Genomic DNA, 54,924 nt, shown 5'->3' on the forward strand with positions numbered 1-54,924 from the left:
ACCCAGCCTGATATTGTCGATATAACCGGTGCGTTGCTCGTAGTAGCCGGATATCCGGACACCCAATAGGTCGTCGATGATGGGGACGTTCACCATCGCCTTGGCGAAATAGCTGTCGCTGCCGCCCTGTGTGAACGCATATTGTCCCTCCATGCCCGCTTCAAATTCGCTGAGCTTGGGCTTATTGAAGATGATGCGCAGAGTACCGGCCATGGAACTGGCGCCATACAGCGTCCCCTGCGGTCCGCGCAGTACCTCCACCCGTTCGATGTCATAGAGGTTGAGGTCGGGCGCGTTGTTGCCCGGATCGCCGACGGTGCCGCCGGGTCCCGTGACAGGCACCTCGCCGAAATACAGCCCGGTAGTAGCCTCGCCGATGCCGCCAATGCCACGAACGCTGATACGGTTTTGGCCTAGGACACCCTGGGCGACATTCACATTCGGCACCTGTCGAAAATAGTCCTGTAACTGGGTGGCGCCCATAGCTGCCAGGCTTTCTCCAGTCATGGCGGAGATGGTGATCGGCGTCGACTGCACCGTGCCTTCTCGTTTCAGGGCAGTTACGACAATATCTCCGCCGCCTTGAACTGTTTCCTCGGGCGATGAAGCCGTGGAATTTTCTTGAACTGTCGTCGCGACACCATAATTATTGGCCCATGCCGGCAGCGCGGCGGAAACTGCCATTGCCGAAACAGTAAGACGCAAAAACTTATCGATATACATCGTCTATTTGCCCCCATTTTGTGATTTTGTTGACGAGTTCTATTCGCTCGATCGTCGGAGGGCATGTTGTGAGGCAAGGCATTGGGGAACAAATGAAAAAATGTTATCGATATAACCAAAGTTCATGGCTTGCTGCCGTTGATCTCAATGGTCGAATTGCCAACTATCATTCCGTATCCACGCCACTTGCTGGATCACGCCTCCAAACATGGCGCCGGCCATCGCACCGCTGGGAAATAAACCATGACGGCCAGTATATTCGATATCTTCAAGGTCGGCGTCGGACCTTCAAGTTCACACACGATGGGCCCTATGACGGCGGCTGCCGATTTCATGCAGTATGTCGGACAAAGGGCGGCGCGCGTTCAAGTAACGCTGTTTGGTTCCCTGGCCCTAACCGGGCGCGGTCATGCTACAGACGTCGCTGTCATGGCAGGGCTGGCCGGCCATAGGCCGGAGAATGTGGACCCCGATGCCTTGCAAGCGACAGTTGCGCGCATCCGAGCGCAGCAGTTGATCCCAAGAGCTGATGGTGCCCCTATGACGTTCGACAGCGAGAGGGACATCGCTTGGCGGCCGCATAAGAGGCTGAACATTCATTCTAACGGCATGCGTTTCATCGCTTGGAATGGATCGGGAGAAAAGATCGCTGAGCGAACCTGCTATTCGGTTGGAGGCGGTGCTGTCATTCTCGCTGATCAAGATGTGGCGGACGACAGAGCGGGACTGCCATCGTCCTATCCGTTCACGTCCGCACGGACATTGCTGGACATGGCGTCTCTAGAGGGCGGTTCCATCGCGAACGTGCAGCGCCAGCATGAATTGACGCTGATGCCGCCTGAGCAATTCGCTACAAAGACGAAGGCATTGATTGACGCCATGACCCAGTGCATTGAACGTGGTTTGCGCCAAGATGGCCTGCTGCCGGGTTCGCTGGGCGTTAAACGACGAGCTCCATCAATATATGCTAAATTGCGGGAGTGCGATATCACTGGTCCTGGCACACGATCTTTGGATTGGGTCAAGTTATGGGCCATGGCCGTCAATGAGGAAAATGCGAGCGGCGGACGCATCGTCACCGCACCTACAAACGGAGCCGCGGGGATCATTCCCGCCGTAATCCAATATTACCTCGGCTTTGTTAAAGGCGCCAATGTTCGAGGCATTGAAGACTTTCTTCTTACCGCTGGCGCAATCGGCCTACTTTTCAAGCAGAATGCCTCAATTTCCGGCGCTGAAGTCGGTTGCCAAGGCGAAGTTGGCGTCGCATGTTCAATGGCGGCGGGAGGACTTGCCGCAGTCCTTGGCGGTACACCATCGCAAGTAGAGAACGCGGCCGAAATCGGCATGGAGCACAATCTCGGCCTCACCTGCGATCCGGTGGGAGGACTTGTGCAAATCCCCTGCATCGAACGAAATGCCATGGGAGCGATAAAGGCGATCGAGGCGGCGCGTTTAGCGCTGTTGGGTGACGGCACCCATCATGTAAGCCTCGATCAAGTTATCGTGACCATGTTGAACACTGGCAAGGACATGAGTGAGAAGTATAAAGAGACCTCTCTCGGTGGTCTTGCGGTAAATGTCGTCGAATGTTGACTGGACCTTATGCTGCGATCGAGAAGGAGGGCGCAAGCGCCGCCGCCAGCATCAGGCAGGACGACAGAAGCACAAGCGGAGTGATCAAGATGGGATGAGTCATTGAAGTTCCTTTCTTTGTCTGCACCCCATCTACTGCTTGAGCCATTCGGTGATAATCTGCTATAAAATTGATAGGTAATGTAGCTGAGCGACATAATGGATCGCGGCCTCCTCGACGCCATCGAAGCATTTGTAAGGGTTGCCCATCACGGCAGCTTCCGTTCGGCCGCCGAAGACCTGCATCTTTCTCCCTCCGCTCTTAGCCAGAAGATCAAGGCTCTTGAGGCCAGGATGGGGGTCGCGCTCCTCATGCGTACGACGCGCAGTGTGGGACTCACGCAGGCGGGAGAGATACTCTTGGCGCGCGCGGCACCCGCCTTCGCCGACTTGGTTACGGCTTATGACGAGGCACGTAACCTCAGCGCACCATCCGGTCTGCTCCGCCTGCACATGCCGCGCGGCATGATCCCACTTCTCGTCGAACCCATATTGAGCGGGTTCTGTGAAGCCTATCCACAAATTGACGTGGAAATCTGCGCTGAAGATCATCCCATTGATCTGATAAAAGGCGGCTTTGACGCCGGCGTCCGACTAGGCGAAATGCTCGACCCGGATATGATAGCCGTCCGCGTTACCCCTCCGGTTCGCTTCGTGGTAGTGGGCGCGCCGCAATATTTCACGAAGCATGAACCGCCCCGTCGCCCTGCGGATTTGCGCCATCATAGCTGTGTCCGGATACGATATGGACAAGAAGGAATCGCGGCCTGGTACTTCATGGAAGCGGAACGGACGATGGACTTGGCCATAACAGGGCGGCTGATTGTGAATGATTTCGGGTTGGGGATAACGGCATCGCTACAGGGGTTGGGACTGCTTTACGTTGCGGAACGCATGGTAGGCGATCATATCGCACGTGGTGATCTTCTCACCGTCCTCGACGAATATGTCCCGACTTCCTCAGGTGTATTTCTCTATTATCCGAATCGGACGCAAGCCTTGCCCAAGTTGCGAGTCTTTATTGATTATTTGCTGAGCAATTCAGTGGCTGACAGCGCATTTGATTAGGAGCGGCAGATTGCATTTGCCAAGAAGCATGGAGTGAACCGAAGTGGTTTTTAGGTGGCAGGACGCGGTGCCCACATTATGAGGGACCCGCGTTGCACGCGGGAACAAGCGGCAAGCTGACGTTTTGCGCGGCGCTGATGCGGAAGCAGTGGTGACCAAGGTCATTCAAACGGTGCGGCGTGCAACGAATCGATAACTATAATGAAGGAGAGATAAATGGTCACACTGTCACACCGCGGCATCTGCGTAAGCGACATCGCAACGTCGGAGCGCTTCTATCGGGAAGCGCTCGGCTTCGAACCCTATCAGGATCATGGCGTCGTCGAGGGTCCGGACATGGAAAAGACCATGCAGATTCCTGGCGTTCGCTTGCGGGCAGTCATGCTCAAACGCCCGGAGGGGCCCGTGATCGAACTGCTGCAGTTTCTTGAGCCGCCGGCCATGGGGCCGCGCGAAAAGCGGTCCACACTCCAATATGGCCTCGTGCATATTTCATTCTATGTGGATGACATCGATGCGTGGGCCGCGCGGATCGCTGAAGCAGGCGGCACAGTTTATGAGGAAACGCGCGCTCATTTTGCCGCAAATGACACTACCCTGCTCTACTGCACCGACCCGGACGGTGTGCGCGTGGAACTGATGAAATCGCCGGGCGAGGCCGAGCGCTTCTCCCATAGCGGCATCTGCGTCGAGGATATCAATGCTTCGCTCAACTATTATGAAGGGCTTGGCTTTGCCCCTGCCGAAAATTACGTGCTTGACCAAGGCTTCGATTGGCTCGGCGTGATCAACGAGGTTCCGGGCATCAAATTGCGCGCTCAGATGGTGCGGGATTCCGCGGGGAATACGATCGAGCTGCTGAAGGTTCTCGAACCGTCCAGCTTCGGTTCACGCGAACGTCAACCGCTCAACCGTTTCGGTCTCACCCATGTCGCTTTCTGGGATGATGATCCCGATGCAACCGCAGCCGAGCTTAGCCGTCGGGGTGGCTATTTCGTCGAAGAAGCGCATGTGACAACTCCGGCAATAGAACTGATGCACGGCGCTGACCCGGATGGCATCCGCATCGAACTGATGCGGCCGGTGTCATCCGCGGGGTAGGGCGTTGGCCGGGGAGCATGCTTCTTCGATGATGTCCCCCCGGCCCAAACCCGCGTCTTGTGCGCGCCTCAGTCGAGCTTGTAATCGCTCTTGATAGGTGCGCGCATCTCATTCCACATATCGACGAGCCGGAAGGGCCAAGGTCCGACCGGGCGGCCCTTACTGTTCTGATAATAGCTTTTCGCTTTGGGGTGGGTCCAGATCATGTGTTTCATGCGATCATCGATCCGGCGGTTGTGACGCAAGAAGGCATCCTGCGTAGGTTCGATGGTCCGTCCGTTATTGGCGATCATATGATCCAGGCACTCAATCATATAATGGACCTGCGCTTCGCTCACGATATTGAGGCCGCCCGCGTGGTTCGGTCCCGCATTAGGACCCACTGAAATGAAATAATTGGGATAGCCGGGGATCGTCGTGCCCATATAGGCCCGCTCTTCCTCATCCGCCCAATCCACTGCGAGATCATGGTCGCCGCGTCCCTTGATGATCAAGTCCTTGACCAGCTTGCCATGATTGAAACCAGTAGCGCAGATGATGACGTCGAACTTATATTCCGTACCATTCTTCATGCGGATGCCGTCCGGCAGGATTTCCGCGATGGGCGTGTCTTCCAGCGTGACATGCGGCTGCACCAGCGCGTCGTACCAGCCCGCATCCATCACGATCCGCTTGGAAAAAATGGGGAAGTCGGGCGTCAGCTTTTCGATCAGATCGGGCCGTGAGCCCAGCTTGTGCCGCATGTGCGACAGGGCATATTGGCGCATCCCTTCGTTCAGGGCGGATACTGCAATGCCATCTTCCGGATAGTCGGGGTCCTTGACGACATTGGGATAGAGGCCGTCGGCCGCGAACCAGAAGACGCGGAATCGGAACCACTCCTTGTAGTGCGGAATATGGCGCAGGGCCCATTTGACCGCTTCCGGCACTTCTTTTGTCACTTCGGGATTGTTGATCATCCAGTGGCGGGTGCGCATAAAGACGACCATTTCGTCAACTTCGCTAACGATGGTTGCCACGATCTGTGCCGAGCTGGCGCCGGTGCCGATGACGGCGACCTTCTTGCCCTTCAAGTCGATATTCTCGTCATAGCCCGCCGAATGGGTGATGGTCCCGCGGAAGCTCTCAATCCCCGGAATGTTGGGAAGGCTCCAGCGGTCGGCGGTGCCGAAGGCGTTAAAGACGGCGTTGGCCTGGATCACTTCCCGTTCGCCGGTCTTCACGTTTTCGGTGGTGACGTTCCATAGCGCCGTATCGTCATCAAATTCCAGGCTGAGGACGCGCGTTTCGAAACGAATGTGGCGGCGCAGATCATATTTATCAGCAACGCTACGGAAGTATTCGCGCATGTCCGCGCCATGCGGATGATAATGATTCCATTCCGGACTGATTTCGAAGGAGTAGGAATAGAAGTGGCTGGGCGTATCGACGCCAACGCCAGGATAGCGGTTCTTCCACCAAGTCCCGCCCACTTCCTCATTCTTCTCGATGACGACATGGTCGTAACCAGCTCTTTCCAGCTCAATGCTGGCGAGCAGGCCAGTGAGGCCCGCGCCAATCACCAGCACCTTGAAGCCGGGCGGCGGCGGCGTTCGCTCCGCCTTTTCCTTGCGGGCGGGGGCGCGCTGGAAACCGCTCTGCTCCAGCACCATGGGGATGAATTCATCCTCAACCGGTTCCCCGACGCTGACGCTCATCATCTTCTGCATGAGATCGAGCGGGGGATCCTCGTTCCGCGCAGCGCCCGGCGTGGTCAGCACGTAGAACAGCTTTTCGCGCAGATCGTCGATGCAGTCCTGGGGGATCTGGTAATCCGGATTAGTATAGGGCGGATGGATGTGAACCTTGAACGTTTCGAGCATCGACTCGTCATGCGTCAGATGAACATAGACCATCAGCAGAGTGTGCAGATTTGCCTGCTCCAGAGCAGCCTTGAGTTCCGGACTATCCTTCATCGGCAACTGGCGGCCGCGTTCAGCAATGTCTTGCTGCATCTTGCTCATACTCTCTCCCATTGAATCTGAAGCGGATCTACAAACAGCTTTGACGCGCCGGCATGGCTGGAAGGACATGCCGGCGCTGACCGGGGCCGGTCAGGCAGCGATTTGTGCTTCGTGCGGACCAGGCGCTTCCTTTGGATAAATAGAGGGAGTGCCGCAGTCATATGTAGCCGTAAGGACCTTGATGAATTCACGATCGCTCATAGGGTCGGTGGGCATGGCAAAGGTCACCCCCCGTGCACGCATGTCTGCGACGAACATGTCGAACACCTGGTCGTGTGTGAGATCATCCTTTTGGCCAAAGACCACGTCCATCTCTTCCTTGTCCTTATAGACCTGCGCGGTCCAATGGAGCATCAGCCTTGTGTCCTCGGCAGGCACGCGCTCGATCACCCGGCCCCCCGTGGTGATCTGCCAACCGTCAGCACTTTCCGGGTCGGCCGACCAGAGCGATTCAAAGGCGAGTCCTTCGGGCATCCGCTTGCCAATCGGCCCGCAAGCTTCGCCGCGATGGAACATCATCTCGTTCTGCGTGACCACGCCGCGGTTCCATGCCGGGGCAGGCAGCCGCTTGGGCGCGGCCTTGGGGCCATCGGGCCAATAGGTAAAGCCGCCGCCGATCGTGCCCTTGTAGAACCAGACGATGACTTGGGCCTTCTTCATCATCCACTTCTGGAACAGCCCGGATTTCGCCATGGTGTTCAGTAGCCAGACGGGCGAGTTGCGGCCGTTCACCCCGCGATAGCTGGTGCCGTCCAGATGCGCCGGATCAAGATTGGCCGAGGAGCCTTGAATGATGAAGTTCATGGACTCCGGTGCGGCATATTGCGCGTTCCAGTAGGAGCGCACGCGCGCCATATGCTCGCTGCTGAAGAAAATGTCGTCCAGTTCGGGGAAGTTGCAGATGCCGTTCTGGCCGAAATAGCCGCGGAAATTGGGCGTCAGGAACATGTCGAACGAGGGTTCGACGCCCTCGGGCATCTGACCCGACATGGTCGCGACAACCTCCTCGGCCGATTTGAAATGCTGAGCCAGCACCATCTTCCAAGGCCCGTTCCGCCGGATGACATCCACAATCCGTCGTGCCTGGTCTTCGGTATACACGTCATCGATAATCCGGGGTTCCGCCACGGGGCGAATGACGAAGGGTTGTTCCTTATTCATTTCATCCTCTCCAAGATGCACGTTCGGAATTTCAACTCGCGATCATTTCCACATTTTCGCTCAACCGCCCTTCGGGATCAGTCGTGAACAGGACGCGGACCCCATGCTCCGGCATCGAACGGATCGTCCCTAGATGCTTACCGCCTCGGGCAATGACCCGATCCCCCAAGGCGTCCAGGTCATCCGTGACGAACCCCAGAATGACTTCGCGATCACGTGGCGCGGGCTTGTCGAGAAGCTTGATCATGATCAGCGATTCAGCGCTCATCGTATCGCCAGGGCCCATGATCACTTCCCGGATCGGTCCCATCACAGCCGGGTCGCCACCATCGACATGGTGCAGGCGCTTGAGACCGTAAACCTCAGAATAATAGGTCGCCATCGCCTCCTCGTCATCGACGATCAGCTTGGTGAAGCCAAAGCGCGCCTTGCGTTCGCTATTCATTGTCCTGAATTCCTTTCGGGCCTGCAGAGATGCCGTTCGGTTCGGCGATAATCCTTTCAAGACCGGCAATGATGTGGGTGAAGCCGTACGTCAGCGCCGCATCCGGATCGACTTCGACCATGTCGAGCTGAAGATCCTGCAACAGGGTCGCTTCGCGCGATGTGAGCGCGTCCAAATGGCCTGTCATCCGGCCGGTATGACGGGGTGGCTGGGAAGTGATGAAGCCGAGCGAAGAAGTCGTGAACCATCGAGCGGCAAAAGCAAGTTGAGGACCTTCCAGTCCTTGGTCCTTGATCAACTCCACCAACGGAACCCAGGTGCGCAACCAGCCGGGCGAGGCTTGGCCGTCCCAAAGACTGAGTTGCATGGCCACGGGATAGCATTCGAACAGCCTTACGGTCGCCCACAGCCATTCCCGCACTTGGTCCTGCCACGGGCCGCCCTGCATTGAACATTCGAAGCGGCTGTATATCTCGTCAGCCACGGCTATCAGAAGCGCGTCGCGTCCGGAAAAATAGCTGTAGAGCGTCATGACCCCGACGCTGAGCCGCTTGGCCAGCATGCCCATCGTAAACCCATCGACGGACACTTCATCCAATAGCTGTAGAGCGGCATGGATGATGGAATCGCGTGACAATTTCGCGGGCCGGCCCGGGTGACGTCGCCGGTTGACGGCGGTTGCCTCCGCTGCGGCTTGAACATCGGGGAACGCGCCATGCGCCGGGCCACCAACCATGTTAGTTGCAGGCTCAGGCGAGTGCTCGCTTTCTTTGATTAAGCCCGCCAACTCACTCTCCGCACGGTCCGGACGTTTTTTGCGGCTCTTGCTGCGCCAGGCGTCGAACAATTTTTGGTAGAATATACCAGAAATTGTTGGAGTCAATTTCCGTAAGTCATACGACTTCGTTGACATGGCCGGATGATCCAGGAAACATGCCCCTTCAGCCAGCGCCATGGCACATTCCAGTGCGCCTCTTTCACGAGCCTGGTCCATAATGAGAAGGAGAGCGCATGCGAGAAGCCGTTTCGGGTCGCAGTGATCGATCGCACTCGCAAGCCTATACATTCTGGGTGCTGTTCCTCCTGCTTGCGGCGAACACGCTCAGCAATGCGGACCGGCAGGTCTTTTCCGTCCTGATCCCCGCCATCAAACAAGACTTCGGTGTGACCGATTCAGTGATGGGGCTGATCGGCGGCCCAGGCTTTTTCCTGAGCTACGTGCTGTTCAGTCTGCCGTTAGCGAGGCTCGCTGACCGGTGGTCCCGAACGCGGGTCATTTCCATCGCCGTGACGATCTGGAGCTGTGCTGCGGCGGCCTGTGGGCTTGTCGGCAATGTGGTGCAGCTCGCTGCTGCCCGCGTTGTTGTGGGTGTAGGGGAGGCGGGCGGCTTTCCTCCCGCACAATCGTTGGTGAGCGACCTGTTCGACAAGACAAAGCGGACCGGCGCTTTGGGCATCTTGACGACCGGCACCTACCTCGGATTAGTTCTCGGCTTGGCTGGGGGGGCCGCGATTGCCGATATTTGGGGATGGCGGATCGCCTTCGTTGCTCTGGCAGCGCCAGGGCTGCCCGTGGCGCTTCTCATCTGGCTGACCGGTCCCCGCCGCGGCATGGCCACCGCCGCCGTGCCAGCGGCATCTGCCAATGATACGATTTGGGCGGCGCTGGCATTCTGCTGGAGGATACCGTCGCTGCGGCTCGCCGCCCTCGCAATGGGTGTGTTCAACATCTTTGGTTATGCCGGGGCGATATGGCTTCCGGCCTATTTCATGCGCTCGCATGGCATGTCGGTTCTGGAGGCCGGGACTTGGCTGGGCATGGGCGCTGCGCTGGGAGGTGTCGCTGGCAGCCTGAGTGCGGGAAGGCTAGTGGATCGCTTGGGCCCACGCGACATCAGGTGGCAGATGCGCGTGCCTGCGCTTGCATTGCTGATCTCCTTTCCGTTGCTGGTCACGATGCTGTCCGTCCCTTCAGGGGCAGCATTGGAATTGGCCACGATCCGCGTGCCCATCGTGGCGATCATCTCGGTGGCGACGGGTTTTCTCGCCGCTGCTTGGGCTGCGCCGGTTTACGGTGCGATCGCCCTCATTGTGCCGCCTGCCCGCAGAGGTCAGGCGGCGGCAGTGCTGACGATCGTGGTCAACCTTCTGGGCAGTGTATGCGGGCCGCTCATCGCCGGGGTTGTAAGCGATCTGCTCGCCGGTTTTTCAGGTGTCGAATCCATCAGGTACAGCCTGCTGATGATGAGCCTGCTGACCGTGGGCGGAAGTCTGCTGTTCTTCCGCGCCGCGAAGCGCTTGCCAGATGACATTCTTCTGGAGGAGGAGAAGGGGCGAGCAGTTTGACAATCCCTGCGGAGCGCACGCCCCTGCATCCTCACGCGCCAACTGTGATGAGGGAAGCGGTTTGCCTTAGGCGGTCACACCTGCGCAATGGCGCGCCGCAATCCAGGCGAACACCATCGCAGGACCGAGTGTCGCGCCTGCTCCGGGGTAGGTGCGCCCCATGACCGGTGCTGCACAATTGCCCGCCGCGTAGAGGCCGTCGATGACCGAGCCATCCTCGCGCAGAACACGGGCATGTTCGTCCGCCATCAGACCGCCCTTGGTGCTGAGATCGCCCGGATAGACGCGGGTGGCGAAGAAGGGAGTTTGTTCCAGCCCACCGAAAGCTGCATTCGGTTTGTGCGTGGGGTCGCCATAGTAAAGATCATAGACATTATTGCCGCGCTGGAAATCCTCATCCACGCCGCGGCTTGCCATGTCGTTAACGCGGGCTACGGTCTGGACCAGGCCGTCAGCGTCGATACCGCATTTCGCCGCCAATTCGGGTAGCGTCGAGGCTGTCACGAAAAAGCCGTTGTCCACAAGCGCCTTGGTCATCCTGGGCGGTGTGCTGCCGAAGAAATATCGGTTTCTGTAGCGGCTGTCGAAGACCAACCAGCAGGGTCCGCGGTTCAGCATCGCCTGTCCCACATCGACATAGGAAGCGGCTTCGTTGACGAAGCGATGCCCTGCCGGATCGACGATGATCGAACCGGGCAAGGTGCGTTCCCAAATGCCGGCATTGATGACGCCGTCTGGCATGATCGAGACGGGGAACCAGGTCGCCGCGTCCATCAATGCCAGTTGGGCTCCGACGGCGACGCCAATCTTGTGCGCGTCGCCCGTATCGTCGGGGCTCGCGGGACTCCATTCACCCGTCACACCCTGCAGGGGGAGGCGATAGGCTGCGTCCTTGGCGAACCCGCCCGCACAGAGCAAAACCCCGCGCGCTGCACTGATCCGCTCTTCGCCTCGGGCGGTCTTTACGACCACAGCGGTGATCCGGCCGTTCTCCTCGACCAGAGAATGGAGCGGCGTGTTGAGGCGCACCGGAATTCCAAGCTTTTGGACGATGACCATCAATTGGGCCACAAGCGTCTTGCCAAGGGCGAGGGGCACTTGGCCCTTCAAGCGAAATGCGATGGTCCTGCCCATCACGCTTAGCAAAGTCGCGAAGGACTTCATGGAGCGGAACGCTGTCGGGATCTGTGGTGCGGCGTCAGTGCTGAGCGCCATGTCCGGCATTGCCGAGCGGCGCATGGTGTTAAGCCATGGACCGAGACGCTTTGCGTCGAAATTGACGCCTTCCAACGTCCGTCCAACGCGTCCGCCCGGATAGTCGGGATAGTAATCCGGATATCGCGGCGCTCGGCGCCATCCAAATCCCTGCTCCGCTAGTTGAGCAACCATCTCCGGCCCCTCCTGCAGATAGGCAAGCCGCCGCTCATGACTGCTCGCGGGCCCGACGTCGCCGATGGTCGCATCCAGATAAGCGAGCCCCGCCTCAAGCGAGTCTTCTACTCCATCCCTTTTCATCAGCGGATTATTGGGGATCCATACTCCACCGCCGGACAAGGCGCTCGTCCCTCCCCACACAGGGGCCTTTTCGATGATGATCGGATTAAGCCCGTTCAGCCGCGCGGCGATGGCGCCCACAAGGCCGCCAGCACCTGTCCCTACGACCACAAAATCCGGTTCGGGCTGCCCAGCCATTGAAATCACTCCGCTTGAACGCGCCGGCCATGGTGGCAGGCGCTGCGGCATCTACATCATCGTTGCGCAGATGCGCAATCGGCATGCCGCGTACGATTAGGTAGGATGAGGCCACTGCTGACCCAATCGGCGATCAAAGGCGGATTTTGTGGTGACCATGGCGGCACCCGGAGCATGATCGCGCCAAACAGGTCCGATGCCAGATAATCGGACAGCCAATATTTCAGCCGAGGGAGCGGCTGCACAGCGAACCAGTCCGGATCGACCGAAGCAAATTGCCGGACGAAGGGCATAATCGCTGCGTCGGCAATCCCGCGTACATCGCCGCACAGGTGCGTGGCTGTCGTCAGCCGCTCTTCAAGCTGCTGAAGGAAAGCCAGCCCGCTGGCGCGATGCGTTTCGGCATTGGCATCATGGCGATCGGGATATTTGTAGCGGTCCAGGTGATGTTTGAACTGCCCGTCATTTGCGGCGATCAGTTCCGGATCATCGCGGTCCAGCCAGCCCTCTGGATCCTGCCCCGCCAGTGCCCAGCGCATGATGTCGATGCTTTGATCAATCACCTCGCCATCGGGCAATATGAGGACAGGAACGGTGCCCTTAGGTGACGCAGCTAGCATCGCTTCCGGCTTCGCGGACAGCTTGACCTCGCGCAGTTCGACACAGGTGACGCTCACCGCAAGCGCTAGCCTGGCCCGCATCGCATAGGGGCAGCGGCGGAAACTGTAGAGGACTGCCGGCGGCATGCTACCATAGCCCCTTACCATCAAAGAGAAGACTGGCCAGCAAGCCGTTCCAGTGCTGCAGCTATGTGGCTGCGGCGCTCAGGGTCTCTGGTGACTTCCAGCATGGCGCTGAGGCTGGCGCGGGCCGCTTCTACATCGCCGTGAGCCAGTTCCAGCCGCGCCAACGTCCACCAGCCAGCGCCATGCTCTGGCGCCACGACCGTCATGCGCTCATACAGAGTGCGGGCGCGCCAGCTGTCGCCCGCCTGCTCGGCTCGCGTCGCCTGGTTCAACAAAAGGCGCACGAGGGCCATGCGGTTGGACATCGGCTCCAGATACAGACTGCCGGAGGATGCGAGCGCGTCCGGCGTCTGCCCAGTCAAGGCAGCCAATTGCTCCAGCTCCACCAGCGCACCTCGATTGAACGGATCTATCACCGTCCGGTCGCTTTCCGAACCCACGCTGACCAAAACATGGCGAGGCGTGTTGAGCGGGTAAGCCGTCCAACCCATACGCCGGGCGGCCGCAACATAGAGGATGGACAGGCTGACCGGCAAGCCGCGCCGCCGGTCAAGTACCCGGATCATGTCCGCGTTGAGCGGCGCATCATAGGCCGAGCTATCGCCGGCAAAGTCAAAATGGGCGCCAAATACAAGCGCGAGTAGGGCGGCCTGAGCTTGCGCTGACTTAAGGGCTTCTGGACCGGAGGCGATCCTTTCTGCATCGAGGGCCACGTTGATTTCACGAAGAAGATCAAGATAGGGATCGAGGTCGACCCCCTCATGATCAAGGCTGCTCAATGCCAGCGCGGCGCTGTCCAGTTCGATCTCCTCGTCAGCGAGCAGCCCGATATAGGCGATATTTTCATTGGGGGCAGTATAGTCCATCTGCCCAAGATGGTGTCGATGGCGCATCTTTCCAGCGTCATGCTACATCGGGTTGATGACTAAGCATAAGAAACGATATCTCACGGCCACGATGGCCGACGGCTATGTGAAGCGGATCGGCCCGACGGCTGACCCGTTCACCCATTATTGGCGGATCGTTGCCGAGCTCGAGAATGGTAAGACGGAGGTCTTCTGGGGGCACGTCAAGTCACTGGCGGAAGCCAAAAAGAAGCGCGCCGCTGCCGAAGAGGCGTCGAAGACGCGCGGCTGGGGAAGCTTTGCGTTCGAAATCGCTGAATTGGTTGAAGAGCCGGTGCAATGACCGACAATCCCTGGTTCAAGCTGTTTCCAATGCGCGTGTCCGTCGAGACAGCTTCGCTGCACATTAGATCAATGCCTGCGATCGAAGGTTTACTGATGAGATACGGTCGCCCGACCAGTCCGCTTGGCGCCTCCAAACGGCGAAGGTTGAAATCGTTCCTCATCATCTTGTGCCCACCGAGACTGGACTAGCCGTCTGGCTGTGAGGCATGAACCGCCTGATCAGAGCCAAGCGGATTCGCGGTGGCGTTCAAGGAGGCAGGTGCATGGGCAGATTTGATAGCAAGTCGGTGGTGATCACTGGCGGATCGAGCGGCATTGGCCTTGCTGCTGCTCGGCGGATCGTCGAGGAGGGCGGCTCGGTGCTTATCACCGGCTCCAACGCAGAGCGGCTGGACCGCGCGCGCCAGCAACTTCCCGCTCTTCACATCCTGGTAAATGATGCGTCGAAGCCTGAAGCAGCGCAGGCTCTGGCGGATGAAGCGCAGCGGCTGTTCGGTACGATCGACGGAGTATTCCTGAACGCGGGTGTGGGTGCGGGGGCGCCTCTCGGGCATTTGACGCCGGATGTTTACCGTCAGCTAATGGACCTCAATGTCGGCGGGCCACTGTTCGGGACGCAGGCGCTGGCGCCGATTGTTCGGGATGGCGGATCGATCGTGATCACGGCTTCCATCGCGAAGGACAAGGGAATGCAGGCCAGCGCGCTTTATTCGGCGACGAAGGGAGCAGTTCGTTCGCTGGTACGTGGGTTTGCACGGGAGCTGGCGCCGCGGCGCATCAGGGTCAATGCGGTGAGCCCGGGGCCAATCGAAACGGATTTCTTCAACCGGCTGGGTCTGCCCGAGGAACATGCTTCCGCCGTGGTGCAGCAGATTGCGGCCGGAAATCCGCTCGGCCGTGTGGGAACGGCGGAAGAAGCTGCGGCTGTTGCACTTTTCCTGCTGTCGGACGAGGCGAGCTACGTCACGGGGGCGGATTATTATGTCGATGGCGGCGATGCGCAGTTGTAGTGGAAAGTTAATCTACTGAATGAAATAGCGAATTGAAAAGGTTTTGAAGCGGTCTAAAATCAGGACCGCGGACCGGGCCCCTCTGGCGCGCTTTCCCTGGCGCGTGATGTCGGACCGCATCGGATGATCCGATGCGAATGGCAGGGTATCAGGTCCAGCTTCTCCTTCGCTTCTGATCCTCCGATCAACATCGATGTTGCACTGGAGGAGCGTTTTCATGGAATTTCTGTTTGCAGACTGGCTGGGAACACCCGCCTGGTTCTGGCTGATTTTCATCGTCCTTGTCGTCGCGCTCACCGCATTTGACCTGGGTTTCCTGCACAAGGAGAACAGGGAGATCGGCATCCGCGAAAGCCTGAGCCTTTCGGCCTTCTACATCAGCGTCGCGCTGCTGTTCGGCGGGTGGATATGGTATGCGCGCGGTCCGGAGCCGGGGATGCAATATTTCACCGGCTTCTTCATCGAAAAGGCGCTGTCGATCGACAATGTCTTCGTGATCAGCCTCATTTTCTCCTATTTCGCGATCCCTGCGCGTTACCAGTATCGCGCGCTGCTGTGGGGCATCGTCGGGGTGATCGTGTTGCGCGGCCTGATGATCGGCGGCGGGGCGATGCTGCTGCATGAAGCCTATTGGGTGCTGTACGTCTTTGCCGCCTTCCTGATCTTCACCGGCATCAAGATGCTTTTTTCCGGCGATACGCCGATGGACATCGGCAATAACCGCGCGATCAAGTTCATCGCCACCCATATACGGATGACGCCGCAGCTGCATGGCGAGCATTTCTTCGCGCGCATGCCGCATCACAAGACAGGCAAGATGGTGTTGGCTGCGACCCCGCTGTTCCTGGCGCTGGTCGTGATCAACTTTGCCGACCTGCTCTTCGCAGTGGACAGCGTTCCGGCCATCTTCGCCATCACGACCGACACATTCATCGTCTATACGTCGAACGTGATGGCGATCCTGGGCCTGCGGGCGCTCTATTTTGCACTGTCGGCGATGGTGCATCGTTTCCACTATCTGAAATATGCGCTGGCCCTCATCCTGGTCTATATCGGTGCAAAGATCTTCGTCGCTGATTTCCTGCTGGACGGCGGCAAATTCCCGCCGGTGCTGAGCCTGGGCGTGACCTTCGCGTTGCTGGCGGCTGGCGTAGGCTGGTCGCTGTGGAAGACGCGGCAGGAGGCGCGCAGCCTGGCGTAATCTTTCGGGCCGGGGCGGCCATGTCTGCCCCGGCCTTCACGCTGCCCCTTGTTCATCCCGTCCTTCCGCCTCTATGCAGGCGTCTGGAGCATGAAGGGGAGGGGCCATGCTGACCGGATCAGCCGACACAGACACGACCATCACGCAGCCGGACGTCAGCCGGCGCGAATTGCGAACCGTTGTGGGCGCGAGCCTGATCGGCACGATGATCGAATGGTTCGACTTCTTCATCTATGGCGTCGCATCAGCATTGGTCTTTAACAGACTGTTTTTCCCGTCTTTTGATCCGCTGACCGGTACGCTTCTGGCCTTTTCCACCTATGCGCTGGGCTTTCTCGCGCGGCCGCTGGGCGGCGTCGTATTCGGCCATTTCGGGGACCGCATCGGCCGCAAGACGCTGCTGATGATCAGCCTGCTCACCATGGGCATATCGACTACCGCCATCGGCCTGCTCCCTACCTATCAACAGATCGGAACATGGGCACCTATCATGTTGATATTACTGAGATTACTGCAGGGGTTTGCGGTTGGTGGCGAATGGGGCGGGGCGGTGCTGATCGTGGCCGAAGTCGCGCCGCCGTCGCAGCGCGGCTTCTGGACCTGTTGGCCGCAGGTTGGCGCGCCGGCGGGCAATCTGCTGGCGGCAGGCGTGTTCGCCTTGTCATCCGCCCTGCTGACGGAGGCGGACTTCATCGCCTGGGGCTGGCGCATCCCATTCCTGATGTCGATCGTCCTGGTAGTTGTCGGATGGTGGCTGCGCCGCGCCGTTTCTGAGAGCATGGTCTTCGCGCGGGAAGCGGCGGCAGGTGGGGTAGAGCGGTTCCCGGCGATGGAGGCGATCCGGCGCAAGGGACGCGCCCTGCTGACCGGCGCGGGCCTGCGCTTCGGGGAGAATATCTGCTATTATGTGATCGCCACCTTCTCGATCACCTATTTCACCGAAATTAAGGGCGGCCACCGGTCGCTGGTCCTGAACGCCGTGCTGATCGGCTCTGCGATCGAATGTGTGACGATGCCGTTGTTCGCCGCCCTGTCGGACCGGGTCGGCAGAAGGCTGGTCTATGGCGCGGGTGCCGTTTGCGTGGCCGCATGGTTCCTGATCTTCTTCGCGCTGATGGATAGAGGAAGCATGTGGAGCGTGGGCCTGGCCATCACCGTCGCGATGGTGGCGCACGGGGCCATGTATGCGCCACAGGGCGCGGCGATCACCGAACTGTTCCCCACGCGTTTGCGCTATTCGGGGGCGAGCATCGCCTATCAGGCGACCTCGATCCTGGCCGGGTCGCTGGCGCCGATCATCGCCCTTTCACTCTACAAGGCGAGCGGCGGCACCGGGCTGGTGGCAGCCTATGTGGTCGGGAGCCTGATCGTCACCATTTTGGCGGTGATCGCTGCGCCTGAAACGCGTGGCGTTGATTTGCATGAGGTGAGATGAGGCCATTGTTTCGGCTGCTGGCAGAAATCTCCAAGTCCGCGCGCTTCATCGATTTGCAGATGTGATGATGCCCTGATTGCCGGAACAGCGATTGCCGGGATGAGTTGGCATGTCTTCAGTCACAGGAGATTGGACATGGCGCAAAAAGGTGCAGGCGGTAATCCAGGTGCAGTCACGGCGAAGGGTGGTGACGGTGCGCGGGGAAGTACGGGGACGGGGCGCGGTGGTGGTAATAATGCCCGCGGGAAAAAGGCGGCCTCTACGAAAAAGGACAAGGAGGATGGCGCGCGCGGGAAATCGAATGAGGATTGACAGGCGCTCTCTGAAGGCAGGAATATATTATTGTTGCATGTAACCTATGTATGCGAAACCTACCCTTAGGCTTTCTAGAATGAAGCTTCAGGGAAGAGACCGGCGGGAGGCCGCAGGCTACTAACGGTCTCCCGCCTTCTACTTTCATGCTCGAGGGGAGGGGCGACAGGGTCGCCCCTCCGTTCTTCACTTGCCTGATGTGGAAGTCTGCCGGTCGATGACCGGCTTTTCACCGCGTTCCTTGTAGATGGACATGGACCGGGAGCGGACCTGGCCATCCTTTCGGACATGGGTATTCGTCATCGAACGCGCGCGTTCATCTTCGTCGCGGGCGGTGGCAACCGACCGTTGGCGCGCCATATTTTCGTTGAACTTGGCTCGGGAGTCCGTGGTTGCGGTGCCGCCATTTGCGGCAGTTGCGTTGCCCCCGCCCGAGACGCCGACGCTGTTCGGGTCGGTGGTGCCAGAACCATAGGTTCCCGCAGATACGTCGCCGGTCGTCGGGGTCGAGGATTGCGAACCGGCGCTGGTTTGCGCCGATGCGGTGCTGGCGGTCGCGAGGCAGGTTGCTGCCAAGAATAGTCCGATTGATCGCTTCATTATTCGCTCCTTTCCGGGCGGTCGTCGATCACGATCTTGCATCCATCCGGCCCGCGGCTCACCGTCACCGAACTGCGATGGCCATTGGCCATGCTGGTGGCGCTCGATGTCGATGAACTATTTGCCCCAGTCGAAGAGGATGAGGCCGCGACATGGGAAGAGGCCGACCGGCCGGACGATGCGCTGGCGGCTGAGGCGCTGCGCCCATCGTCCGGCACCTGAGACGTTTCGACATGACCGTCTTCGAAAATATGGGTGCGGCGGCAGCTTTCACCCGAAGGCTGCGATGCCGCCGCCGCTACGGCTATGGTGATGATGATGAGGTCCATGACGGCACCTCTCTTGGGGGCGGTGCCCGCCCCCAAAAGCCTGAAGAGTTAGCGGGGGTTGGTCGAGTTCGCGGTGGAATCGCCATAAACCTCGCCGGTCGAACCGTTGCGATCGGTCGATCCATAGGCGTCAATCGAAGTGGAGGTGCTCTGTGAGCCCGTGCCGCTTGCCGAACCGCCTGCGGTCACGCCGCCGGTGGCCTTGTTGCGATCCGTATAGATGGTGCCCGACCCGTAGGTGGATGCAGAGTTCGAGGTGGCCGAGCCGCGGCGATCGTCGCGCTTGTGGCGCTTGCCGTCCTGCTTGTCACGGCCGCGGTCGTTGGTTGCTCCGGTCAGGCCGCCTGCCACCGAGCCGCCGGGCGTGGAAGCGGTCACACCGCCGCCAACGGCTGTTTGAGCGAAGGCGCTGGTCCCCATCAGACCAAATGCAGCAAGCGATGCAATAATGGCTCCATGACGCATAATACTCTCCTTCATTCTATTTGTCGGATTTCCAGATGCAGGGGCATCGGGTGGGGAGGAAAGCATTAGGACGGGGTATAAGTTCAACGGCTTGACCGGGCTTTAAGGTCGCTTTGGCCCACCTAAACCGCTGATGAACAGGTTCGTAGTGACGGGTTCATGCGGGGGTGGCGTTCCGTCAAGTTGATTGCGCATCGGGAACAAGGTGATGATCTAATTGTTCAATGTCGGTCAGGAGGAGCTTGATTATGGCTGAAGTTCACAGAGATCCTTATACCGGTGACCGTACGGTTGTTCACAAGAGCAGGGGCGGGCGCACGCTCGCGATCGTGGTAATCCTGATCCTGGCGGTGGTCGGCATCTTGTTCGCCACCGGCTTCTGGAAGGCTGATGTGAAGGGCGGCGACGTGCCCGAAGTTAGCGTAAAGGGCGGCGAGCTTCCCAAGGTGGATGTGGATTCCAAGGCAGTCGTTGTCGGTTCCAAGAAGGAAACGATCGACGTTCCCACCGTTGGCGTGAAGGATAATGGCGAGGAATAAAATCTTCGTTCGTCAGGGCTAAGTGTCAGGGCCGAATGTCATGCGTGCTTGAGTGGCGGCGCATGATGTTCGGCCTTTTTAGTGCGCCGACAATTCAAGTGCCGGCTACGATGACCTTGGGTCCCGCTTTTTCCAGCATGGCAAGCGTCTGGGGCTGAACGCCCTGGTCGGTGACGACGACGTCCACTTCGTCGAGGCCGCATACGATGGCTCCGGACGATGAGGTGAATTTCGAGCTGTCGACCAGCAGGATGACCTGTTCAGCTCGGTCGATCAGGCGGCGTTCGGCGGCGACTAGGATGACGTCCTGCTGCATGACACCCTGCGGCCCCACGGCTGCTGCGCCCATGAACAGCTTGGGCGCATGGAAACGCGGCATGGATTCCTCGCCCGCGGGGGCAAGGATGATGTTCTGCTCCCGGAACAGAGTTCCTGAGGGAAGGAGAATCTGGGTGCCGGGCTGCGGCAGCAGGGCGTTGGCAATGTGCAGCGAGTTGGTGAGGACCGAAAGGTCGAGCCCGCCGATGTGCGGGCACATCTGAAGGGTAGTTGTGCCCCCGTCGATCATGATGCCTTCGCCATGCTGGCACAGCTGGGCGGCGGCGCGGCCGATCGCCTGCTTTTGCGCCAGATGTTCAGTGATCGACTGGGCGAAAGGAGTGCCTGCGAGACGGGCGGCGCCATCCGGGCTGCCGCCATGGCTCTCGGAAAGCTTGGCGCCGCCACGGACGCGGTGGATCACGCCTTCTTCTTCAAGCCGGGAAAGGTCCCGGCGGATGGTGGCCGGGGACGCCGCAAGCCGCGCTTCCAGGTCGCGGTAGCTGACGAAGCCGTTCGGGCCCATCGCTTCGATGATCAGCCTTTCACGTTCCGTCGCGTGCATTGTCCCCAACCCCTTTCAATCAGGCAGCCTGCCGTTCAGCTTCAAGCTGTTCGAGCGATTTGCCCTCGTTACGCGGCGCCCAAAGCGTGCCGACGAGGCCGCTTATGACGAGGAAGCCCGTCAAAATCCACGCCAGCGTCGTGAAGCCCGTATCGCTCAGCATCGGAACGAAGAAGCTGAAAATGCCAAGGCTGATCCGGACGATTGCGAAGCACAGACCCTGCGCGGTCGAGCGCAGCATGGTCGGGAACATCTCCGAACTCCAGAGCTGGAAGAAGCTCTGCGCGCCGAAGCCGCCCCCGAATTGCAGCAGGAAGACGTAGAGCAGCGCGACCGGGATGGTCAGCGGGAAGACCGCCAGCAGCGCCATGCCGATCACCTGGATGATCGCCGAGATGGCGAACAGCGTGCGCTGGTTCACCTTGTCCGCATAACGCATGAAGACGAGTCCGATGGACACCATGCCGATGGCGAAGGACAGCGCCTGGATGGCGACCGATTGCGCCTGCGTCGCTGCGCCCACGGTGCGCAGGATATAGGGGAAGAAGAAGCCGTTGGTGCCCGCCCACAGGTTCCAGAAGCCGTACATGCCGACGAGGCCCAGGATGGACGCGAGATATTTGGGCTGGAAGAGCGTCGATACCGGCAATTTGGCGACGCCTTCAGCCTGCGCGGCCTCCCACCGTTCGGACTCCTTCATGCGCGAGCGCAGCAGGGTGAGGGCAAGGGCGATCACCAGCAGATGCGCGAAGACGATCCGCGCGCCAAGCTCTCCCAAGTTGGTGAGCGCGAGACTGAGCAGCAGAACGACGACCGGACCCAGATACCATAGGACCTGCGCCACGCCGGAATGCTTGCCCCGGCGATCGTCCGGCGCCTGTTCGGCGATCAGCGACCAGGAAGCGGGAATATCCGCCCCGACGGCGAGGCCGACGATGAGGAAGCCGGTCACGATCATCCAAGGCGCGAAGGCGAAGACGAGCATCGCCATGCCGACGGCATAGACGAGCATATCCCACTGGTAGATCTTCTTGCGGCCAAGCTTGTCGCAGAGCCGTCCGCCGATATAGGCGCCGACGCCAGCGCCGATGGCGTTGGGGCCGAAAGCGCCGATCAGGCCGATAAAGTCGTTCGACAGCTTATAATGTTCCTGCCACAGCGCGAGGGCGGCAGAGCCCGCAACGATCGAGCCCGCGTCGATATAGTTGGCAAGACCCGCAAGGATTGTGTCCCGCCAATTGTCTTTTTGTGCTCCCGCACTCATCAGATGTCCCTCCCGGCCAAAATAGTCTGGTTTATGTCGGCGATCTTGCATGATCCGGTGAGCGCCATCGCCACGCGCATCTCCGCCTCAATGAGTTGCAGCATCTTCGTCACGCCCGCTTCGCCCTGCGCCGCTAGCGCATAGGCCCAGGCACGGCCGAGCAGCACGCCCTTCGCGCCCAGCGCCAGCATGCGGACCACATCGAGGCCCGATCGCACGCCGCCGTCCACCAGCACGGTAAGCTTGTCGCCCACCGCCTCAGCGATCGGGGGCAGGGCGCGCGCGGTCGAAAGGACGCCGTCCAGCTGACGCCCGCCATGGTTGGAAACGACGATCCCGTCCGCGCCAAGCGCAGCGGCTTCGCGCGCATCCTCCGGATCGAGCAGGCCCTTGATGATCAGCGGCCCCTTCCATTCCGAACGGATGAAGTCGAGGTCGCGCCAGTTGATCGACGGGTCAAAATTGTTGCGCATCCAGGCGAAGAAATCTTCGATGCCGGTCTTGCCCTTCAGCACCGGGGCGACATTGCCCAGCGTATGAGGACGGCCGCGCACGCCAACGTCCCATGCCCAGTCCGGCTTCATAGCCGCCTGCGTGGTGCGCCAGATCGCGCCCTTGAGGCCATCCGCTCCGGCAAGGCCGCTATGATAATCGCGATAGCGAGTGCCGGGGACGGGCATATCGACGGTGAAAACCAAGGCGGAGCAATTGGCCGCTGCCGCCTGGGCCAGCAGATCCTTCATGAAAGCGCGGTCGCGGATCATGTAGAGCTGGAACCAGAAGGGCCTGGTTGCCGAGCGGGCGACTTCGGCGAGCGAGCAAGCGCCGACGGTGGAGAGGGTGAAGGGGATGCCAGCTCCCTCGGCGGCGCGGATCGCCTGACATTCTCCACGGCGGGCATTGAGACCGGCCAGGCCGATGGGGGCAAGCCCAACCGGCAGCGCCTGTTTCTGGCCGAACAATTCCGTCGTCAGGTCCATGCTGGACACATCGCGCAAAACCCGCTGGCGCAGCGCTATGTCCGATAATTCGCTGACATTTTTGCGCAGCGTGACTTCGGCATAGGAACCGCCGTCGATATATTCGAAGAGGAAACGGGGCAGGCGGCGGCGGGCGGCCTCGCGAAAATCGGCGACGCTGGCTATCGGCATGGGGCGGATCCTCAAAGGGCAGGCTCACTGATCCCGGCCAGCCACCGGGAACGGTAAGAGGAAATGTCTTCATCAAGCGGCTGCACCCGGCTGAGCGAGCCCTGCGGTTTGAGTGATGGGTCGATCAGGCGCAAGGCGCCGAAGGACACGTCATTATGCGCGTTGGCGGTATAGACAGCCATTCCCGGCCGCAGGGACGCGAGCGCGCGCACGAAAACCTCCGCATCGGCGAAACGGCCTTCCACCAGCAGGCAATCGCGCGCGCCAATGAGGTCGAGCATCGTATCGGCGACCAGCGCGGCATAGAGGCATACCGCCGCGCGCCGTTCATACCAGTCGTCCGGCCGGGCGATCCAGTTGCCAGCGCCGGTGGGATAGGGGCCGAAGCCGGGGGCAAGGGTCGGCAGCAGCATCGCACCTTTGCCCAGCACCTTCGGTACGGCGGCGAGCAGGGCGGGCTGGTCCGGTTTGATATCGACGCGGCGCGTGTCAAATTCGATCACGGTTTCAATCTCGCGCCCGCCCATGAAGCGAGCAGATGGCACTGGACAGCCATAGGCATCGACATTGACGAGGCAGTCACGGCCCTCAGCCAGCGAGTGCGTGGGCACCTGCTGCGCGGGCAGGCGCATGGCGATGAACCAGGTGCCGGTGGACAGGATGGTCGAGTCACCCTGCGCAATCTCGTCAAAGCCCCGTGCCGCCAGCAGCGCTGCGTTGGAATCGTGAAGACCCGCCAGAACGCGGATGTCCGGCGAGAGACCGGTACGTTCGGCAAGGTCAGGCCGCAGGGTGCCGACGCTGTCTTCCGCCTTGCTGAGCGGTGCAAAGCGCGATGCCCAGCCCATGCGTTCAGCAAGCGGCGAGAAGCTCGACGCGTCGGGGGACCAGAGGTCGCTATGGCATCCCAGGCTCGTCACCTCTGTAACGGCGACGCCGGACAGGAACCATGCCCAATATTGCGCCCAGGGCAGGAGGGTGGCAGCGGCCATCTCAGCTGGATAAAGCTGTTCCATCCAAAAGAGTTGCGAGCCGATATTAAGACCATCCGGCAGGGCGGGCGAACCAGTGAGCGCAAAATCGTCCCGCTCCGTCCGGTAGGCGGCCATCACCTCCTCGGGGATCGCCTGCTCATAATCAATCGGCGGAAAGGCCAGTTGCCCGCGCACCAGCGCAGCGATGCCCGCACCATGCGCGACGGGGACAATATATTCAGCACCGCTGGACGCGTATTTGCCGAGCGATTCGACAAGCCATTCTTCGATGCCAGCGGTGTCCAGACGGCGGACGCCGCCGTCCGTGCGCACCTGATTGGGACGCACCTGGCGGTCGAGTATCTGGCCGTCGCGCGACCATAAGGAGACTTTGCTGAGCGTTTTGCCGATATCGACGATAATAGCGAAACCGCGGTTCAGCGTGCCCTCCGGCATAACATTTTTCTCATTTTGTTTGATCGAATATGATCGATTAATAACGCAAAGGATTGATCAGGGGAAGCGCAAATGATAATGGGGGCGCCATGAACATGCAAAATCCAGTCTCGTCCGCGGCGATTCCTTTTGCCGTCCCTTCCAGCCGCTGGGATGATGGCGTCGCAGCCACGCTCAGCCCCGCCGAACTGCTCCTGTACCGATCGAATCTGCTCGGTTCGGACCTCACGGTGACCAATTTCGGCGGTGGCAACACCTCCGCCAAGATCCGGGAAACCGATCCGCTGACCGGCGAGCAGGTCGATGTGCTGTGGGTCAAGGGTTCCGGCGGCGATATCGGTTCGATGAAGCTGGACGGCTTCTCGACCCTCTATCAGGACAAGCTGCTGGGCCTGGAAAAGCATTATGGCGGGCCGGAAGATGACGACAAGATGGTCGGTTATCTGCCGCACTGCACGTTCAACCTGAACCCGCGCGCGGCATCGATCGACACGCCGCTGCACTCATTGCTGCCTTTCGCCCATGTCGATCATGTTCACCCGGATGCGATCATCGCGCTGGCCGCTTCTTCGGGCGGCGAGGCCGCGACGAAGGAGATTTGGGGCGGCAAGATCGGTTGGCTGCCGTGGAAGCGCCCCGGCTACACGCTGGGCGTGCAGCTGCGCGACTTCGTGAAGGCCAATCCCGGCGTGGAAGGCGTGATGCTGGCGGGCCATGGCATCATCTGCTGGGCGGACACCGCCAAGTCCTGCTACGAACATACCGTTCAGCTGATCGCTGACGCGGCCAATTATCTGAATGCAAAGCTGGGTGAGAAGCCTGCTTTCGGTGGTCAGGTCGTTTCCCCCAATCCCGATCGTGCGGCGATCGCTGCGGACCTGATGCCTCGCCTGCGCGGCCTGATGACCGGCGCGCGGACCAAGGTTGGCCATTATTCGGATGACGCCGAAGCGCTGGAATTTGTTGGTTCGGTCGACTTCCTGCGTCTGGCGGCGCTGGGCACGTCCTGCCCGGATCACTTCCTGCGCACCAAGATCGCACCGCTGCCGCTCGAACCGACAAAGCTGCAGGACGACGCGTATCTTGCCGAGCAGATCGCGGCCTATCGCGACATGTATGCGGCCTATTATGAGCGCTGCAAGCGGTCCAACTCGCCCGCCATGCGCGACGCCAACCCGATCGTGGTGCTGGTGCCGGGCGTCGGCCGCATCACCTTCGCCGGGGACAAGACCACGGCGCGTCTGGCTGGCGAATTCTATGGCAACGCCATCAACGTGATGCGCGGCGCCGAGGCGATCGGCAGCTATATCGCGCTGGATGAGCAGGAAGCGTTCGACATCGAATATTGGCTGCTCGAAGAAGCCAAGCTGCAGCGCATGCCCAAGCCCAAGCCGCTGGTCGGCAAGATCGCCCTGGTGACGGGCGGCGCGGGCGGCATCGGTGCGGCGACCGCCGCGCGGCTGCTGTCCGATGGCGCTTGCGTGATGCTGGCCGACCGTGACGCCAACGCGATCGAAGAAGTACGCGCGGGCTTTGCCAAGCAGTTCGGCAAGGATGTGATCCGTGCCGCCGTTTGCGACGTGACCGACGAGGCGCAGGTCCAAGCCGCGTTCGACGATTGCGCTCGCGAATTCGGCGGTCTCGACATTCTGGTCGCCAATGCGGGCATCGCCTCTTCGGCGCCGATCGAGGAAACCACGGTCGCCCTGTGGCGCAAAAATTACGATGTGCTCGCCGAGGGCTATTTCCTCACCGCCCGCGCCGCCTTCCCGCTGATGAAGCGGATGAAGGAGCAGGGTGGCGCGTCGATCGTGTTCATCGGTTCGAAAAATGGCGTTGCCGCTGCGACCAACGCGTCGGCCTACGCGTCGGCCAAGGCTGCCGCCAATCATCTGGCGCGTTGCCTGGCGCTGGAGGGCGCGCCCTTCGGCATTCGCGTCAACACGGTAAACCCGGATGCGGTGATCAAGGGCAGCAAGATCTGGGACGGCGACTGGCGCAAGGAACGCGCTGGTGCACATGGCATCGACTCCGGCAAGGAACTGGAGGAACATTACCGCCAGCGCTCGATGCTGAAGCGCGACGTGTTGCCGTCCGACATCGCCGAAGCGGTTTACTTCCTGGCCGGCGACATGTCCGCCAAGTCGACCGGCAACATGATCAATGTCGATGCGGGTAACGCCCAGGCGTTCACGCGCTGATCGGCGAGGAGAGGTTAATATCATGAGCAACCTGCCCATTTCCGCGGAACTGATCGCGGAAGCCAACGCCCGCGATGCGCAAGCGCTGGAAGAAGATTATGCCGCGCTCGGCCGCAAGCTGTCGCGCACCGGCATCGACATCGACGCGATAAAGGACCGCGTCGCGGGCTTTTCCGTCGCCGTGCCCAGCTGGGGCGCAGGGCGGGGCGGTACGCGTTTCGCAAAATTCCCGATCGCGGGCGAGCCGACCAACATCCATGAGAAGCTGGAAGATTGCGCCGTCATCAACCAGCTGAGCCGCGTGACGCCGCGCGTGTCGCCGCATTTCCCCTGGGACAAGGTGAGCGATTACAAGGGCTTGCGGGAGGAAGCTCAGAGCCTCGGTCTAGGTTTCGACGCGGTCAATTCCAACACCTTCCAGGATCAGCCGGGACAAGCGCAGACCTATGCGACCGGTTCACTGTCCTCGACGGTCGAGGCGACCCGCCAGCAGGCGGTCGAGCATAATATCGAGTGCATCGAGATCGGTCGCCAGCTGGGTTCGACCGACCTGACGGTGTGGGTCGGCGACGGCACCAACTTCCCGGGCCAGCAGGACTTTGCCCGCAGCCTGGATCGCTATCTGGAAGCGGCCGCCCAAGTCTATGCGGCGCTGCCCGATGATTGGCGGATGCTGCTGGAACATAAGATGTTCGAACCCGCCTTCTATTCGACGGTCATTTCGGATTGGGGTTCGTCGATCCTGGCGGCACAGGAACTGGGCCCCAAGGCGAAGTGCCTGGTCGACCTTGGCCATCACGCGCCGAACGTCAATATCGAGCAGATCGTGGCGCGCCTGCATCGCTTCGGCAAGCTCGGCGGCTTCCATTTCAACGACAGCAAATATGGCGACGACGATCTGGACAGCGGTTCGATCAACCCGCACCAGCTGTTCCTGGTCTTCAATGAACTGGTCGAGGCGGAGCTTCATCCGCGTGACGGGTTCAACCCCAGCTACATGATCGACCAGTCGCACAATGTGACCGATCCGATCGAGTCCATGCTGTCGTCGGCCGAGACGATCACCGCATGCTTCACCAAAGCGCTGCTGGTCGATCGCGAAGCGCTGCATGCCGCGCAGGAAGGCAATGACACGATGATGGCGTTCCAGGCGCTGCGTCGCGCCTATAATGTCGATGTCGCGCCGATCATCGCGAAGGCGCGCGCCGAAGCCGGTGGCGCGATCGACGTACTGGCGACCTATCGTGCCAGCCTGTGGCGTGAACGCAAGGCTCAGGAGCGGAAGGCCGTAGGTCTGGGCGCGGGGATCGTCTGAGCTATTGAGTTAGAAAGGGCGTTGCTGCTTGCGGTGGCGCCCTTTCTCATAAGTGAGGTAGTTTAACATATATCCACACCAACTGGTGTCTTATCCTGTAAAATCAGCTTGTTGTGGCAAAACGGCTGTCCATTGTGTTTCCCTGATAATTCGGACGATCAAGGGAGTGGGAAGTGTAAGTCGCCGAAGGCGGCGCACTTCCCACTCCCTTGATCGTAACCCGACCGATGGCGCGCCATTTCATTCATCAGTTGAGGGTAGGGGTACCGGAACTTGCCCCGGCGACGCCCTCGCGAGGGCAGCGGTATAGAGCTGGCGCCAGTGTTCGGCCTTGCCGCGCTCGCGTTCGGCGGTCCGATCGGCTTTCGCTTTTTCAGCGCGAGCAACCCTCAGATCAGCTTCCAGACGCTCGATTTTGTTGCGCAGAGCAGCTTCGATGTGGCGATATTCCTCAGGCGTGCGCAAGGGCACCTTCTTGCCATTGATGACCTCGGTTTCCGACCTGGTTTCCGTGCGCTCCTCACCGATTTCATCGCAGAAGTTGTTGTAAAGATATTGCCGACTGACCTTGGCCTCCCGGGCCACCGAGACGAACGTCACCGCCTGCTTGCTGTCGCGCAAGCGCATGATGGCATCCTCCACTGCGGCGCGCTTTTCGGCGCTGCGCCGGCTCCTGGCATTGTCGAGGGTCGCGATCCGTCGATCAGGTTCTGTGATCATGGCAGCGCTTCCTCCCGAGCAGCGGCAGGTTTGTAGCGCTGATTTTCGCCCTTATAGAGGCCGCGCTCCTCAATGGAACGGATGATGGTGTCGGTGTTTTGGACTACGTCCTTGTTGCGTTGGAGTCGCTTGCGGGTGATGTCGGCCATGCGGGCCTGGCCGTTTTCCTCGTAATTACGGGCTTCCTGTTCGAGGCCCTCGATAGCGACGTAGAGCCCGGCTCGTTCGCAGCGGAAGTGGTCGATATCATCACCGTCGGCGCGGAAGAACCGGCATGTCAGACAGGCATGGGCATGCTCGCACCATTCGCCGAGCTGGCCGGGTAGGGTACAGGCGCCACCAGAGACCCTTGTAGCCATCATGGTTTCCTTGCGCAGCAGCAGTTCACCGACTGTTTCATCAACCTTGCCTTCGATCGTGAAGAACTGGCCGCCGCCCTTGCGGAGCAGGGCATTCTTCTTAAGATCCAAGCGCTTGTTGACGTACATTGATGCCATGTCGGGCGAAGCATGGCCCAGCTCGAACATGATGCTCAGGATATCATGGCCCTCGGCCGCCATTTGCGTCCCCCTGTGGTGACGCAGCGGATGCCAGGAGAAGTCGAACGGCCTGCCTTCGCCATCGACGATGTGGTGCGTGAGGCACAGCTTTTTCAGTTCCTGCAACGTCCAGTGATAACCAAGGAACGTTTCCCGCTTGCCGTAGAAGACGGGGAACAGATATTTCGTGGCACGGCCATAGCGCTGCCTAACATGATCCCGCTGGGCTTCGATCAGCTTGATCATCGTTTGATGCGCGGGATCGGTCACCAGCAAGGGCTTGCTATTCCAGCGGCTGACCTTGTTCTGCCAGAAGGTGAAGATCATGAACCGGCTATCGTGCGGATCGGGCTGCAAGCAGTCGAAGAGCAGGGCGTGCAGATCCTCAGCGCGAGCGCCGGTCGTCAACCCGATCGTGAAGATGGCGGGGATCGGTACGGGCAGTTCATCCAACTTTGTCATCATCGCCGCCAATGCTTCCGGGGGCGCCGCCCGATTGGCGCCTTCGCGTGAAGCATAGAGCCGGTTACGGGGATCGTCCGGAGCCTGTTTGTAATGGATCCGCCATGCAGCCCGCTTGTCGAGCGCGATCCGCGGCCATTGCCCAGGTAGCAGAACCGGCGCTGCGCGCATGAGTTGGACGATGTCGGTGTACCAGTTCTTGCCCTTAGCATCGTGAGCATTGCCCCATGCCAGATAGCGCTCCATCGTCAGGTCATTGATTTGCTTGGCATCCGCAATACGCGCTTCACGCAGGAACCGAGCGAACACCCGTAATCGCGACAGCATTTTTACGACAGTGCCCGGGCCGAGTTCGCCATGGGCGACCTTGTCGAGCAGGAACGCCCGCATCAACGGCCGCAACCACGGCTCGAAGCATAGGAAGTTCAGATAGCTGTCGCTCCGGCGCTGCCGGTCACGGAAGCGCGTGTCTTCCTCGCTGTATAGATCGTTGAGCAGGATGATGTCGCGTTCGGTCAGGGCTGCCATTTGCGCGCGGTTTACGACCGCAAAACGATGGATCTCGCCGAACAGTTGCACTTCCGGTGCCCGATAGTGGCTGGTTACGATTTCTCCGTCGCGAATCCAATGGCGTGTCTGGCTCTGCCTACGGCGCTGATGCCGCTCACCATACCACGCGGCATAAAGGGCCAGGACTTCCTCGTTATGACATCGAGATCCGGCTCCGTCAGCTGCGGGGGCGAAGTCTGGATGAGCGATATCAGCAAGACAAGCCGCGTCAAAGCGCTGAAGCAGGCTGGCGCCTTCCTCGACCAGATATCTGATCACCGGGATCCGGCGCTGGAACCAATGGGCATCGGCCTTGCGATCATCGAGCACCGAGGCCACCAGATAAGTTTTGATCTCATTGGTCAGCACCGGAACTTGGGCGTCGAGCGACATGCGTTCATATGTCAGGCTGAGCCAGGGATGGCCGAACACTTCGGTCATCAGGCTTTTGGACCAGACGGGATTGGCGACGAGAAGGGGGGATGTTTCCGCGAGCCTGGCGCCGAGCCAGTTGTGGTAGCGCTCGGTTTCGTGCGGCGTTCCGCCCACCACCGCCAACGGTTTCATGACCATCGCAGATCCTTTCCAAGCAGCTCGGCCTCACGGAGTTTCTCAAGCCTTTCATGCACTTGCTCTGGTCCGTTGAGATAAAGCCCGCGGATCTCCGAGGCGAACAGGTGCTGGTAGAAGGCCGCTGTCGTCTGCGGGCTTGCATGCCCCAGGCGATCCGCGACCTCGATCAGACTGTATCCCGCCGCGATGGCTTCGGAGGCATGGCTGTGGCGGAACATGTGCCAGCTAAAGTTGATATGCGTGCGTTGCTCCAGCAAGTCCTTGAGCTTCTGGGCGTAGGACAGGCTCATGGCATGTCCGATGGCACCGGCCCTGACATTGGCGAAGACATATTCGCTGCCCGACTCAAAGGCCGGAAGATATTCGTCGCTGGTGAGATAATCGACGTACATGTTGAGCACATAGTTATGCACCGGGACACCGCGTGTCCGACCGGATTTCGCGCGGGCGCCATTGGCGTTGTCCTCGCGTGGAATGACCCAGATGACCTTTTCCAGCAGATCGATATCAATATGGTGCAGGCCCAATGCTTCGCCGATCCGCAGGCCCGTATTGTAAAGCAGCACGATCAGGAACGCGTCACGAACCAGGTTGCAGCCCTCGATCAGCCTCAGCACCTCGGTCGGTGTCAGCCGTTTCTTGAGCACCTTCTGCTGAACGCGCCCGGGATCGCCGGACAGGTAACGGTCCTTGCGTCGCGTCGTGCGGCGCTGGCTGATGTGCTCCAGGAAAGGCTTATAGACGCGATGACCGTCGTAGGCCTTGGCAAATTCGGCCGTATCGACCGCGAAGTCGTCGGTACCATTGAAGAAGCGGTAGAATGATTTAATCGCAAGCTGGATCTGGTTGCGCGTCGCAGGGGCCAAAGCCCTGGTTTCTTGCTTGCGCAGCACGACCAACCGGGGACTCGGCAAGGCGTCTTTTCGCGTGGCGAGCCGCCAAGCCAGAAAGCTATCATAAAGCGGTACCGTAGCCTGGTGGAACCCGGCGTCGTTCGCACTCAGGAAATTCGCGAACTCCACGACATGGCGGACGTAGGCCCGAATGGTGTTGGGCGAAGCATGGGTCTGCTCGAGATGAACGATCCAGCGGCGACAGCACTCAACGATTTCGCCACAATGGTCCAGCACCGTCCACGACCGGCGACCATCGGGCATCTCGATGCGCGCGGCCTGACAAGGCGACGGTGAAGACGCAGTGGACACGGTGGCGGATACTGTTGAAAGATCCGTCTCACCGCAAGCCCGTCCCCCTGGTGGTGGACACACTGGACATGGACAGTGACGGTACTGCTATTAACATAATGATTATTATCGATCTTTTGGCCTGTAAGCGCCGGATAGAAATGACACCCCTCTGCTGAATAGAAATGACACTCTGAGGCGTCCTTAGCAGAGCTCGGTGGCATGGTCCTCCTGGCAGTTCGGGAGGACGCGCTTATGACGGTGGTGGCGATGAGCCATGGCGAGATTTCGCGATTTGACACATTGATGCGCGTGGAGCGCGGCGCGCTTCGGGTTGAGGATGCGGCAACGCTGCTGGGATTGAAGCGCAGGCAGATTTTCCGGTTGCTTGAGCGTCTGCGCGCCGAAGGCGCTTCAGGCCTGGTGTCGCGCAAGCGTGGTCGGACGAGCAACCGGCGTCACAGCGATGCCTTTCGCGAACAGATCCTATCGCTGGTCCGCGAGCATTATGCGGATTTCGGGCCGACCCTGGCCCGAGAATATCTGGCGGAGCGTCACGACATTGCGGTGGGCTGCGAGACGCTGCGGCAGATGATGATCGAGGCGGGTATCTGGCTGGATCGCGCCGCGCGTCGTTCTCGCCCCTATCAGCCCCGCCATCGGCGGGAGTGCCGTGGCGAGTTGATTCAGATCGACGGTTCTGATCACGAATGGTTCGAGGATCGCGGTCCGCGTTGCACGCTGCTTGTCTACATTGACGACGCGACCAGCGAACTGATGCATCTCAAGATGGTCGAGAGCGAAAGCACCTTTTCCTACATGGAAGCGACGCGCGAATATATCGATCAGCACGGCAAGCCGGTGGCCTTTTATTCCGACAAGCACACGGTTTTTCGCAACGCCAAGGCGACCGCCAAGGGCGATGGCATGACGCATTTCGGGCGCGCGCTCGATGCGCTGAACATCGAGATTATCTGCGCCAACTCGCCGCAGGCCAAGGGCCGGGTCGAGCGGGCGAACGGCACGTTGCAAGATCGATTGGTCAAAGCGATGCGCCTGGAAGGTATCTCGTCGATCGCAGAAGCGAACGTCTTTCTGCCGAGCTACATGGTTGGGCACAATGCGCGCTTTGCTCGCCCGGCAGCAAGCAGTCGTGATCTGCACCGCCCATTGGCACCGCGGGATGATTTGCATTCCGTCATGGTCTGGTGCGAACAACGGACGGTTACAGCGGCGCTGACATTACACTATAACAAGGTGCTGTTCCTCCTGGAGCCGAATCCGATCAGCAAGGCACTGGCGCGCAAGCGCGTAGATGTTTGTGAATACCCTGATGGCACGGTCGAGATACGCCACGATGGGCGCTCCCTTCCCTACAGCCTCTTCGACAAGATGCCCCGGATCAATCAACCGGCCATTGTCGACAACAAACATCTGGACGCGGCACTGGTCCTGGCAAAGCAGATCCAAGCGATCACGCCGCATCACCGGCAGCGGAACAACTATGCCCCTGCCCGCAAAGACCAGGCCGCGCATCTGTTCCCCGAGCCGGAGGCGCCGGCGCCCGTAAAGATCGATGGACGCCGGTTGGGCGGTCCCAAGCTCAAGCGCGGTCCCCGGCTCAGCCAGGCCGAGTTGCGGGCACGCGGCACGCTCGAGTTTGTGAAGGCCCGCTGAGACTGTTTGACTGGCTCTGACCGAGCCCGCTGCCTGCGCAGCGGGTCCATGCCCCTCCGCTCGACGTCACGCTTCCAGCAGGGTCTGCGCTGCGCTATCCCGAGGGCTCAACGCAGCCCCTGCTGTCCTCAGAGGTGTCATTTCTATCGGGGACAGATAGTGACTTCTCTAACCGGCAGGAACATGGCCCCAGTTGCCCTTCTACGGGCCACATTAGGGCCGATCGGTCCGCTTGCTTCCACGTCAACGTCTTTTCCACCCAAGGTCAGAATTAGGCGTTTGCTTAGCTTGCGCTCCAAGGTTCTCTGTTCCGAACCATGCGCTTGTCAATTAAGATGACTTCGCTGCCGTGATCGACTTTTAGGCTGGAATGGCTCCGCCCGCGCTCCGACATTCTGGCATCGCGCCTTCATCGGTTTTCAAAAGATTCCAGCACGACCCTGGTAGCCGCATAAGTAGCCGAAGCCCGATTTTCGACGCCCATCTTTACGAATATCTGTTCCAGATGCTTGTTCACTGTGCGCGCGCTGATATTGAGAATTTCGCTGGCATCCCGGTTGGATTTACCTCGGGATATCCACAATAGAACCTCCGCCTCGCGCCGTGTGAGGCCGAAAGCATCCTGAAGATCCAATATTTCGCTATCTTCAATCGTGCGGGACAAGTGGAACATGGCTTCGCCCGATCCATTTTCGCCTCGTGCGGTGACGGTCAGCTTGCCCCCTTCAATCGGAATGATGGTCGAACGCTGGCCGGGCGTGGTCCGGGCGTTGAGGCTCCGGACCGCGTTTTCCACTTGCGCCGTGACGGCCGGCCCCAACTCCTCGAGCAACTGCCGGGTCTGGTCGGTGGCCCATTTGATCCCGCCCGTTTCATCCACCACGATTATGCGTCCGCTTGCATGGTCGAGCGCCGACAACGCCCGGCGCGCCAGACGGGCATTGCCAAGATGGACGTTGATGCGAGCCACCAATATTTCCAGCACCAGCGGCTTGGTCACATAATCGACGCCGCCCGCTTCCAGACCGCGCAGGACATCGGCAGCCTCTGTAAGCCCGGTCATGAAGATCACCGGCAGATGTGCGGTCGCAGGTTCGCTCTTCAGCCGGCGGCAACTGTCGAACCCTCCCATGCCGGGCATCACCGCGTCCATCAGGATCAGATCGGCGCTTTCCGCCAGCGCCAGTGCCTCCTCCCCTGACGCGGCCAGTATGGCATGCCAGCCTGCGCCTTCCACCATGCGGCGAAGCATTTCGCGGCTGTCGGGATCGTCATCGACGATAAGGATCGTTGCGGTCATGACGGTTGCATCCCGTCCATCGCGGCAGCCGGTCCGAGCAGGGTTAGCACCCGTTCCCGCATCTCCTCCACATCATAGGGCTTGAGCAGATAGTCGTCATGCGGGTCGTCGATCTGGCGCGGGCGCTGAAAGTCATGAACATTGGCCGACACCATGAGGATGCTCACCTCCTCGTCCTGCTCCTGCCCACGGATCGCACGCGCCACTTCCCAACCGTTCATCTGCGGCATGGCGATGTCCAGCAGGATCAGGTCCGGCCGATGCTCGCGATAGAGGCGCAGGCATTCCGCGCCGTCATGCGCGAAGATCAGCCTGCAACCCAAGGGCGACAATATCCCGCGCACCAGATCGAGATGGGCAGGATCGTCATCGGCCACCAGGATGGTGCGCGGCATGCCCCCTCCCCCTTGCAGGGCAACCGTGCCCCCAGCCTTTCGGTCGGTGCCGGGCGCTTCGGAAAAGAACATTTTCACGCGGAAGATACTGCCGGCGCCGGGCTGACTCTCAACCGTCACCTGTCCGCCCATAATGTCGGCCAGCAGCCGCGTGATCGTGAGGCCCAGACCGACGCCCGGCTGTCCCCGAACCGTGTTGATCCGTTCGAACGGCTCGAAGATGCGCTTCAGATCGTCGGCGGAGATGCCCACGCCTGTATCCTTGATCTCGAACTCCGCCACCGGATTGCGCCAGTGGACGGCGAGCGACGCCGATCCCTGTGGCGTATATTTGATGGCGTTGGAAATGAGGTTGATCAATATCTGCCGCAGACGCTTTTCGTCGGAATAGACCCATTGGGGAAGATGCGGCGCGCGGCTGTGGGAAAATTGAATGCCACGCGCTGCAGCCTGGAGCCGGAACATGTCGCCCAATTGTTCCAACAGGTCGTGCAGGTTGACAGGTGCGCGCTGAATGCGGACCGACCCGTTCTCGATCCGTGATACGTCGACCAGCCCGTCGGTCAGATCAGTCAAATGAGTGGCGCTGCGGCAAATCACGCGAACGGCGTCGGCCAGATGCGCCGGGTCCTTGTCCAGCAGCTGGGCGTAGCCGGAAATGGTATTGAGCGGCGTGCGGATTTCGTGGCTGATGCCGACGATGAAGCGGCTCTTGGCGAGATTAGCGGCGTCGGCAGCTTCCTTGGCGCGTTGCAGTTCGGCGTCGGTGCGGGCGTGCGCCTCTATCTCGTCCACCAACATGCTAGTCTGCCGATCGGATTCATCTTCGGCCGCGCGCTGACTTTCGCGGCTTAGGACCAGATACCAGGTCGGGAAAATGCCCACGATCAGTAGTCCGCCCAACACCGTCCAAAGGATACGGGCCACGGTGGGACCGTCGCTGCCCTGCCCCACGGATTGATAGTAGGTGACAGCCAGCACGACCGAAATGATCGCCGCCGCCAGCCCATAGGCCCCCAGAAAACGGACGATGCGTAGGCAGACGGCATCGGTCAGCGACAATGGCATGATCCGCCGCACGGCCTGCGCCAACTGCGCCGTCCAGCTTTGCGGCGGCTTGCAGGCGTCATGGCAGCGCGCCTCCAGCGTGCAGCAGAGGGAGCAGATATCGCCCTGATAGACCGGACAGCGAGCCATGTCGGAGGGTTCGAAGCCGTTTTCGCACAGGACGCAGCGATGTTCGTCCGGTGTGAAGATGTCCACCGGGCGCGCCAGATAATAGCGCCCCCGCGTCGCCCAGGCGAGCAGTGGCGCGGCGATGAAGGCGGTGGCGAGGCCGATGATGGGCGACACGGCGCGGGCATCTTCGCCCAGCAGGCCGCTGAAGCTTGCGGTGGAGAGGAGCAGCGACAGCACCATCGCGCCCACGCCCACCGGATTGATGTCGTGCAGATAGGCGCGGCGAAACTCTATGCCTTTAGGCGAGAGGCCGAGCGGCTTGCTGACCATCAGGTCGGCGATGACTGCACCGAACCAGGCGACTGCGAAATTGCTGTAAAGCGCCAGCACCCGCTCCACCACATTCTGGATGCCGCCCTGCATCAGCATCAGTGCAATCAGCACGTTGAACACCAGCCACACCGCACGGCCGGGGTGGCGGTGCGTCAGGCGGGAGAAGAAATTGGAGGACGCGATCGACCCCGCATAGGCGTTGGTCACATTGATCTTGATTTGGCAAATGGCGACGAACAGTCCCGTCAGCATCAACGCAGCCATGGGCGAATGCAGCAGCGCACCAAAGCTCATATAATAGAGCATCGTCGGGTTGCTGGCGTCGCCCACGCCCATGCCAGCGCCCAAAGCGATGACCGCCAGGAACGAGCCGAACAATATCTTGATCGCGCCGGGCACGATCCATCCTGGCCCGGTCAGCAGCAGCGCTGTCCACCAACGCTTCTTACCCACTTTCTCCATGTCCGGCAGGAAGCGCAGATAGTCCACCTGCTCACCGATCTGGGGCAGCAATGAGAGGAAGACGGCAAGGGCAAGGCCGAACCGCAGCGACGATGGCGCAGGCGAAGTCCCCGCATAGCCGGTCCACAGCGCCAGCCCCTCCTGTCCCTTGCTGAAGAAATAGAGCAGCGGCGCGCATTGCAGGATCAGCCAGATCGGCTGCGTCCAGTTCTGCCATGTGCTGATCCGCGCGAAGCCATAAGCCGAAATGGGAATGACGATGAGGGCGCTGATCAGATGAGCGATGGGCAGCGGGATGCCGAAGCACAGTTTGAGCGCCGCCGAAAGGATCACCGCCTCCAGCGCGAACAGGATGAAGGTGAAGGAGGCATAGACAGCCGATGTGATGGTCGAGCCGAGATAGCCGAAACCCGATCCCCGCGTCAGCAGGTCCATGTCGACATTGTAGCGCGCGCCATAATAGCAGACGGGCAGGCCGGAGATGAGGAAGATGACGCCCGCCGTCAGCAGGGCCAGCAGGGTGCTGTGAAAGCCATAGGCGGCCGTGACGGTCGCGCCGATCGCTTCGCAAGCGAGGAAGGCGATGGAGCCGAGGGCCGTATTTGCGACCCAGAAGGGCGACCAGCGCCGCGCTTTCCGGGCGGTATAGCGCAGCGCATAATCTTCCAGTGTCTGGTTGTTGACCCACTGGTTATAGATGCGGCGGGTTCCGACCACGCGCTGCCGCTTGGCAACGATGCGGCCCGGAAGGTCGGTAACGCCGCCGCTCGCCATGGGTCAGCTTGTCGCCAGCAGCAGTACGCCACCTGCCGCACCCAGCACACCCGCGAAACGGCTGGCCGAACGATTGGCGACGCGGGCAATGGCGAGCCCCGCGCCGTGCAGCAGCGCGGTCATCAGCGCGAAACCCGCCGCGAACCGCCAGGCGACTGCCTCATGCGGCAATTCCGCGCCATGGGCATGGCCATGAGCGAAAGCGAACAGCCCGACTATGGTCAGGGCGATGGTCAGCGGCGCCCGGACGGCGAAGCAGACGGCCAGGCCCAGCACGACAAGCGACGTCGCGATCATGCCCTCCGCCAGGGGCAGCGCGCCGCCCGCCACGCCCCAGCCAAAGCCCGCCAGCATGCAGGCGACGAACGCTAGCGGTGGCGCCCAGGTCCGCCGAGGCAGAGCGATACCTGCCCATAGCCCCACCATCAGCATCGCGGCCATATGATCGAAGCCGGTCAGCGGGTGCTGCAAGCCGGCGAAAAAGTCCGAACTCTGCTCGCCATGGCCCGGATGGGCCCATGCCGCAGCCGGAAGAGCGACAGCGGCCGCTGCGACGATCACGCGGCCCATGATATTCCTGATCGTCATCGTTCCTTCCTTTCGAGTCCACCGGTCCTGATAATGAAATTCGCTACGTCCGCCACACTTTGTCCCGCCCGTACATTGGCGAAGACGAAGGGGCGCTCACCCCGCATCTTCTTCGCGTCGCGGTCCATCACGTCCAGACTTGCGCCGACAAGCGGGGCAAGATCGATCTTGTTGATGACCAGCAGGTCCGACCGGGTGATGCCGGGGCCGCCCTTGCGCGGGATCTTGTCGCCCGCGGACACGTCGATGACATAGATGGTGATATCGGCCAGTTCTGGGCTGAACGTCGCTGCCAGATTGTCGCCGCCGCTTTCTATCAGGATTAGGTCGAGGGCTGGAAAGCGCCGTTCCAGCTGTCCTACTGCGGCGAGGTTGATCGATGCGTCCTCACGGATGGCGGTGTGCGGGCAGCCGCCTGTCTCCACGCCCAATATGCGTTCGGGCATGAGCGAACCTGCGCGGGTCAGGAATTCGGCATCTTCCTTGGTGTAGATGTCGTTGGTGATCGCCGCAATGTCGTAATGGTCGCGGAAATATTTGCACAGCGCGTCCATCAGCGCGGTCTTGCCGGAACCGACCGGGCCGCCGATGCCAACGCGCAGAGGGCCAGGATGGGTGGGACTGGAATGGGATAGTAAGCTCATGTCCTGAACAACCTTGTATATTGGGTTTCATGCGCCATGCAGCCCAGCTCCGCCATCAAGCAGGCCGAACCCATGGACAGGAAAGGGTCTCCATCGGGCAGGTCTGCGGCCTGCGCCGCAGCCGCGATGATCGCGGGCCGCAAGGCCAACATCACGCGCTGGCCGTCGGTCTGCCCCAGCGGGACGAGCCGCTGGGCGGCAGACACCAGATTGGCCACCAGCCCATGCAGATAGGCTGTCGCGGCGGGCCTCAATGCGATGCCATGACAGGCAAACAGTGCCGCCGCAGCGACCGGATAGACAAGATCGTCGTAATCGATCCCCTCGATCAGCCGATCGAAAGCGGAGGCCCGTGTCGCGTCGAGCGCGATCCGGCGGAAGGCGGCCCCCTGCGCAGTCGCTTCGAGCCGACGCTCATGGCCGGTCTGGCTAGCCGCGCCCACGTCGGCAATCTCCATCAGCCGTTCGCGGTCATCTGTTTGCGCGGCGCGCCAGGCGTGGACGAACAGCACCATGTCATTATGCGCCGATCCGTGGGCGATGAGATCGGTGACCCAATCGGTCGTGCTGGCGCGATCGGTCACGAACCCCGCCTCCACCGCCCATTCCAGCCCACCTGAATGAGCGAAGGCGCCGATCGGCCAGGCTGGCGACATCCAGCTCATCAGGTCGAACAGCGCGCCTTCATCCATGGGCATGCTCATGGCGCCCATGGCCATGTGTGTGATGATGATCCTCTTCCTCATCGTGCTGATGATGGTGCCCATGGCGACCGCCACCCTCATAAGCGCCGCCTTCAGGATCGAACGGGGCCAGCACAGGCTCGCAGCGGCCGCCCAGCCCCTCGATCATCTCCGCGATCACATGGTCATGGCGGATACGCACCCTGTCGCCCAGCAACTGCGTCGGCAGGTGGCGATTACCCAGATGCCAAGCCAAGCGCAGCAGCAGCGGCATGTCGGGCGCGGTGATCTCAATCAGCGGTTCGGGCGCGGCTTCCACGCGGACGACCTCGCCACTGTCCAGCGCCAGCCCGTCGCCGTCCCGCAGATGCACGGGTCGCGGCATGTCGAGCAGGATGCTGCGCCCACTCTGCGTGGTGTAAACCATGCGCCGACGGTTACGCAGGTCATGATCCAGCCGGACGCTGTCAACGCTGTTCCTTGCCTGCGGAATGATGGAAAGAATACGGTCCATGGAAACAGGCCTTCAATAGAGGTGATAACGTTGGGTGAGCGGCAGTGCGGTGGCAGGTTCGCAGGTCAGCAGTTCGCCGTCGGCATGCACTTCGTAGGTTTCCGGATCGATGCGCAGATCCGGCAGCGCGTCGTTCAGCTTCATGTCCTTCTTGCCGATACCGCGCGTGCCGACCACGGGTAGCACCGTGCGCGTCAGGCCCAGCCGCTCCGCCACACCAGCGTCGACCGCCGCCTGGCTGATGAAGCTGATGCAGCTTGCCGCCATTGCCTTTCCATAAGCGCCGAACATCGGGCGGGCATGGACGGGTTGGGGCGTCGGAATGGAAGCGTTGGGATCGCCCATCATGGCATGGACGATCATCCCACCCTTCAGCACCAGATCGGGCTTCGCGCCGAAAAAGGCGGGCGACCAGAGGACAAGGTCGGCCAGTTTCCCGACCTCCACTGATCCGATTTCGCGGCTCATGCCCTGCGCTATGGCGGGGTTGATCGTATATTTGGCGACATAGCGCCGCACGCGCAGATTATCGCTGTGCGCCTTGTCGCCCGGCAAGGCGCCACGCTGCGCCTTCATCTTGTGCGCGGTCTGCCAGGTGCGGGTGATGACTTCGCCTACCCGGCCCATCGCCTGACTGTCGGACGACAGGATCGACAGCGCCCCCATGTCATGGAGAATATCCTCCGCCGCGATTGTCTCCTTGCGAATGCGACTTTCGGCAAAGGCCAGATCCTCCGGGATCGACGGGTCGAGATGATGGCAGACCATGAGCATATCCAGATGCTCGTCGATGGTGTTGACCGTGAAGGGCATGGTAGGATTTGTGGAACTTGGGATGACGTTGGCGAAACCCGCCAGCTTCAATATGTCAGGCGCATGGCCGCCGCCCGCACCCTCTGTGTGAAAGGCATGGATGGTCCGGCCTTTGAACGCGGCGATGGTGTCCTCGACAAAGCCGCTTTCGTTGAGAGTGTCGGTGTGGATCATCACCTGAACATCCATCTGGTCCGCCACCGACAGGCAACACTCGATGGCCGCGGGCGTGGTCCCCCAATCCTCATGCAGCTTGAGCGCCGCCGCCCCCGCCTGCACCATCTCCATAATGGCCTCTGGGCGGCTAGCATTGCCTTTGCCCGCAAAGGCGAGGTTGATCGGCAACCCTTCCGCCGCCAGCAGCATCCGCTGGATATGCCATGGTCCTGGAGTGCAGGTGGTCGCGTTGGTGCCGGTCGCCGGCCCTGTGCCGCCGCCGACGAAGGTGGTGACGCCGCTGCTCAGCGCTTCCTCGACCTGCTGCGGGCAAATATAATGGATATGCGCGTCGATGCCGCCTGCAGTCAGGATCTTGCCTTCGCCCGCGATGATCTCCGTGCCGGGGCCGATGATAATATCCACGCCGGGCTGGATGTCGGGATTGCCCGCCTTGCCGATGGCGGCGATGCGCCCGCCCTTCAGCGCCACGTCGGCCTTATAGATGCCGCTCCAGTCGATGACGACTGCGTTGGTGATGACGGTATCTGCAGCGCCCGCCGCATTTGTGATCTGGCTCTGACCCATGCCGTCGCGGATCACCTTGCCGCCGCCGAACTTCACCTCCTCACCCAGGATCGTGCAGTCTCGCTCGATTTCGATGATCAGGTTGGTATCGGCGAGACGCATCCGGTCGCCCACCGTGGGACCGAACATGTCGGCATAAGCGGCGCGGGGCATTGCGTAAGGCATCAGTCCAGCCCTCCCATCACCTTGCCCTGAAAGCCGATCACCGTTCGCGCGCCGCGCAGGGGGATGAGGTCGACGTCCCGGGTCTGCCCCGGTTCGAAGCGCACCGCCGTCCCTGCGGGAATGTCCAGCCGCTGTCCCAGCGCGGCCTTCCGATCGAAGATCAGCCCGTCATTGGCCTCCGCGAAATGATAATGGCTGCCCACCTGCACCGGACGGTCGCCGCTATTGGCAACGCTCACCCGCGTGACCGGCTGATCCGCGTTCAATATGTGATCGCCGGGTCCGGGCAGCAGTTCGCCGGGAATCATGTCATCGTATCGGGTCATGTACCGTCACCAGCTTCGTGCCGTCGGGAAAGGTCGCCTCGACCTGCACGTCGGGGATCATCTCGGCGATGCCGGGCATGACCTGTGCGCGGCAGAGTATATGAGTGCCTGCTTCCATGAGGTCTGCGACGCTGCGCCCGTCGCGCGCACCCTCCAACACATAGTCGGAGATCAGCGCCACGGCCTCGGGGTAGTTGAGCAGGACGCCGCGCTCCAGCCGCCGTCGGGCAACCATTGCCGCCATGGCGAGCATCAGCTTGTCCTTCTCGCGAGGGGTCAGCAGCATCTCAGCACCTCCACACGCGCGGTAGCGGGCGACCTTCGCGCAGGGCCGACAGAGCCGTCATGACGTCGGCGTGCAAGGCCGCGCCATCGGGCGCGAGTAGCCTTATGGCGAGCAGGCCGTTCCAGCTGCTCGCCGCCGCCCGGCCCGAGGGTGTGGCAAGGGCCTCCCGCACCGGCTCCAGCAGCGCAGCGGCGCGGACGGAGGCGTGGACGATCACGGCCATGGCCCCTGCCCCGCCCCCAACGGCCGAGCGGCGCATCATCGCATCGACCTCCCCCTCCAGCACCAGCGCGTCGGCATAGATCAGCCGTCCGTTGCGATAGATGCGCAGGCGGTCGTTCAGCGCTCCCTGCACGATGCGTTCGCCCATCGCCGTGCGGCCCAGAACCACGGCCTCCACTCCCAAAAAGGTCACGTCCGCGTCGAGCAGGATGCGCGTCTCGCGGACCAGGCGCGCGCGGTCGAACAGGATCGTTTCCTGCGGCAGCCATTCGGCGTCGGCGCCTTGTTCGACGCACAGTTCCGTTTCAATGCGGCAACCATGGGATAGCGCCCGATAGACTTTCTCCGCCGCCTGCCCCGTCACAGTAGCGGCTGTGTGCGGCGCCCAGCGGACCGACTGGCGCACGCTATCGCCTTCCGCCAAGCCGCCCGCCGTGTTGATCAGAACGGCGCAGGGTCGCCCAGCCTCATCGCGGCGGGGCAGACGCGCGCGCAGGCAGCCCGACTGATAGCTGTCCTTCAACACCGTCCGTTCGCGCCTCTGCTCAAAAGCGAGCCGCAATTCCCCTTGGCTTCGCAGACTATGTGGCACTGCACAATGGGCGGCGATGGTGGCGTCCGTCACCATTCCAATTGCCGGATGATCGCTAGGGTTGAACAAAGACATGTCTCCTCGTTGGCTATTATGTCCGGAAAAAAGCCGCGTTCAATGTGAGTTGTCGCCACCATGGTGGACATTTGACGTATTGACCGGCGACGCCCTAGGGGGCGGCCCACAGCCCTGCTCCGACCGACCGTTTCGATCTACGTCAAATGCCGCATGCCGTGTTGCTGCTGCATTGCACAATATGTCCCTGCAAATGAGCAAAGGGGACAAACACGATGAAGCGGTACGGAAAACTGGGCATGCTTTTAGCCGCCGGAGCAGCGGCCATGGCGACAGGATCGATGCAGGCGCAGGCGCAGGCGCAGGATGCTGGCAGTGAGCCGGTTATCCTGTCTGGTGCAGCGACCTTCCTGACCGACTATCGCCTGCGCGGCGCGTCCCTGTCCGACAATAAGCCGGTGATCCAGGGCGTGGTATCGGCCAAGATTCCGGTCGCGGGCGTTTTCAGCATCTATGGTGGCGTCTGGGGTTCCAGCCTGGACAAGGATGCAGGCGCAGGCGCGATGGAAACCGACTTCTTCGGCGGCGTGCAGGCCGATATTGGCGACGTCAATATTCGGGCACGATATTTGCGGCTCGTCTTCCACGACATCGACGATCTGGATTTTGACCAATATGAATTCGGCATCAACGGGCCGGTTGGCCCCGTCACGGGAGGGGCGGGTGTCATCCATGACGAATATAATGGCGGCGGTCATTCGACCTATGTCTATGGCAGCGCGCGCTACGCCGTGCCGGACACTGGCCTCGCCTTCCGTGGCCTGCTCGGTTACGAGGACGGGACCAACTGGAACAACAAGGTCAATTGGCAACTAGGCGCCTTCTATACGTACAAAGCCGTGACCTTCGGCATCGATTATGTCGATACCAATCGATATTCCGCGAATTCACGCGGCGGCAACCGGGCGAAGGGCGCAGCGCTCTTCTCCATCGGCGCGGCCTTCTGATCTCCACCTACGTCAAATGACCCATGGCTGCGATTATCGCACCGCAGCATCCTTGCCCGGTAGAGCGGCGGCACGCCACCGGGCACCTCAGTCACAGGAGCAAATTCATGAAAACAGGGCTTCGCAGAAAATCCTTTCTGGCGCTGACGCTCGCCTGCACCATGCTGGCGAGCGCATGCAGCAAGACCGAGAGCGCCGACAGCACGGCGGCAGCGGGCGGCGACGCGATCAAGGTTGGCATCCTTCATTCGCTGTCCGGTACAATGGCGATCAGCGAGGACACGGTGAAGAATTCCACCCAGCTCGCCATCGACGAGATCAACGCGGCGGGCGGCGTGCTTGGCAAGAAGATTGCGGCGGTGACGGAGGACGGCGCATCGGACCCGGCTATCTTTGCGCAAAAGGCGAACAAGCTGATCTCTGACGACGGCGTTGCCACCGTGTTCGGCGGCTGGACCTCCGCCAGCCGAAAGGCAATGCTGCCGGTGTTCGAAAAGACCCAGAACCTGCTCTGGTATCCGGTGCAGTTCGAAGGCAATGAATGTTCACCCAACATCATGTATTCGGGGGCGCAGCCCAACCAGCAGACCTTGCCTGCTTATGACTGGGCCAAGGAAAAGGGATATAAGAACTTCTTCCTGGTGGGTTCAGACTATGTCTATCCGCGCACAGCGAACCTGATCGTCAAGAAACATCTGGAAAAGGACGGCCTGAAACTGGCCGGAGAGGAATATCAGCCGCTGGGCGGCACCGAATTTTCCGGTGTCATAGGCAAGATCAAGGCGGCCAAGCCGGACATTATCTTCAACACCCTGAACGGCGATTCCAACGTCGCCTTCTTCAAGCAGATGGCGGCAGCGGGCCTGACGCCCAAGGTGATCCCGGTCATGTCCTTCTCCATCGGCGAGCAGGAAGCGCAGGCCATGGGCCCAGCGCTGGTCGAAGGCAGCTTTGCCGCGTGGAATTACTTCCAGACATTGGAAGGCGACGCCAACGCCAACTTCATCAAGGCGTACAAGGCCAAATTCGGCGAGGATAAGGTGCTGACCGATCCGATGGTCCATGGCTATGTGGATGTCTATGTTTGGAAGGCTGCCGTCGAAAAAGCTGGCAGCACCGACCCGGCCAAGGTCCGGGCGGCGGCGGTGACGCTCGACGCCGTGGACACGCCGCTCGGCAAGGTGAACTTCGTCAAGAACAACAGCCTGGTCCAGACCGCCTATATTGGCGAGGCAGATCCCAAGGGCCAATTCAAAATCCTCTGGACGTCCAAGGGAGCGATCCAACCCGAGCCCTATGATCCGCTCGCCTTCCCAGGAAAGACCTGCAGCATCGGCTGACAAGCGACCCGTCAGCATGATGTGCTGCCCGCCTTCGCGTCCGGTTCTGGCTCCCTCTCAAGAACCGGCGCGAAGGCGGAAAGCGCCAAGGACCAAGCAATAGGGAGGCGCCTATGGACGCCGCATTTCTCTTCGGCCAGCTGTTCAACGGCTTCAGCGTAGCGTCGCTCTATATCCTCGCCGCGCTCGGCCTGGCCCTCAGCTTCGGGCTGATGCGCGTCATCAACATGGCCCATGGCGAAATATTGATGATGGGCAGCTACCTTGCCTATCTCACCATCCTGTTCGTGCCGGGGCCGCTGGGCATCATCGTGGCGATGTTCGTCGCCTTCATCGGCGCGGGCCTGCTGGGTGGCCTGCTGGAAGTGACGCTGGTGAGCAAGCTCACATCCCGCCCCCTTGATACGCTGTTGGCGACGTGGGGCGTCAGCCTGATCCTTCAGCAGGCCGCACGCGACCTGTTCGGCGCCACCGGCGTATCCGTGACGGCGCCTGCATGGCTGGATGGCGGCTTCGCACTCGGGCCGCTGCAGTTGCCGACGATCCGTCTATTCATCCTGTTGCTTGCCGCTTTAGTGCTTGGCGGCCTTGCCCTGCTGCTGCGCACCACGCGCATCGGCCTGCTGGTGCGCGCCGTCAATCAGGACCGCCCGACCGCCGCTGCCATGGGCGTCAACGTGCGACAGGTCGATGCCTTCATTTTCGCATTGGGCGCAGGCGTGGCCGGCGTAGGCGGCGTCGTGCTGGCGCTGCTCGGCCCGGTCACACCGACCGTTGGCCAGAGCTATATCGTCACGGCGTTCCTCGTTGTGATCCTGGGGGGCCTTGGCAGCATCATCGGCACGACATTGGCCGCGTTGATGATCGGGCTGTTCATGGCGCTTTCGCAAATCTTCGTGGACGTGAGCTTTGCGCAGGTGCTGACGCTGCTCTTCGTCATCCTCTTCCTCCAGTTCCGGCCGCAGGGCGTGATCGCCGTCCGTTCCCGCGCGCTCGACGCAGAATAGGAGTGCCGCCCGTGACAAAGGCGCTTCCCATCAGGCAGACCGCAAGCGGCGTGGCGCTGATCCTCGCCATCGCTGCGCCATGGCTGCTTTCCGCTTATGACCTCAACCTGCTTGCCCGTTTCCTGGCGCTATCGCTCACCGCCATGGGCCTTGTCCTCCTGTGGGGCGAAGGTGGGATATTGAGTTTGGGACAGGGCGTATTCTTTGGGCTGGGCGGATATGCCCTCGCCATGCACCTGAAGCTCGCCGGATTGGCGGAAGGGGAACTACCGGATTTCATGATCTGGTCCGGCACAGAGGCGCTGCCCTGGTGGTGGTCCATGCTCAAAAGCCCTGTCGTCGCGATCCTTGCCGTGCTGATCGTCCCGGCAGCACTCGCAGCGCTGATGGCGTGGGCGATATTCCGGCGGCGGATCGGCGGGGTTTACTTTGCACTCATCACCCAGGCATTGGCGCTCGCCTTCGCAACCCTGCTGATCAGCCAGCAGGGGCTCACCGGCGGGTTCAATGGCCTCACCGACTATCAGACGCTGTTCGGCTTCAACCTCAACCTGCCTTCCACCACGCTCGCGCTCTATTTCATCACGCTCGCGCTGGTGGTTGTCGGCGTGCTGGGACTGCAATGGCTGCTTGCGAGCCGTTATGGCAAGCTGTTGCGCGCCACACGGGACGGAGCGAACCGCATGCGCTTCCTGGGCTATGATCCAACTCCTTATAAGGTGATCGCTTTCGCCGTCGCCGCGCTGCTGACCGGCGTGTCGGGCGCGCTCTTCACCCTGCATGCCGGCGTGGTATCGCCCGCGCTGGTGGGCGTGGTGCCCTCCATCGAGATGGTGATCTGGGCTGCCATTGGGGGGCGCAACAGCCTGATCGGCGCGATCGCGGGCGCGCTGCTGGTCAATTTCGCCAAGGACAAGATTTCGACAGCCATGCCTGAAGTCTGGCTCTATGGACTTGGCGCTCTTTTCATCATGGCCGTGACTATATTGCCCCAGGGGCTGGCGGGCCTGTTCGGTCCCGATCACCCCTTCCGGCCCGGCAAGGCCGGCGACATGTTCGCCCGCTGGCGCCGCGGAAAACCCCAATCTGTGGAAGTGGAGGCCGCACTATGAGCGCTCCCATGCTCCAGCTTCAGAATGTCGTCGTCGATTTCGATGGGTTCAAGGCGATAGATGATCTGTCGCTGACCATCGAAAGCGGGTCTATGACGGTGGTTATCGGCCCCAATGGCGCGGGGAAGTCGACCATGTGCGACTCCATCATCGGCCGCGTCCGTCCGGCTTCGGGCAAGGTTCTCTTCCACGGTGCGGAGATACAGGAGGAGAGCGAACATGCGATTGTCGGGCGGGGCATTTGTCGCAAGTTCCAGACGCCGGGCGTACTCGTCGCGCTTTCGGTGATCGACAATCTGACGATCGCTGCCACGCGTGACCGGCGCTGGTGGTCCAGCTTCTCCCGCAAGGGGGAAGCGGAAGCGCGTGCCCGCGCGGAGGAGATCATCGAACGCATAGGCCTGACCGACCGGCGCGATGCGCTGGCGGGCAATCTGTCGCATGGCGAGAAGCAATGGCTGGAAATCGGCATGGTAGTGGCGACCGACGCTGAACTGCTGCTGCTCGACGAGCCGACCGCCGGCATGGGCGCGGCGGAAAGCAGCCAGACCGCCGCGCTGGTCCGATCCCTCCTGGGCAAGCATGCGGTGCTGGTGATCGACCATGACATCGACTTCGTGTCGCAGCTGGGCGGCCATGTGGTCGTGCTGCATCAGGGACGGCTGCTGCGCGAAGGCACGTTGGAACAGATCCGCGCGGACGAGGAAGTTGCCGCCATCTATCTTGGGAGGGCGAAATGACCGACCTCATGAATCTGCGCAGCGTGTCCGCCGCCTATGGCAAGGGACAGGTGCTGTGGGACGTCGCCTTCGATCTGAAGGCTGGCGACGCCGTCACGATTTTGGGCCGTAACGGCGTCGGCAAGACGACGCTGATCCGCACCATCATGGGGCAACTTCCCGTTTCGGGCGGCTATATCTACTGGCATGGCGACGAGATCACGGAAATCGGGGCGCATCAGCGGTCCCGCGCGGGCATCGGCTTTGTGCCGCAGGGACGCCATATCTTTCCACATCTGACCGTGCGCGAAAATCTGGAGGTCGGGCTCTCGGCACTCGCGCGCAAGGGATTCAAGGGACCGAAAAGGGTGCCCGACATGGTGTTCGATCTGTTCCCGAAGCTGACACAGATTGCGAACCGCAAGGCCGGGGTGTTGTCAGGCGGCGAACAGCAACAGCTCGCCATCGGTCGCGCACTGGCGGGGCAGCCGCAGCTTCTGCTGCTCGATGAGCCAACCGAGGGCATCCAGCCCAATATTGTCCAGCAGATCGAAGATGCGCTGCGCCGCGTGCGGACAGAGCTCAATGTCGCGATCCTTATTGTTGAGCAGAATCTGGACTTCGCCTGGAGCTTTGCCGACCGGTATCTGGTCATGCAGCGTGGAAGGATCGTGAAGGAGGGCCGGACGGCGCAGGACAGCCCCGATACGGTGGCTCATCTGGTTCATGTCTGAGGTTCGCGACTAAGATGGCTCGCGTCGGCGACCTGCCGACCAGCTTCTGGACCACGGATTGCCTACAGCAGCTCAGGCCCCACGATCAGGTCAGATCAGTTTCGATCTGCGTCAGTACCCGGTTGGGGTCGAACGGTTTGGGCAAGAAGGTGGTTCGGATCGGGAGGGCGTCATTGGGCACACGAAGATGGCCGGACACGACAAAAAGAATTGTTGGCGGAGAACAGCCACGCACATGATGTGCGAGCTTCAGTCCGTCCATCGATCCGGGCATCTGTACGTCGGTCAGGACGACACGGATTTCCTTGTGACTGCGGAGGATTTCGATCGCTGCGTCGGCGCTCTCCGCTTCGAACACACGCCAGCCGGCGGCCTCAAAGAAATCCGCAAGGTCGAAACGGATCAGGGCTTCATCATCCACGATCAGGATGGCCCTAGTGTTGATAGGCTTGCTCTGCCCCATATTCAGTTCTCAATAGCCGCCGCGGCGTCCGCGAGCCGCGTGTTCAATTGGAATAACAATCCCTCTGGTCGGTACACAGTTGCAACCTGACCCCGAAAATATGCTCGTAAGGATCGTTCGATAAGTCTGGTTCCAAAGCCGGTGCGCGTTGGCGGCAACACCTCTGGTCCCGCCTGCTCTTCCCACCGTATGGAGAAAGCGGCATCTTCGCCCACTCCCTCAACCGCCCAGGTGAGAGAAACAAATCCGCTATCATTGGACAACGCCCCGTATTTGGCCGCGTTGGTCGCCAATTCGTGCAACGCCAGCACGAGCGCCACTGATACCTCCGCTTTCAACATCACTTGCGGGCCGTTGATAAGGATGCGCTCCCCGATGGCAGCGTGGGGCGCAAGCGTCCGTTCGACCAACTCCTGCAAATTGGCAGATCGCCAGGATCTGCTCGTCAGCACGTCCGTTGCCGCGCCAAGGGCTGCGAGACGCGCCGTCAGGTCGCGATTGGCCGTTTCGGTATCTAGAGCGGTGCGGAGGGTTTGACTGCAGACAGACTGAACGATGGCGAGCACATTTTTGAGGCGGTGCGCCAATTCGCCATTCATGAGCGCCAGCTCGTTCTCTGCCCGCTTCCGATCGCGAAAATCGCGCGTTACAGTGCCGTAGCCAATCACGGCGCCGCTCGCGTCCGTTATGGAAAACACAGAATAAAGCGCCGGGATCGCCTCTCCGGTGCCGAAATGGCGGAAGGCAACCTCGCCCGACCAATGACCGTCGCGCGTAACGGCTGGTAGCACTTCATTCGCAACCTTTGCAGCTTCGTCGGGTGCAAAGAAATCAGCGATTGTGAGTGTTGTAACGTCGGCGCCTTCAACGCCCACCATATGCCGAGCTGCGTTGTTCAGGTAAAATAGCGTGCCGTCGGTCCAGGCCATGCCGATGAAGTCGGTGCTGTTCTCCGCAAGCCGCACGAAACGGTCGCGCTCTTCCTCGCTGGCGCGCAGGGCGCTTATGTCGCGAGAGACTGACAGGATACGATCGGGCCGGCCACTGGAGTCGAGGACGGGGCTGACTGCGACATGCCACCATTTATGCGTTCCACCCATGGTGCTGGCCTGCCCGACGAAACTCCGTGTTTCACCGCGACGAGCATGCTCGATCGCAGCAATCGCCTCAACCTTGCCAGCACCTTCCCAAAAGCCAGGCCATGGGCATCCTTGGATGGCATTGAAATCGCTCACTTCCATGATCTTCTGACCACCCTCGCTCATGAACGTCAGGCGGCCGTCAAGATCGATGACCTTGATGCAATCGGTCGAACTCGCCAGAATGCTTCGGACGAAAGCCTCACTCGCGGTCAGCTCGTTGAGCGCCACTTCCCGCTCACGCAAGGCGATCACGCGCGCGGTGCTATCGGAAGTGACGTTCAGGAGTCCCGCGACGCTGCCGCGTTCATCATGAATGGGCGAATATGCGAAATCCCACCATGTCTCCTCCGCAAACCCGTTTCGCGTCATGGTCAGGGGCTGGTCACGGAAAACGCAGGCTTCGCCCGCAAAAGTGCGGTCGATCAGCGGTTTTATGTCGTCCCATAGTTCGGGCCATACCTCCTCAGTCGAACGACCCAACGCCGCAGGATGGCGTCCTCCCAAGATAGGAGCATAGGCATCATTGTAGAGGATTGTTCGCTCCGGCCCCCAAATGATGCACATCGCATGACCAGAGCATATCATGATGTTGAGAGCCGTGCGCAGGGTCTGCGGCCATGTTTCCGGACGGCCGAGGGTGGTACTCCCCCAGTCGTGCTTCCGGATCAGCTCCCCCATCATCCCGCCCGCAACGAGAATATCCGATCCCCCACCCATCCGATGCCATCATCCCTGTTGCTTCAGCTTCTACTAACGTCCTGCTCCCGATTTGGAACCATGTATCCTGGGAAGAATTTTCCTAAGCGTCATAACCCTATGGAAAAGCACAACTTGAGATTTTGCTTGGCGGTTTGCACGACGGGTCCGCGTCACTGAGTTTCCGCGCGTAGCCTAATCGCCAACTGCTCGATCTCGAACGGTTCCAGAAGCCAGGTCCGCGTCTTACGGCCCAGTCGATGGATCGGCTGGGTCAGCAGAATACGGGCCTGCTCACGCGCATGCGGCTTGAAGATCGCAAAATGTTGGGCGCAGTCGCGGATGGTGCCGATGATCGGGGCGCGGCCCTCAAGGTCGATCATGGTGGCGGGCTGATCCCAAGGAATGGCGGATGTGGGGTGGTCGATCATAGAAACTCCGGATTATCCACGCCGCCTATCGACTCCGGAAAGAATAGAACAGACTATTATCCGCTCAACCGGCCTGTGGACGATCCGGTGGCCCCGCTGGTGCGCAGCTTGCACGCACGCCGTTATGCTACCGGACGCATCTCTTCGGGAAGGTCGTCTGCCGAATGATCCCGGCACTCGATACGGGGCGCCGCGCTCCAGGTGCTGAATCGTTCCAGTGGAAGGGCGGTGCCGCAATAGCCACACTCTGCGGTCATGCGTCCTATGATCCAATGCTGCCTCCCACAGCCCAGGCAGTGATTTGCTTCGTCATCCCGGTAGAGCGGAATATATGCTAACCGGAATTCAGTACCGGCTCCATTGACTGCCGTGGTGCGCATGAGCTGACCTCTGTTCTTTCATCCATTGCACTAGCAACGGCTGATGGAAGAGAACAGTTTCATTAACCGATTGTAAGTTTTGGAATTTGACTACAGGCGATCGACAGCTCGCCTCATTTCGTCGTGACTGAATGGATATTCAGCGGCGGGCAAAGGATGATCTCACAAGCGCAACGACAGCTTTGTACAAGCAGAACCTCCGTCGATAATTCTGTCCGCCATAGCCGAGCAGTTGTTTGCCAGGTTACCGGGGAAATCTTGCAAGATTTGAGATTAAGCCTATATGGAGGTCATCAAGGACATGGCAATGTAGGCGTTCTTGACTGAGAGACCATCGCGCTCCCGCTTACCAGGGAGACGCAAATGGACCTCAATCATCTTTATTCCGAGCATCAAATCTCGCTCATGCGTGCTGCTGAAGCTGTCAGTGAACCGACACGCCACAAGCACCTGTCCGCAGCGGGCGTTATCGGCGTTCAGATATTCAACCTCCTGTCCTCGAAAAATGCGAGTGCTTCGGCGGATTGGCTGTCCTGGACGGATCGACCGTATCGGACCACAGATCTGGTTGTTCAAGCATGACGACGGATGCCACCACGCCCGCCCGGCCGCGAAGGCGAGCTTTCGTCAATCGCGAGGCGCGAATTTCTCCGGATCGGGCGCGGCGGCAGGGGTTGATCACGCATCTGGCCTTCAACCTGTTGGGGCATGAGGAAGCAATCCGCTTTTTGAACACCCATAACGCCTCCTTGGGAGCCCGGCCGTTGGATTTGGCGATGGCCGATCCAGCGGGGTATTCCATGGTCGAAAATGCGGTCAAGCTGCTTGCCCAGCCCGCAGCCGGCGGGCGGCAATGATGCGGTTCCCAACCTGCTTACCAGCATTGGAGAGAAAATGACTGTCGCCCCGGCAGAGGAAACCGAACTCATGGCCCGCTATGGCATCACGAAGGTGCCGGCCTATCGCTACCATTATCGTGAGTGGCGCTACTCGACCTTGAACGATGCCCTTGCCCAAGCCAAACGCGACGAGGCGGCACGCTCAAAGTAAACAGAAAAAGGCCGCAGCATCTGATGTTGTCGGCAAATCGATAGCGGTTGCTTTATTGGTCGATTTTCCCCTATTTTGCATTTCCGTCTATTTGTGCTATCAACGTCTCGCTGAACGTCGCGTTTCGACGGATATTGGGCCGCTTCGGCTCTCCTTTGTCCCACATCTGCCTCTTGAAGCCGGGATGCGCGCATTGTCGCGCGCGCCCATTAAACTTGGACAAGGAGCTCCAATATGATCACCGGAACAGTCAAATTCTTCAACGCCGACAAGGGCTATGGCTTCATCGCGCCGGAAAGCGGCGGCAATGATGCCTTCGTGCACATCTCTGCGGTCGAACGGGCCGGCATGCGCACGCTCGAGAAGGATCAGCGCGTGTCATACACGCTGGAAACAGATCAGCGCGGCAAGGCGTCGGCAGCCAACCTTCAGCCTGCCTGAAGGAGGCCGGGCGGCTTCGGCCGCCCCTGCCCGCTTGAATTAGAAAACAGGACTTTCCTCTTAATGAAAAGATACAAGGAACCGCATTTCCAGGAGCGCATAGCCGCTGCGGCGAGCGCCCGGACAGAGGTTCTCGAGCGACTGCGGACGAATGCGCCCGTGGTTCGGACTGCTACTCCGGATCAGGCGGAACGCCGTCTGGCCAAGGAAGCTGCGGCGCGCGAAAAGCGCCAGAAGGAACTGCTCGCGGCGAAAGAGCAAAAGGCTGCCAAACGTGCGCAGGCTAGCGAAGTGGCCGCAGCAAAAGCACCCAAGCCGAAGCCCGAACTCAGCGAGGCTGAACGTAAGTCAGCCCGCGACGCGCGATATCTCGCTCGCAAAAACCGGGCATCGTCTTGAACGGGGAGCTGCAACGGCT

Annotated in this window: 54 protein-coding genes (1 of these 54 running past the window's edge); 23 read left to right on the forward strand and 31 right to left on the reverse strand. The window is 60.8% G+C overall.

Going from position 1 to position 54,924, the window contains the following annotated elements; all coding sequences use genetic code 11:
- Positions 1 to 723, reverse strand: partial view of a TonB-dependent receptor gene (locus ACZ5Y5_RS14680; protein ID WP_464811240.1) — the start only. 1,584 nt of this gene lie to the left of the window's left edge; 723 of the gene's 2,307 nt are visible here — the first part of the coding sequence; it begins with the start codon at positions 721 to 723; the stop codon falls past the left edge of the window.
- 243 nt (positions 724 to 966) lie between these two features.
- On the opposite strand from ACZ5Y5_RS14680, the gene ACZ5Y5_RS14685 reads away from it, so the two are divergent.
- The 3 genes from ACZ5Y5_RS14685 (at position 967) to ACZ5Y5_RS14695 (ending at position 4,527) form a co-directional block, all read left to right on the forward strand.
- Entirely contained in the window at positions 967 to 2,319 is a 1,353-nt protein-coding gene (locus tag ACZ5Y5_RS14685; RefSeq protein ID WP_464811241.1) for an L-serine ammonia-lyase, read from the forward strand.
- Positions 2,320 to 2,517: 198 nt separating this feature from the next.
- Positions 2,518 to 3,426 (forward strand): LysR family transcriptional regulator, encoded by a 909-nt coding sequence (locus tag ACZ5Y5_RS14690; protein WP_464811242.1) that lies wholly within the window; start codon positions 2,518 to 2,520, stop codon positions 3,424 to 3,426.
- A 216-nt stretch (positions 3,427 to 3,642) separates the two neighbouring features.
- Positions 3,643 to 4,527, forward strand: coding sequence for a VOC family protein (locus tag ACZ5Y5_RS14695; protein WP_464811243.1), 885 nt, complete (start codon positions 3,643 to 3,645; stop codon positions 4,525 to 4,527).
- A gap of 68 nt (positions 4,528 to 4,595) precedes the next feature.
- Here the strand turns inward: ACZ5Y5_RS14695 and ACZ5Y5_RS14700 are convergent, their stop codons facing one another.
- The 4 genes from ACZ5Y5_RS14700 to ACZ5Y5_RS14715 all read right to left on the reverse strand — a co-directional run bounded on the left by ACZ5Y5_RS14700 (position 4,596) and on the right by ACZ5Y5_RS14715 (position 9,091).
- Complete coding sequence (locus ACZ5Y5_RS14700) at positions 4,596 to 6,530, reverse strand: flavin-containing monooxygenase (RefSeq protein ID WP_464811244.1); 1,935 nt, start codon at positions 6,528 to 6,530, stop codon at positions 4,596 to 4,598.
- 90 nt (positions 6,531 to 6,620) lie between these two features.
- Complete coding sequence (locus ACZ5Y5_RS14705; RefSeq protein ID WP_464811245.1) at positions 6,621 to 7,691, reverse strand: hypothetical protein; 1,071 nt, start codon at positions 7,689 to 7,691, stop codon at positions 6,621 to 6,623.
- Positions 7,692 to 7,722: 31 nt separating this feature from the next.
- On the reverse strand, positions 7,723 to 8,136 hold the full coding sequence (locus tag ACZ5Y5_RS14710; protein WP_464811246.1) for a VOC family protein: 414 nt from the start codon (positions 8,134 to 8,136) through the stop codon (positions 7,723 to 7,725).
- Positions 8,129 to 9,091 carry a TetR/AcrR family transcriptional regulator gene (locus ACZ5Y5_RS14715; protein ID WP_464811247.1) on the reverse strand — a complete coding sequence of 321 codons (963 nt, stop codon included), beginning with the start codon at positions 9,089 to 9,091 and terminating at the stop codon, positions 8,129 to 8,131. The genes ACZ5Y5_RS14710 and ACZ5Y5_RS14715 overlap by 8 nt, the downstream gene beginning before the upstream one ends.
- Positions 9,092 to 9,147: 56 nt before the next feature.
- Between ACZ5Y5_RS14715 and ACZ5Y5_RS14720 the strand changes: the two genes are divergently transcribed.
- Positions 9,148 to 10,482 (forward strand): spinster family MFS transporter, encoded by a 1,335-nt coding sequence (locus ACZ5Y5_RS14720; RefSeq protein WP_464811248.1) that lies wholly within the window; start codon positions 9,148 to 9,150, stop codon positions 10,480 to 10,482.
- Between the two features lie 66 nt (positions 10,483 to 10,548).
- On the opposite strand, the gene ACZ5Y5_RS14725 is transcribed toward ACZ5Y5_RS14720, so the two are convergent.
- Genes ACZ5Y5_RS14725 through ACZ5Y5_RS14735 form a run of 3 tightly spaced genes read right to left on the reverse strand, consistent with a single transcriptional unit; the run spans position 10,549 to position 13,786 of the window.
- Complete coding sequence (locus tag ACZ5Y5_RS14725; protein WP_464811249.1) at positions 10,549 to 12,174, reverse strand: FAD-dependent oxidoreductase; 1,626 nt, start codon at positions 12,172 to 12,174, stop codon at positions 10,549 to 10,551.
- A gap of 56 nt (positions 12,175 to 12,230) precedes the next feature.
- Complete coding sequence (locus ACZ5Y5_RS14730; protein WP_464811250.1) at positions 12,231 to 12,920, reverse strand: glutathione S-transferase; 690 nt, start codon at positions 12,918 to 12,920, stop codon at positions 12,231 to 12,233.
- Between the two features lie 20 nt (positions 12,921 to 12,940).
- Complete coding sequence (locus tag ACZ5Y5_RS14735; RefSeq protein ID WP_464811251.1) at positions 12,941 to 13,786, reverse strand: transglutaminase family protein; 846 nt, start codon at positions 13,784 to 13,786, stop codon at positions 12,941 to 12,943.
- Between the two features lie 55 nt (positions 13,787 to 13,841).
- Between ACZ5Y5_RS14735 and ACZ5Y5_RS14740 the strand changes: the two genes are divergently transcribed.
- The 4 genes from ACZ5Y5_RS14740 to ACZ5Y5_RS14755 all read left to right on the forward strand — a co-directional run bounded on the left by ACZ5Y5_RS14740 (position 13,842) and on the right by ACZ5Y5_RS14755 (position 17,756).
- Positions 13,842 to 14,108, forward strand: coding sequence for a hypothetical protein (locus ACZ5Y5_RS14740; RefSeq protein WP_464811252.1), 267 nt, complete (start codon positions 13,842 to 13,844; stop codon positions 14,106 to 14,108).
- Between the two features lie 265 nt (positions 14,109 to 14,373).
- Positions 14,374 to 15,120, forward strand: coding sequence for an SDR family NAD(P)-dependent oxidoreductase (locus ACZ5Y5_RS14745; protein WP_464811253.1), 747 nt, complete (start codon positions 14,374 to 14,376; stop codon positions 15,118 to 15,120).
- 217 nt (positions 15,121 to 15,337) lie between these two features.
- Positions 15,338 to 16,321: a TerC family protein gene (locus ACZ5Y5_RS14750; RefSeq protein ID WP_464811254.1), complete on the forward strand. Its 984-nt coding sequence runs from the start codon at positions 15,338 to 15,340 to the stop codon at positions 16,319 to 16,321.
- 106 nt (positions 16,322 to 16,427) lie between these two features.
- Positions 16,428 to 17,756 (forward strand): MFS transporter, encoded by a 1,329-nt coding sequence (locus ACZ5Y5_RS14755; protein ID WP_464811255.1) that lies wholly within the window; start codon positions 16,428 to 16,430, stop codon positions 17,754 to 17,756.
- Positions 17,757 to 18,254: 498 nt separating this feature from the next.
- Here ACZ5Y5_RS14755 and ACZ5Y5_RS14760 read toward each other — a convergent pair whose 3' ends face one another.
- From ACZ5Y5_RS14760 to ACZ5Y5_RS14770, 3 genes are read right to left on the reverse strand one after another with little or no spacing between them, the layout of a single operon-like run.
- Entirely contained in the window at positions 18,255 to 18,668 is a 414-nt protein-coding gene (locus ACZ5Y5_RS14760) for a hypothetical protein (protein WP_464811256.1), read from the reverse strand.
- Complete coding sequence (locus ACZ5Y5_RS14765) at positions 18,668 to 18,997, reverse strand: hypothetical protein (protein ID WP_464811257.1); 330 nt, start codon at positions 18,995 to 18,997, stop codon at positions 18,668 to 18,670. The genes ACZ5Y5_RS14760 and ACZ5Y5_RS14765 overlap by 1 nt, the downstream gene beginning before the upstream one ends.
- A gap of 48 nt (positions 18,998 to 19,045) precedes the next feature.
- Positions 19,046 to 19,462: a hypothetical protein gene (locus tag ACZ5Y5_RS14770; RefSeq protein ID WP_464811258.1), complete on the reverse strand. Its 417-nt coding sequence runs from the start codon at positions 19,460 to 19,462 to the stop codon at positions 19,046 to 19,048.
- Between the two features lie 248 nt (positions 19,463 to 19,710).
- Between ACZ5Y5_RS14770 and ACZ5Y5_RS14775 the strand changes: the two genes are divergently transcribed.
- On the forward strand, positions 19,711 to 20,001 hold the full coding sequence (locus tag ACZ5Y5_RS14775; RefSeq protein WP_464811259.1) for a hypothetical protein: 291 nt from the start codon (positions 19,711 to 19,713) through the stop codon (positions 19,999 to 20,001).
- Positions 20,002 to 20,095: 94 nt separating this feature from the next.
- Here ACZ5Y5_RS14775 and ACZ5Y5_RS14780 read toward each other — a convergent pair whose 3' ends face one another.
- Genes ACZ5Y5_RS14780 through ACZ5Y5_RS14795 form a run of 4 tightly spaced genes read right to left on the reverse strand, consistent with a single transcriptional unit; the run spans position 20,096 to position 24,729 of the window.
- The gene (locus tag ACZ5Y5_RS14780) at positions 20,096 to 20,884 is read right to left on the reverse strand and encodes a DeoR/GlpR family DNA-binding transcription regulator (protein ID WP_464811260.1); all 789 of its coding nucleotides are present in this window, start codon (positions 20,882 to 20,884) and stop codon (positions 20,096 to 20,098) included.
- Positions 20,885 to 20,903: 19 nt separating this feature from the next.
- Positions 20,904 to 22,148: an MFS transporter gene (locus ACZ5Y5_RS14785; RefSeq protein ID WP_464811261.1), complete on the reverse strand. Its 1,245-nt coding sequence runs from the start codon at positions 22,146 to 22,148 to the stop codon at positions 20,904 to 20,906.
- Positions 22,148 to 23,299 carry an FMN-dependent L-lactate dehydrogenase LldD gene (gene lldD, locus ACZ5Y5_RS14790; RefSeq protein ID WP_464811262.1) on the reverse strand — a complete coding sequence of 384 codons (1,152 nt, stop codon included), beginning with the start codon at positions 23,297 to 23,299 and terminating at the stop codon, positions 22,148 to 22,150. The genes ACZ5Y5_RS14785 and lldD overlap by 1 nt, the downstream gene beginning before the upstream one ends.
- Before the next feature lie 11 nt (positions 23,300 to 23,310).
- Positions 23,311 to 24,729 carry an FGGY-family carbohydrate kinase gene (locus tag ACZ5Y5_RS14795; RefSeq protein ID WP_464811263.1) on the reverse strand — a complete coding sequence of 473 codons (1,419 nt, stop codon included), beginning with the start codon at positions 24,727 to 24,729 and terminating at the stop codon, positions 23,311 to 23,313.
- A gap of 89 nt (positions 24,730 to 24,818) precedes the next feature.
- On the opposite strand from ACZ5Y5_RS14795, the gene ACZ5Y5_RS14800 reads away from it, so the two are divergent.
- Both ACZ5Y5_RS14800 and rhaI read left to right on the forward strand, forming a co-directional pair.
- Entirely contained in the window at positions 24,819 to 26,930 is a 2,112-nt protein-coding gene (locus ACZ5Y5_RS14800; RefSeq protein WP_464811264.1) for a bifunctional rhamnulose-1-phosphate aldolase/short-chain dehydrogenase, read from the forward strand.
- Between the two features lie 22 nt (positions 26,931 to 26,952).
- Entirely contained in the window at positions 26,953 to 28,245 is a 1,293-nt protein-coding gene (gene rhaI, locus ACZ5Y5_RS14805; RefSeq protein WP_464811265.1) for an L-rhamnose catabolism isomerase, read from the forward strand.
- Between the two features lie 240 nt (positions 28,246 to 28,485).
- Here the strand turns inward: rhaI and ACZ5Y5_RS14810 are convergent, their stop codons facing one another.
- The 3 genes from ACZ5Y5_RS14810 to ACZ5Y5_RS14820 form a co-directional block, all read right to left on the reverse strand.
- Positions 28,486 to 28,872: a hypothetical protein gene (locus ACZ5Y5_RS14810; protein ID WP_464811266.1), complete on the reverse strand. Its 387-nt coding sequence runs from the start codon at positions 28,870 to 28,872 to the stop codon at positions 28,486 to 28,488.
- 89 nt (positions 28,873 to 28,961) lie between these two features.
- Positions 28,962 to 30,908 (reverse strand): tyrosine-type recombinase/integrase, encoded by a 1,947-nt coding sequence (locus ACZ5Y5_RS14815; protein WP_464811267.1) that lies wholly within the window; start codon positions 30,906 to 30,908, stop codon positions 28,962 to 28,964.
- 170 nt (positions 30,909 to 31,078) lie between these two features.
- Entirely contained in the window at positions 31,079 to 32,245 is a 1,167-nt protein-coding gene (locus ACZ5Y5_RS14820) for a tyrosine-type recombinase/integrase (protein WP_464811268.1), read from the reverse strand.
- Between the two features lie 282 nt (positions 32,246 to 32,527).
- Here ACZ5Y5_RS14820 and ACZ5Y5_RS14825 point away from each other — a divergent pair, with 282 nt between their 5' ends.
- The gene (locus ACZ5Y5_RS14825) at positions 32,528 to 33,949 is read left to right on the forward strand and encodes an ISNCY family transposase (RefSeq protein WP_464810466.1); all 1,422 of its coding nucleotides are present in this window, start codon (positions 32,528 to 32,530) and stop codon (positions 33,947 to 33,949) included.
- Between the two features lie 409 nt (positions 33,950 to 34,358).
- Here the strand turns inward: ACZ5Y5_RS14825 and ACZ5Y5_RS14830 are convergent, their stop codons facing one another.
- The 10 genes from ACZ5Y5_RS14830 to ACZ5Y5_RS14875 are packed head-to-tail and all read right to left on the reverse strand — an operon-like array spanning position 34,359 to position 44,044.
- Positions 34,359 to 35,249, reverse strand: a complete 891-nt coding sequence (locus ACZ5Y5_RS14830; protein ID WP_464811269.1) for a response regulator — start codon at positions 35,247 to 35,249, stop codon at positions 34,359 to 34,361.
- Positions 35,246 to 38,392 carry a hybrid sensor histidine kinase/response regulator gene (locus ACZ5Y5_RS14835; RefSeq protein ID WP_464811270.1) on the reverse strand — a complete coding sequence of 1,049 codons (3,147 nt, stop codon included), beginning with the start codon at positions 38,390 to 38,392 and terminating at the stop codon, positions 35,246 to 35,248. The genes ACZ5Y5_RS14830 and ACZ5Y5_RS14835 overlap by 4 nt, the downstream gene beginning before the upstream one ends.
- Positions 38,393 to 38,395: 3 nt before the next feature.
- Complete coding sequence (locus tag ACZ5Y5_RS14840; protein ID WP_464811271.1) at positions 38,396 to 38,980, reverse strand: HupE/UreJ family protein; 585 nt, start codon at positions 38,978 to 38,980, stop codon at positions 38,396 to 38,398.
- Positions 38,977 to 39,624: an urease accessory protein UreG gene (gene ureG, locus ACZ5Y5_RS14845; protein WP_464811272.1), complete on the reverse strand. Its 648-nt coding sequence runs from the start codon at positions 39,622 to 39,624 to the stop codon at positions 38,977 to 38,979. Before ureG ends, ACZ5Y5_RS14840 begins: the two co-directional genes overlap by 4 nt.
- Positions 39,621 to 40,328: an urease accessory protein UreF gene (locus ACZ5Y5_RS14850; protein WP_464811273.1), complete on the reverse strand. Its 708-nt coding sequence runs from the start codon at positions 40,326 to 40,328 to the stop codon at positions 39,621 to 39,623. The genes ureG and ACZ5Y5_RS14850 overlap by 4 nt, the downstream gene beginning before the upstream one ends.
- Positions 40,309 to 40,821, reverse strand: a complete 513-nt coding sequence (ureE, locus tag ACZ5Y5_RS14855) for an urease accessory protein UreE (protein WP_464811274.1) — start codon at positions 40,819 to 40,821, stop codon at positions 40,309 to 40,311. Before ureE ends, ACZ5Y5_RS14850 begins: the two co-directional genes overlap by 20 nt.
- A 12-nt stretch (positions 40,822 to 40,833) precedes the next feature.
- On the reverse strand, positions 40,834 to 42,543 hold the full coding sequence (ureC, locus tag ACZ5Y5_RS14860) for an urease subunit alpha (RefSeq protein ID WP_464811275.1): 1,710 nt from the start codon (positions 42,541 to 42,543) through the stop codon (positions 40,834 to 40,836).
- Positions 42,543 to 42,869 (reverse strand): urease subunit beta, encoded by a 327-nt coding sequence (locus ACZ5Y5_RS14865; protein ID WP_464811276.1) that lies wholly within the window; start codon positions 42,867 to 42,869, stop codon positions 42,543 to 42,545. The genes ureC and ACZ5Y5_RS14865 overlap by 1 nt, the downstream gene beginning before the upstream one ends.
- Positions 42,853 to 43,155: an urease subunit gamma gene (locus ACZ5Y5_RS14870; protein WP_464811277.1), complete on the reverse strand. Its 303-nt coding sequence runs from the start codon at positions 43,153 to 43,155 to the stop codon at positions 42,853 to 42,855. The genes ACZ5Y5_RS14865 and ACZ5Y5_RS14870 overlap by 17 nt, the downstream gene beginning before the upstream one ends.
- Before the next feature lies 1 nt (position 43,156).
- Complete coding sequence (locus ACZ5Y5_RS14875) at positions 43,157 to 44,044, reverse strand: urease accessory protein UreD (protein WP_464811278.1); 888 nt, start codon at positions 44,042 to 44,044, stop codon at positions 43,157 to 43,159.
- A 215-nt stretch (positions 44,045 to 44,259) separates the two neighbouring features.
- Between ACZ5Y5_RS14875 and ACZ5Y5_RS14880 the strand changes: the two genes are divergently transcribed.
- The 6 genes from ACZ5Y5_RS14880 (at position 44,260) to urtE (ending at position 49,903) form a co-directional block, all read left to right on the forward strand.
- Positions 44,260 to 44,991: a TorF family putative porin gene (locus ACZ5Y5_RS14880; RefSeq protein WP_464811279.1), complete on the forward strand. Its 732-nt coding sequence runs from the start codon at positions 44,260 to 44,262 to the stop codon at positions 44,989 to 44,991.
- 107 nt (positions 44,992 to 45,098) lie between these two features.
- Positions 45,099 to 46,331, forward strand: coding sequence for an urea ABC transporter substrate-binding protein (gene urtA, locus ACZ5Y5_RS14885; protein WP_464811280.1), 1,233 nt, complete (start codon positions 45,099 to 45,101; stop codon positions 46,329 to 46,331).
- Between the two features lie 113 nt (positions 46,332 to 46,444).
- Positions 46,445 to 47,338, forward strand: coding sequence for an urea ABC transporter permease subunit UrtB (gene urtB / locus ACZ5Y5_RS14890; protein WP_464811281.1), 894 nt, complete (start codon positions 46,445 to 46,447; stop codon positions 47,336 to 47,338).
- 11 nt (positions 47,339 to 47,349) lie between these two features.
- The gene (gene urtC, locus ACZ5Y5_RS14895; protein WP_464811282.1) at positions 47,350 to 48,450 is read left to right on the forward strand and encodes an urea ABC transporter permease subunit UrtC; all 1,101 of its coding nucleotides are present in this window, start codon (positions 47,350 to 47,352) and stop codon (positions 48,448 to 48,450) included.
- Positions 48,447 to 49,190: an urea ABC transporter ATP-binding protein UrtD gene (urtD, locus tag ACZ5Y5_RS14900; protein ID WP_464811283.1), complete on the forward strand. Its 744-nt coding sequence runs from the start codon at positions 48,447 to 48,449 to the stop codon at positions 49,188 to 49,190. Before urtC ends, urtD begins: the two co-directional genes overlap by 4 nt.
- Positions 49,187 to 49,903, forward strand: a complete 717-nt coding sequence (gene urtE / locus ACZ5Y5_RS14905; protein ID WP_464811284.1) for an urea ABC transporter ATP-binding subunit UrtE — start codon at positions 49,187 to 49,189, stop codon at positions 49,901 to 49,903. Before urtD ends, urtE begins: the two co-directional genes overlap by 4 nt.
- Positions 49,904 to 49,988: 85 nt before the next feature.
- On the opposite strand, the gene ACZ5Y5_RS14910 is transcribed toward urtE, so the two are convergent.
- The 3 genes from ACZ5Y5_RS14910 to ACZ5Y5_RS14920 form a co-directional block, all read right to left on the reverse strand.
- Positions 49,989 to 50,366, reverse strand: a complete 378-nt coding sequence (locus ACZ5Y5_RS14910) for a response regulator (protein ID WP_464811285.1) — start codon at positions 50,364 to 50,366, stop codon at positions 49,989 to 49,991.
- Positions 50,367 to 50,368: 2 nt separating this feature from the next.
- Entirely contained in the window at positions 50,369 to 52,225 is a 1,857-nt protein-coding gene (locus tag ACZ5Y5_RS14915) for a PAS domain-containing sensor histidine kinase (protein WP_464811286.1), read from the reverse strand.
- Positions 52,226 to 52,377: 152 nt separating this feature from the next.
- The gene (locus ACZ5Y5_RS14920) at positions 52,378 to 52,635 is read right to left on the reverse strand and encodes a hypothetical protein (RefSeq protein ID WP_464811287.1); all 258 of its coding nucleotides are present in this window, start codon (positions 52,633 to 52,635) and stop codon (positions 52,378 to 52,380) included.
- A 743-nt stretch (positions 52,636 to 53,378) separates the two neighbouring features.
- Between ACZ5Y5_RS14920 and ACZ5Y5_RS14925 the strand changes: the two genes are divergently transcribed.
- The 5 genes from ACZ5Y5_RS14925 to ACZ5Y5_RS14945 all read left to right on the forward strand — a co-directional run bounded on the left by ACZ5Y5_RS14925 (position 53,379) and on the right by ACZ5Y5_RS14945 (position 54,905).
- Positions 53,379 to 53,597, forward strand: a complete 219-nt coding sequence (locus ACZ5Y5_RS14925) for a hypothetical protein (RefSeq protein WP_464811288.1) — start codon at positions 53,379 to 53,381, stop codon at positions 53,595 to 53,597.
- Positions 53,594 to 53,872 (forward strand): hypothetical protein, encoded by a 279-nt coding sequence (locus ACZ5Y5_RS14930; RefSeq protein ID WP_464811289.1) that lies wholly within the window; start codon positions 53,594 to 53,596, stop codon positions 53,870 to 53,872. Before ACZ5Y5_RS14925 ends, ACZ5Y5_RS14930 begins: the two co-directional genes overlap by 4 nt.
- A 37-nt stretch (positions 53,873 to 53,909) precedes the next feature.
- Positions 53,910 to 54,065: a hypothetical protein gene (locus ACZ5Y5_RS14935; RefSeq protein WP_464811290.1), complete on the forward strand. Its 156-nt coding sequence runs from the start codon at positions 53,910 to 53,912 to the stop codon at positions 54,063 to 54,065.
- Positions 54,066 to 54,299: 234 nt separating this feature from the next.
- Entirely contained in the window at positions 54,300 to 54,506 is a 207-nt protein-coding gene (locus tag ACZ5Y5_RS14940; RefSeq protein WP_464811291.1) for a cold-shock protein, read from the forward strand.
- 63 nt (positions 54,507 to 54,569) lie between these two features.
- Entirely contained in the window at positions 54,570 to 54,905 is a 336-nt protein-coding gene (locus ACZ5Y5_RS14945; protein ID WP_464811292.1) for a DUF6481 family protein, read from the forward strand.
- The last annotated feature ends 19 nt before the right edge of the window (positions 54,906 to 54,924 follow it).

This window comes from Sphingobium sp. TomTYG65 (genome assembly GCF_055395525.1).

Excerpts from the sequence above, each read along its gene's own strand:
- ACZ5Y5_RS14685 (WP_464811241.1), top strand. The coding sequence starts at position 967 with ATGACGGCCAGTATATTCGATATCTTCAAGGTCGGCGTCGGACCTTCA.
- ACZ5Y5_RS14690 (WP_464811242.1), top strand. The coding sequence starts at position 2,518 with ATGGATCGCGGCCTCCTCGACGCCATCGAAGCATTTGTAAGGGTTGCC.
- ACZ5Y5_RS14695 (WP_464811243.1), top strand. The coding sequence starts at position 3,643 with ATGGTCACACTGTCACACCGCGGCATCTGCGTAAGCGACATCGCAACG.
- ACZ5Y5_RS14700 (WP_464811244.1), bottom strand. The coding sequence starts at position 6,530 with ATGAGCAAGATGCAGCAAGACATTGCTGAACGCGGCCGCCAGTTGCCG.
- ACZ5Y5_RS14705 (WP_464811245.1), bottom strand. The coding sequence starts at position 7,691 with ATGAATAAGGAACAACCCTTCGTCATTCGCCCCGTGGCGGAACCCCGG.
- ACZ5Y5_RS14710 (WP_464811246.1), bottom strand. The coding sequence starts at position 8,136 with ATGAATAGCGAACGCAAGGCGCGCTTTGGCTTCACCAAGCTGATCGTC.
- ACZ5Y5_RS14715 (WP_464811247.1), bottom strand. The coding sequence starts at position 9,091 with ATGGCGCTGGCTGAAGGGGCATGTTTCCTGGATCATCCGGCCATGTCA.
- ACZ5Y5_RS14720 (WP_464811248.1), top strand. The coding sequence starts at position 9,148 with ATGCGAGAAGCCGTTTCGGGTCGCAGTGATCGATCGCACTCGCAAGCC.
- ACZ5Y5_RS14725 (WP_464811249.1), bottom strand. The coding sequence starts at position 12,174 with ATGGCTGGGCAGCCCGAACCGGATTTTGTGGTCGTAGGGACAGGTGCT.
- ACZ5Y5_RS14730 (WP_464811250.1), bottom strand. The coding sequence starts at position 12,920 with ATGCCGCCGGCAGTCCTCTACAGTTTCCGCCGCTGCCCCTATGCGATG.
- ACZ5Y5_RS14735 (WP_464811251.1), bottom strand. The coding sequence starts at position 13,786 with ATGGACTATACTGCCCCCAATGAAAATATCGCCTATATCGGGCTGCTC.
- ACZ5Y5_RS14740 (WP_464811252.1), top strand. The coding sequence starts at position 13,842 with ATGACTAAGCATAAGAAACGATATCTCACGGCCACGATGGCCGACGGC.
- ACZ5Y5_RS14745 (WP_464811253.1), top strand. The coding sequence starts at position 14,374 with ATGGGCAGATTTGATAGCAAGTCGGTGGTGATCACTGGCGGATCGAGC.
- ACZ5Y5_RS14750 (WP_464811254.1), top strand. The coding sequence starts at position 15,338 with ATGGAATTTCTGTTTGCAGACTGGCTGGGAACACCCGCCTGGTTCTGG.
- ACZ5Y5_RS14755 (WP_464811255.1), top strand. The coding sequence starts at position 16,428 with ATGCTGACCGGATCAGCCGACACAGACACGACCATCACGCAGCCGGAC.
- ACZ5Y5_RS14760 (WP_464811256.1), bottom strand. The coding sequence starts at position 18,668 with ATGAAGCGATCAATCGGACTATTCTTGGCAGCAACCTGCCTCGCGACC.
- ACZ5Y5_RS14765 (WP_464811257.1), bottom strand. The coding sequence starts at position 18,997 with ATGGACCTCATCATCATCACCATAGCCGTAGCGGCGGCGGCATCGCAG.
- ACZ5Y5_RS14770 (WP_464811258.1), bottom strand. The coding sequence starts at position 19,462 with ATGCGTCATGGAGCCATTATTGCATCGCTTGCTGCATTTGGTCTGATG.
- ACZ5Y5_RS14775 (WP_464811259.1), top strand. The coding sequence starts at position 19,711 with ATGGCTGAAGTTCACAGAGATCCTTATACCGGTGACCGTACGGTTGTT.
- ACZ5Y5_RS14780 (WP_464811260.1), bottom strand. The coding sequence starts at position 20,884 with ATGCACGCGACGGAACGTGAAAGGCTGATCATCGAAGCGATGGGCCCG.
- ACZ5Y5_RS14785 (WP_464811261.1), bottom strand. The coding sequence starts at position 22,148 with ATGAGTGCGGGAGCACAAAAAGACAATTGGCGGGACACAATCCTTGCG.
- lldD (WP_464811262.1), bottom strand. The coding sequence starts at position 23,299 with ATGCCGATAGCCAGCGTCGCCGATTTTCGCGAGGCCGCCCGCCGCCGC.
- ACZ5Y5_RS14795 (WP_464811263.1), bottom strand. The coding sequence starts at position 24,729 with ATGCCGGAGGGCACGCTGAACCGCGGTTTCGCTATTATCGTCGATATC.
- ACZ5Y5_RS14800 (WP_464811264.1), top strand. The coding sequence starts at position 24,819 with ATGAACATGCAAAATCCAGTCTCGTCCGCGGCGATTCCTTTTGCCGTC.
- rhaI (WP_464811265.1), top strand. The coding sequence starts at position 26,953 with ATGAGCAACCTGCCCATTTCCGCGGAACTGATCGCGGAAGCCAACGCC.
- ACZ5Y5_RS14810 (WP_464811266.1), bottom strand. The coding sequence starts at position 28,872 with ATGCGCTTGCGCGACAGCAAGCAGGCGGTGACGTTCGTCTCGGTGGCC.
- ACZ5Y5_RS14815 (WP_464811267.1), bottom strand. The coding sequence starts at position 30,908 with ATGTCGCTCGACGCCCAAGTTCCGGTGCTGACCAATGAGATCAAAACT.
- ACZ5Y5_RS14820 (WP_464811268.1), bottom strand. The coding sequence starts at position 32,245 with ATGCCCGATGGTCGCCGGTCGTGGACGGTGCTGGACCATTGTGGCGAA.
- ACZ5Y5_RS14825 (WP_464810466.1), top strand. The coding sequence starts at position 32,528 with ATGACGGTGGTGGCGATGAGCCATGGCGAGATTTCGCGATTTGACACA.
- ACZ5Y5_RS14830 (WP_464811269.1), bottom strand. The coding sequence starts at position 35,249 with ATGACCGCAACGATCCTTATCGTCGATGACGATCCCGACAGCCGCGAA.
- ACZ5Y5_RS14835 (WP_464811270.1), bottom strand. The coding sequence starts at position 38,392 with ATGGCGAGCGGCGGCGTTACCGACCTTCCGGGCCGCATCGTTGCCAAG.
- ACZ5Y5_RS14840 (WP_464811271.1), bottom strand. The coding sequence starts at position 38,980 with ATGACGATCAGGAATATCATGGGCCGCGTGATCGTCGCAGCGGCCGCT.
- ureG (WP_464811272.1), bottom strand. The coding sequence starts at position 39,624 with ATGAGCTTACTATCCCATTCCAGTCCCACCCATCCTGGCCCTCTGCGC.
- ACZ5Y5_RS14850 (WP_464811273.1), bottom strand. The coding sequence starts at position 40,328 with ATGAGCATGCCCATGGATGAAGGCGCGCTGTTCGACCTGATGAGCTGG.
- ureE (WP_464811274.1), bottom strand. The coding sequence starts at position 40,821 with ATGGACCGTATTCTTTCCATCATTCCGCAGGCAAGGAACAGCGTTGAC.
- ureC (WP_464811275.1), bottom strand. The coding sequence starts at position 42,543 with ATGCCTTACGCAATGCCCCGCGCCGCTTATGCCGACATGTTCGGTCCC.
- ACZ5Y5_RS14865 (WP_464811276.1), bottom strand. The coding sequence starts at position 42,869 with ATGACCCGATACGATGACATGATTCCCGGCGAACTGCTGCCCGGACCC.
- ACZ5Y5_RS14870 (WP_464811277.1), bottom strand. The coding sequence starts at position 43,155 with ATGCTGCTGACCCCTCGCGAGAAGGACAAGCTGATGCTCGCCATGGCG.
- ACZ5Y5_RS14875 (WP_464811278.1), bottom strand. The coding sequence starts at position 44,044 with ATGTCTTTGTTCAACCCTAGCGATCATCCGGCAATTGGAATGGTGACG.
- ACZ5Y5_RS14880 (WP_464811279.1), top strand. The coding sequence starts at position 44,260 with ATGAAGCGGTACGGAAAACTGGGCATGCTTTTAGCCGCCGGAGCAGCG.
- urtA (WP_464811280.1), top strand. The coding sequence starts at position 45,099 with ATGAAAACAGGGCTTCGCAGAAAATCCTTTCTGGCGCTGACGCTCGCC.
- urtB (WP_464811281.1), top strand. The coding sequence starts at position 46,445 with ATGGACGCCGCATTTCTCTTCGGCCAGCTGTTCAACGGCTTCAGCGTA.
- urtD (WP_464811283.1), top strand. The coding sequence starts at position 48,447 with ATGAGCGCTCCCATGCTCCAGCTTCAGAATGTCGTCGTCGATTTCGAT.
- urtE (WP_464811284.1), top strand. The coding sequence starts at position 49,187 with ATGACCGACCTCATGAATCTGCGCAGCGTGTCCGCCGCCTATGGCAAG.
- ACZ5Y5_RS14910 (WP_464811285.1), bottom strand. The coding sequence starts at position 50,366 with ATGGGGCAGAGCAAGCCTATCAACACTAGGGCCATCCTGATCGTGGAT.
- ACZ5Y5_RS14915 (WP_464811286.1), bottom strand. The coding sequence starts at position 52,225 with ATGGGTGGGGGATCGGATATTCTCGTTGCGGGCGGGATGATGGGGGAG.
- ACZ5Y5_RS14920 (WP_464811287.1), bottom strand. The coding sequence starts at position 52,635 with ATGATCGACCACCCCACATCCGCCATTCCTTGGGATCAGCCCGCCACC.
- ACZ5Y5_RS14925 (WP_464811288.1), top strand. The coding sequence starts at position 53,379 with ATGGACCTCAATCATCTTTATTCCGAGCATCAAATCTCGCTCATGCGT.
- ACZ5Y5_RS14930 (WP_464811289.1), top strand. The coding sequence starts at position 53,594 with ATGACGACGGATGCCACCACGCCCGCCCGGCCGCGAAGGCGAGCTTTC.
- ACZ5Y5_RS14935 (WP_464811290.1), top strand. The coding sequence starts at position 53,910 with ATGACTGTCGCCCCGGCAGAGGAAACCGAACTCATGGCCCGCTATGGC.
- ACZ5Y5_RS14940 (WP_464811291.1), top strand. The coding sequence starts at position 54,300 with ATGATCACCGGAACAGTCAAATTCTTCAACGCCGACAAGGGCTATGGC.
- ACZ5Y5_RS14945 (WP_464811292.1), top strand. The coding sequence starts at position 54,570 with ATGAAAAGATACAAGGAACCGCATTTCCAGGAGCGCATAGCCGCTGCG.